Below are 57,671 nucleotides of genomic sequence, written 5' to 3'. Positions count from 1 at the left end.
ATCAGCAGGATCAGGTGCAGCCGCAGGAAATCGGGCTTCGCGGCGAAGACCTCGCCGGTGCGCTGCAGGAACCAGCCGAGCAGTTCGGCGGGCGGCAGGTCCTGCGGCGGATTCGCCTGCGACTCGCGCAGGTGCCGGAAGAACTCGTACGCCCCGCGTTCCATGACGGCCGACAGCAGCCCGCCCTTGGACTGGAAGTGGTGGTAGATCGCGCTTTTCGGCAGGCCGGTCTCGGTGCTCAGCACCGACATCGTCGTGGCGGAATAGCCGCGTTCGGCCATGATCCGCGACGCCGTGTCGAGGATTTCCTCCCGGGAACGCCGTCCCCGCCGGTTCCCGGCCCGCGCTGTGTCCACGCCGAGAGCATAGGGCCGCCGGTTTTCTGCACACCGGAATCGTGCGCGACGCGCTTGACGAACCCCGGCCGAGGTGTGACCGTAGCCACTAATGAACCGAACGACCGGTCCAAAACTGTGGAGCCTGGGACATGAGTGAGCACTACGACGCCGACGTCGCCGTCGTCGGATACGGCCCGACGGGCCTGGCCGGGGCGCTGACGCTGGCCGCGAAAGGCGCGCGGGTGGCCGCGTTCGAGCGGGACCAGGACGTCTACGCCCGGGCGCGGGCGGTCACGATCAACGACTGGACTATGCGGATCCTGCAGGACCTCGGCGTCGACGACCGGGTCGAGCGCGTCGTCGAACCGCAGCGGGCGCTGCGCTGGGTGACCTACGACGGCCGCGAGGTGATGCGCGTCGAGCATCCGCCCAGCACACTCGGCACGCGCGGCGGCAAGCCGCGGTTTTACAACATCTACCAGCCCGCTCTGGAAGCTGAACTGCGTCGCTGCGGCGAGGAGCACTCCGGTCTGGGCGTGCGGTACGGCGTCGAAGTTGTCGGTGTGGAGCAGGACGCCGGCGGCGTGACCGTCACCGCGCGCGACCTCGCAACGGGGGAGGAGACCACCACCCGCACCCGGTACGCGATCGCGGCCGACGGCGGCTCGTCCCCGGTGCGCAAGATGCTCGGCATCCCGATGCACGGCGACACCGGCGACACGCTCTGGATCGTCGTCGACTGCCGGGTCAAGCGCTGGTGGCCGGACCGCGATTTCCTCACGTTCTGGACCGACCGCGAACGCCCGGTCGTCGACATCGCGCTCTCGGCGGGCAACCATCGGTGGGAAATCCCGCTCAAAGCCGCTGAAACCGAGGCGGATTTCCCGAGCGGCGCTGAGGTGTGGCCGCTGCTGCGCGCCTTGGGCGTCACCGAGGACGACGTCGAAATCCACCAGTACGCGTTCTATCGCCACCACGTGCGGATGGCCGAAACCTACCGTCAGGGAAGGGTTTTCCTCGCCGGAGACGCCGCGCACCTGATGCCGCCCTGGGCAGGCGCGGGCATGCAGACCGGCATGCGCGACGCGTACAACCTGGGCTGGAAGATCGCCGGGATCGTCCGCGGCGAACTGGGCGAGGACTGGCTCGACACCTACGAGCCCGAGCGCCGTCCGTCGGCCGAGTTCTACACCGGGATGGCCGTCGCGCTGGGCCGCGTGATCAAACAGGAGGCGAGCCCGGCGGAGATCGAGGCGATGAACACCGTCCCGCCGAACCTGGTCACGCCCTGGGAACCGCCGCTCAACGCCCCGCCGACGCTCGCCGGCGGCTGGCTGCGCGGCGAGACCGGCGACGCGTCCGTCGTCGGCAGGTACCTCCCGCAGCCGCTCGCCTGCGACGCCGTCGGCCGGATCGACCGGTTGGACGCTTTGCTGCCCAAGGGTTTTGTCCTGCTCGGCAACGACCTCGACCCGTCGAACCTGCTCACGCCCGAGGAACAGGCGGGCTGGGACGCGCTAGGTGCGTCCTACGTCGCCGTCCGGCCGCGGACCGGATACACCCGCGCCGCTTCTGACCTGGTGGACCTCGAGGACGCGTTGCTCCCGTGGTTCGACCGTTACGGCGTCCAGGCGATCGCCGTGCGTCCCGACAAGTTCGTCGCGGCGGCCGACAAGACCGGCCTCGCTGGCCCCGTTTCGCAGCGTTGAAAGGAATCTCCATGCCCGTGAAAGAGCTTGCCTACGTCGTCTACGAGGTCAGCGACCTCGCCGAATGGGAACGCTTCGCGGTGTCCCTGCTCGGGATGCAGCTGGGGGAGAAGTCCGCTGACGGCTTCACTCTGCGCACCGACGAGAAGGCGCACCGCTGGATCCTCACCGAAGGCCCCGCCGACGACCTGGTCCGCAGCGGCTACGAGGTTCCGTCCGCGGCTGAGCTGGATTCCCTCGTGGCCCAGCTGCGGAAAGCGGGCGTCGAGACGCTCGAAGGCGACGCCGAGCTGGCCGCCGCGCGCCAGGTCGACCGGATCGTCCTCGTCACGGACCCGCTGGGCAACGTGCTCGAACTCGTCACCGGCCTGGCCGACGCCGAAACCCCGTTCCACAGCGACCTTCTGCTCGGCGGCTTCGTCACCGGCACCGGCGGCGCGGGGCATCAGGTGCTGCTGGCCAAAGGCATCCCTCGCGAGACCTACCTGGCGTTCTACGAGGGACTGCTCGGCTTCAAGCTCAGCGACATCATCGTCGAGGAGGTCGCTCCCGGCGTCGTCGCGGATCTGGCGTTCCTGCATTGCAATCCGCGGCACCACTCCGTCGCGTTCGGCGACATGCCGCACCCGAAGCGGACGCACCATTTCATGATCGAGGTCGCCGACATCCGCGACGTCGGCCTGGCCTACGACCGGTGCCTCGACGCGAAGCAGCCGTTCGAGATGACGCTCGGGATGCACCCGAACGACCACATGTTCAGCTTCTACGTCCGGACCCCGTCGGGCTTCTCCGTCGAATACGGCTGGGGCGGCCTGCTTATCGACGACGAGACCTGGGAAGTACGGACGCTCGACCACCTGCACTGGTGGGGCCACCGCGCGCCGGAAGCCGTCGCGGAACAGCTCGCCGGGGGTGCGCTCTGATGACTTCGCGTTACGTGCGAACCCGCGACTGGAAAATCCACTACCACGAAACCGGCGAAGGCCACCCCCTCGTCCTCCTGCACGGCGGCGGCCCCGGCGCGACCGGCTGGAGCAATTACGCGCCGAATATCGAGGCCCTGTCCCGCAATTTCCGCGTGATCGCCCCCGATATGCCAGGCTGGGGCGACTCCGACGGAGCGGACTTCGCCACGCTCGACCACGTCGAAGCCGCGACCCAGCTCCTGGACGCGCTGGGCATCGAAAAAGCCGCCTTCGTCGGCAACTCCATGGGCGGCCACACGTCGCTCCGGCTCGCCGTTGAGCGCCCGGAACGCGTGTCGCACCTGATCACGATGGGCCCGCCGATCCAGATGAAGCCATTCCTTTTCGGCGCGGGCGGCGGCCCGACCGAGGGCCTGAAGATCATGTTCGAGACCTACTCCGACGCCACCCCGGAAGGCATGCGTCGCCTGGTGGAAATCATGGTCTACGACAAGGCCCGATTTGCGACGCCGGAATTGTGCCAGGAACGCTCCGACTCGGCCCTCGCCCGCCCCGAGCACCTGCGCGCCATCGCCGCGGCGGCCCCGAAAGCTCCGATCCCGATCTGGCTGGACCTCGCGGCAGTCTCCGGGATCACCGCGCCGTCGCTGCTCATCCACGGCCGCGACGACCGCGTCGTGTCGTTCGAATCGACGCTTTTCCTGGCGGCGAATATTCCGAATTCCCGGGCGGTTTTGCTGAACCGGTGCGGGCATTGGGCACAACTGGAACATGCGGACGAATTCAACCGGCTGGTGACGGATTTCGTGCTGCACCAGTGATTCCCGGGGCCGTCTCGTTCAACGAGACGGCCCCTGTCGCTTCTGCCGGGACAGCCCCATTCTCGATACCGCGCGGTCACTTCCGCGCGTACTCGGGTCAATGGAATCCCTGGCAGAGGGGAATATCATGACGAGATCGAGAACCCTGGCAGCGCTCGCGGCCGCCGTGCTGGCGGGTGGTGCCCTGTTCGCCGCCCCCGCGGCATCCAGCGGCAGTGCGGCGCCACACCGAGCCCAGGCGCCCGCGCTGGGCATGGCGTGGCGAGGAACGGGCACCGACAACCTCATCTGGTGGTCCAGCTTCGACGGCGGCACGTGGTCGCCGCAGCAGCCCTTGACCGACCGCCGGACGGAAACCGCTCCCGCGCTGGGCCGCACCGGAGACGGCCAGCTGGTGATGGCATGGCGCGGAGCCAGCGGCGACAACCTGATCTGGTGGTCGACCTACGACGGGAGCGCGTGGTCGCCGCAGCAGCCGCTGACCGATCGCCGGACGGAAGCGTCGCCCGCGCTGGGCCGGGCCGCGAACGGGCAGCTGTTCATGACCTGGCGGGGCGCGGGCACCGACAACCACATCTGGTGGTCGACCTACAACGGGAGCACCTGGTCGCCGCAGCAGCCCTTGGTGGACCGCAGAACAGACCTCGGCCCGGCAATCGGGTGAGGCGCGGCTGACCGATCGCCCGGTCACTCCCGCAGCCGCCGACGCCACCAAGCGGCGGCCTGCCAAGGGCTGATCGAACCAACCCGCGGGTCCGGCAAGGTCCGCCGTTCGAACTCGCCGTCGAGAGGAGCGACGAGACGACGCAGTTCGGCACGAGCGCCGCGCGGCAACAGAATCAGCGCGCGCTCGAGTTCGTCCCGGGCATCGACCGGGTCGACCCACGTGAGCTCCGGTCCCGGAACGTACAGCCAACGGCCAGGCTGGTTGAGGAACTGCCGGTACCGCTCGAGTGCCAGCGCGACAGAGCCGGGCCACAGCTGCGGGTCGACCCTCTCGATGGCCTTCTGCGCTCTGCCGCTCACCCCGCGGACCGACGGTGCCGACGAGCGGAAGCGGGCACGAAACTTATCAGCGCGAACAGCGCTCGGCCGCTTACGCGGCATCTGTCCTTAGCGTCGACGTCATGTCGGCATCCTGCCACACCGTGCCGGGTCGTTGGCCTGAATCACTGCGACCAGGGAGGGCGCGACGCCGACAGCCTCCCAGTCCAGGCTGCGGGAATCACCGCTGCCGCCATGCCCCCAGACCGTCCGGTGAGAAAATACTTTATCAGCGATCATCGGACGACTCACACCGTCGGCTGACCATCGAGAGGAAGCAAAACTGCAGGTCGAGTGCAGTTTTGGGCGGCGTCCGGCGTGCCCTCCGGAGAGCGAAGGGGCCACCCGGGAGTGCCACGGCCGTGTAATACTTCATCCGATGCAGTCGTCGGCGCAGGGATGGGAGAAGGCCGTGGCGATGCCCGAAACCGCGAGTGCCGGACCGCGTCGCGCCGGGCCGGCGAATCTCAACGCGATGGCCGCGCAGGAGATCCGGCGGCGGGTCTTCTCCGGTCAGCTCCGGGCCGGGGCGAAGATCGACCAGGAGGCGCTCGCCGACGAACTCGGCATCAGCAAGCTGCCCGTCCGCGAAGCGTTGATCACCCTCGACCATGAGGGCGTGGTGGAGCACATCGCCCGCCGCGGCGCGTTCGTGGCCCGGATGACGCGCGACGACATCCGGGACCATTTCCGGGTGTTCGGCGTCGTGTCCGGATTGGCCGCGGAGCGCGCGGCGAAGAACTTGTCCCCGGAAAGCCTTAAGGCGATGCACGATCTGGCGGACCGGATGGAGTCCGCTGTGGACCGTGCCGAGCAGGAACGGCTGAACTTCGAGTTTCACCGGAGGATCAACTACGCGGCCGATTCGCGTCGGCTCCTCTCGCTGCTCGGCATCCTGGGCAAGACGGTGTCGCACGGGTTTTACGAGGCGCACGAGGACTGGCCGGACAAGGCGCGGGCCGACCACCGGCTGATCCTGGCCGCACTCTCCGCCCGCTCGGCCGCCCGAGCCCGGACGCTCGTGGAGAAACACCTCTCCGACGCGGGCGAGCGGGCAGTGGCTTTGCTTGAGCAGCAAGGATTCTGGGACCACTGACCGGCCGACGCTTCAGGTCGGTTTCTGGTCCATGCCGCCGGCGAGGAGAGCGTCGGAGACCGCAGTGCGCGCGTAGAGGACGTACAGGCCGTCGCGCCGGGCGGTGACCAGGCCCGCGTGATGGAGCGCGGTGAGGTGCTGGGACACGCAGCCGGTGGTGAGCCGGGTGCGGAGCGCGAGTTCGGTGGTGGTCGCGGGGCCGGCCAGTTCGGAGAGCAGGAGCGCGCGGGACCTGCCCAGGATTTTGGCGAGGGCGGTCAGCGGGTCGGGGCACGGATGCGGCCGGTCCCACAGCGCCGCGACGCAGCGCGTCGGGTAGCACATCGTGGGAGGCCAGCACTGCGACGTGGTGTTGCCGGTGATGGCGAGGAACGCCGAGGGATGCAGCTGGATCCCGGTATTGCTCGTCGCGGCGGGCAGCGGCAGCGGGAAGTTCCATCTGAGGGTGCGGTCCTCGTCCCAGGAGAGGTCGGAATGGAGGTTGGCGAACAGCGTGGTCAGGCCGCCGTGCGCGAGTTGCCGGGTGCGGTGGGCGAGGTCGCCTTCGAGGGCGAGCCGCAGGGTGGGCCAGTGCGGTTCGATCGCGAGCCGCCAGTACGCCTCGACTGTCGTCGCCAGCTCGGCCAGCCCCGCTTCCGGCTCCGCGCGCAGCTGAGCCAGCCGCGGTGTCGGCGGGAGGCCGAAACGGAGGTGCAGGTCGAGTTCCTGGCGGACGGATTCGGCCGGCACGGCGCGCAGCCGCGCCAGCTCCGCGGTCATGACCGGCGTGTAGGGCGGCGGCGCCAGGAACGCGGGCACCGGCTGCCCGGGACGGACGAGTTCCGTCAGCAGCGTGAGGTCGACCCCGCGGTCGCGCACGATCTTGCGCACGCGCCGGGTCCACGGCTGATGCAGCGGAAATCGCGAGACCGGCGACAGCAATGTGCGGATACTGAATACGGTCTCGGTCAGCGGTGACGATGCGGCAAGGGTCGTCCGGGCGATCCCGCGGTGCGACAGCCTGATCTCAACCACGAATCCTCCCCTGATTCATGATCCTTTTTAGCCTGGGCTAAAAAGCTGGCGATTCACGCCCGCTACGGCGAATGTAGCAACGGACGACATCCGATGAAGCAGTTTTCTGGGGTGTGGATGTTCCGGTCGCGGCGCTGCTTCCGGGAGCGGGTGTCGCCGACGGTGACGCGTTTCTCGCCGCGGACTCGGATCATCGATCTGAAGGGGGGCAAGGTGGGGACGGATTTCTACGCTGGGCGACGGCCGCGGGGGCGGCCGGGTGACATTTCCTGCTTTCCGGTGGTTGCGCCGAGGGGAGTGGCGGCGGTGAAGATCGGGAGCGCCTTCCGGGGTTCGGTTCGTGCCGAGACCTGTTGCGCTGCTTGATTTTCCCGTGCTCACGACGGCGAAAAGCCGCGGACGGGGCACGTCGCGCGACAGTTCAGCCGTGCACGCTCGAGCCCGTGTTGTCGGGCTTGAGTGCGTCCAAGCCCGAGCCGGGCTAATTGGCGGCCTGTCGTGCCAATTAATCAGCGAATGACATCCGAAGCTGGCGGCGGAGTGCCCGGCGCCCGTTTCGATTAATCGCGCCCGCCGTCGAGGCGGCACGAAAGTTCCGGGGCGTCTTCTTCCCGGTTGTCTGTTTTCGAGGGAATCGCCGATTCGCGCGTTCCCGGTTTCGCATTCGAAGGAGTTGTTTCGGCATGTCCAATCTTCCCGACAGCGCGAGCATCGTCGATCTGGCCAAGGCCATGGGGGTCAGCGACGCCGACATCGCGAACTTGCCCAACGACGTCAAACAGCTGACCAAGGGACAGCTGCTGGCGCTGTGGGGCGCCGGCGACACCGCGGCCGCCGCCAGCGCGTACAGCGGCGGCACCGCACAGGCTCCGACCCGCAGCGCCGGGGGCGACCTGAACCTGAGCCTGCAGGACGTCACCGCGATCCAGAGCGTGTTCACCCCGGAACGGGTGAGCGCGGCAGTCGGTTCAGGACAGTCGTCGGGCGTCGCCGCAGCCGCGGACGACGGCATCTCGTGCTGCACCTGCACGCCGTGCTGCACCTCGGCCACCATGCTGGTCGAGGCAGGGTGAGGCGGCGGGCACCGGTCCGAGCGAACTGACCGCCAGCCCCCGGCCGCCGTGCCGGGGGCCTCCCGGCCCTTTTGGAGCATCCGCCGTGCGCATCCTGCTGATCTGGCCGCTGGCCAGCACCGAACCCGAATGGAACGCCGACCTCGGCGCGATCTCGGAACCGTTGTCCCTGGAGTACCTCGCCTCCGCCGCCCGGCTGCGCGGCCACGAGGTGCGCATCCTCGACCTGCGGCTGCATCCCGACGATCTCGAAAGCGTGCTCGGCCAGTTCCGTCCGGACCTGGTCGGGGTCACCGCGTACACGATGCACGTGCTGGCCGCCTTGGCCGTGTGCCGGACCGTCCGGGCGATCCTGCCGAAGGCGCGCACGGTCATCGGCGGACACCACGCCACCTTCCTGCCGGAGGACTTCTTCGCCGCCGAGATCGACTACGTGGTGTGCGGCGAGGGCGTCGGCCCGTTCCGGCAGCTGCTCCACCGGCTGGAAGCGGACGCACCCGTGGCCGGGATCGGCGGGCTGCGGTCGCGGATCGACGGGAAGTTCGCCTCCGGCGGGCCGGAGGCCCCGTTCGAAGTGGACTCGCTCCCGCTGCCGGACCGCACACTCACCGGCGCGGACCGCGCGTCCTACTTCATCGACTGGATGCGGCCGATCGCGTTGGTGCGCACCACGGTCGGCTGCCCGTTCCGCTGCAACTTCTGCTCGCTCTGGCAGCTCATGGGCGGGCGGTACTACATGCGCGACATCGACGAGGTGGTCGCCGAACTGGCGGAGATCCCCGAAGAGTTCGTGTTCCTCGTGGACGACGAGGCGTTCATCAACGGGCGCCGGATGCGCGAGCTCGCCGCCGCGATCGCCGCCGCCGGCGTGCGCAAACGGTTGTTCGCCTACTGCCGGATCGACTCGCTGCTGCGCAACCGGGACGTTCTCGCCGCGTGGCGCGACATCGGGCTGGAACGGATCTTCGTCGGCATCGACGCGATCACCGAAAAGGACCTGGGCGAGTACCGGAAGAAGACCCGGCTCACCCAGATCGAGGAAGGCATCCGGGCCGCCGAAGAACTCGGCATCGAGATCTTCGCCCAGTTCGTGGTGAACACCGACTACGAGCCGCGCGACTTCCGCCGGCTGGTGAAGTTCATCGAGCACCACCGGATCCGGTTCCCGACCTTCACGGTGCTCACTCCGCTGCCGGGCACCGAACTGCTGGCCGACTTCGAGTCCGTGCTGGCGAGGCAGGCGAACGGACGACCCGACTGGGACCAGTTCGACTGCCAGCACGCGGTAACCCGGACCCGGATGCCGCTCCAGGAATTCCACGACGCCTACCGGGCGCTCTACCGGCGTTTCCGGGACCGTTCCGGCGAATTCCGCGCTCAGCACACCGCACCGGCGGAACCCGCGATCGAGACCACCCGGAAAGCGAGCTCGTGGTGACTGAAAGCCTGACCGAACAGACCCGCGGCACCACAACCGCCGCCCCGCCCCGGGATCGCCTGGTGGCACTGCCCGTGCAGCTGATCCCGCTGGACGATGCCGTGCTGCTGCGTCGCGGCGGTGCCGAACTGAAGATCGCCGGGGCGGGCGCGCAGGCCGCGCTTACCGAACTGCTGCAGGCTTTCCGTGCGCCCGGCGCCACCGTGGCGGAGGCGCTGGAGGGCTTCCCCGAGTCGGATCGGGCGGAGCTGGGCACCCTGGTGACCGAGCTGCGCAAGCGCAGGCTGCTGGTTGCCGCGGATGTGCCGTGGGAGGACGACCGTGCCGACGTTTTCTATTGGCACGTCGGCCAATCCGCGCGCACAGTCCGGCAGACGCTGGCTTCCCGCGCGATCACCGTGATCGGGGTCAACACCGTGTCGCAGCGGCTGGTGCCGGCGCTGACCGCACTCGGGGCCGCCGACGTCCGGCTGCTGGATTTCCCCGAACTGCGCAATACCGCTCTCACCCCGCAGGACCTGCTGCGCGACGGCGTGGGCACGGCCGGTCCGGACTGGCTGGACCAGGCGGGTCCGGACACCGTGCACTGCGTGATCGCCGCGTCCGACTTCGGCCGGGTGCCGAGCCTGCGGCCGTGGAACCGGTTCTGCGCGCAGGCCCGGCTCCCGTTCCTGCCCGTGGTGCAGGACAACCTGGTCGGCACGATCGGGCCGCTGGCCGTCTTCGGCGAGACACCCTGCTACGAATGCCTTCGGGCGCGGGAGGCCTCGCAGCTGGACGACCCGGACGCGCACCGGGCGGTCGAACCGGAGGCCTGGGCGGGGCAGCGGTTCACCGCCGCGCACCCGGCCGCGTCCGCGGTGCTGGCGGAACTGGCCGCGGTCGAGGTGTCCAAATGGTTCGGGGGCGGACGTCCGCCCACCCGGCAGGCCGGAACGCTGATCGAGGTCAACGTGGCCGAGCCCGCGGTGCGCACCCGACGGGTGCTGCGGATTCCGCGCTGCCCGGTCTGCAGCCCGGCGAACGCGCACGCGGCCACCGCGATCCGGATGAACGGGTCGGATCTGTGATGACCGCGCCGTCGCAGATCCGGCCCGGGCTGGCCGACATCGTGGACCGTCTCGTCGATCCGAGGGTCGGGGTCGTCGCCTCGGTCAGCGAGGTGCACCGGGATCCCGGCGCACCGGATTTCTTCCACTACGGCGCATTGGCGGCCAACACCGGTCCGCTGACCGGCCGGAACAACTTCCGCTCCACCGGCGGCGCCGCCGCGACGCGGCAGGACGCCGTGGCCAAGGCCGTCGGCGAGGCGGTGGAGCGGTACTGCTCGGCGTGGTACGAGCTGGACGAGCTGCCGCTGACTTCGGCGGCTGCGGCCGGATTCCCTTGCGTGGCAACGGAGGAGTTCGCGCTGTACGACCCGGCGCAGTTCGCCTGGCCGGATTTCGCGCCCGAGCCGTTCACCGAGGACACCGTGGTCCGGTGGACGCCGATGACCGACTTCCACACCGGGCGGCGGGTGCACGTGCCCGCGGCCCGGGTGTACATGCCGTACTTCTTCTACACCGGCAGCGGGGACGCGCCGATCTGCCAGCCGATCTCCACCGGGCTGGCCTGCCACGGCGGCTGGTCGCGGGCCGCGCTCGCCGCCGTGTGCGAGGTGGTCGAACGGGACGCGATCACGATCGCCTGGCAAGCGATGCTCTCCCCGCCGCAGATCATGATCGAGACGCTGCCCGACGAGCTGTACGACCTGGTGGCGCGGTTCGAGCGCGCGGCGGCGGAGGTGACGCTGTTCGACCTGACCCTCGACCACGGGGTGCCGGTGGTGCTGGCCGCGCTGCGCAGCCGCCACTCCGGCGGTCCGGCGCTGGTGGTGGCCGGTTCGGCGGCTGTGGACGCGCACACGGCCGTGCGCAAGGCCCTGGAGGAACTCGCGCACACCCGCCGCTACTCGCAGCTGATCTATACGAGGTTGCCGAGGCTGCGGCCGGATCCGCCGTTGCACCGCACCGTGACCGGGCAGCGGGAGCACCTGAATTTCTGGGCCGACCACGCGAACCTGCCGCTGGCGGACTTCCTCTTCGCCGGGAAGCAGCGGTCCGACTTCGAGGATCTGCCCGACCTGGGCACCGGCGACGCGGCGGGCGACCTCGACACCGTGTGCGCCCGCGTCGCCGCGGCCGGGGAGCGCGTCCTGCTCGCCGACCTGACCACGCCCGATGTCGGCGAGCTGGGTTTGTCCGTGGTGCGCGCCGTGGTGCCGGGGATGCATCCGCTGCAGCTGGGCCACGGGCTGCGCGCACTCGGCGGACACCGGCTGAGGACGGTTCCGCAGAGCCTCGGCCACCCCGGCCTCGACCCGGCCGCCGGGGACAACCCCGCGCCGCACCCCTATCCGTGAGGACCTGATGTGACGACCCAGGAACTGTGGGACCAGCTGACCCATCCGCCCGCGCCCGAGGACGAGCTGTGGAGCGTGTTCCACGAGAATTCTAAGACCACGCGGCATTTCCTGGCGCTGCCGGACGCGGCGGTGCTGGCCAGGATGCGGCAGCTGCACGAAACGCTGGAGTACGCGCAGTACCCGGCGGTGCCGCTGCCGGAGCGGCCCCGGCCGCTGACCGCCGAACTGGGTCCGGTGCTGCGCGGCCGGACCAGCGTCCGCGAGTTCGCACAGTCCACTGTGGACTTCGACGCGCTCGCCTCGGTGCTGCACCACGCGTACGCGGTGAACCGCCCGGCCGGTGGCGGCCAGCCGCGGTCGTTCCGCACGACGCCCTCGCCCGGTGGCCTGTACCCGCTGGAGGTGTACCTGCACGCGACCGGGGTGACCGGGCTGCGTTCGGGGCTCTACCACTACGACCCGGCGGGTGCCGTGCTGCGCCACCTGCACGACGGGGACCTCACGCGCGACCTCGCCGCCTGCTACGTGCAGCGCGAGATCGTCACCGAGGCCCGGATCCTGGTGTTCCTCACAGCCTGGTTCGAGCGGGCGACTTTCAAATACGGCGACCGTGGTTACCGGTTCGCGTTGCTGGAGGCCGGGCACGTGGCGCAGAACCTCGGCCTGGCCGCGGCGGCGCTCGGGCTCGGCGCGGTCAACCTCGGCGGCTACTTCGACCACGAACTCGACGATCTGCTGCGACTGGACGGTGTGACCGCCTCGACCGTGTACTCCCTGGCTCTCGGCCCGGTGGCCGGCGATGACTGAACCGCCGCTGGTGGCTGACCTGACCCTGGGCTCGTGGCAGCCGCACGGCGCGGCCCGCCAGATCGCCGCCCAGCTCGCCGTCCCGTTCGTCCTGCCGGAACTCGCTGCCTACGGCGAGGATCCGTTTGCCGCCCCGGGCGCGGCCGGGCACGGCGGCCGGATCAGCGGCGGCATCGACGTGGAGGCCGCGGGCGACGCGGGGGTGCTGGCGGCTGCGGGGTTCGCCGAAACAGCTCTGGCCGTCCTGGGCGACCGCGCCGCGGAGACCACCCTGGTACTGCTGCCCGGCGATTCAGCGGAGCCCGAAGACTTGGCGTACTTGGATTTCCTCGCCGAGGGCCTGCGCGCCGCCGGTGGCCGCGTGGTCTCCGGCTCGGTCTGGGATGAGCCGGCCGCGCCGTCGGCCGCGCGGATTCTCGGACTGGTGCCCGGTTTGCTCGATCCCGTGTTGGTGCTGGCGTTGCAAGTGGACGCGGCCGGACTGGACGGACTCGTGGCGCTGCGCGGCGGCCAGCTGCTGATACCGCCGGGCTGGCGCGCCGGGGGAGCCCAGCGGGACTACGACGAGCTGGCAGCCCGGTCGGCGGGCGTGCCGTGGCTGCACGCCTACGCCCGCTTCCATGGCAGCCCGGATCCCGCCGATGCGGGACGGCTGGCCCGAATCGCGTGGTCGGCGCTGCGTGCGGGCGCGGGCGGTCTGGCCGTCCGGCTCGCCGAGCGCGCGGCGGAACGCGCCCCGACCCCGCTCCGGCGCGCTGCCGTGGAAGCGGGGCTGCAGGCCATGCGGATCGCGTTGTGCCGCTACGCCGAAGCCGCTGCCGTGCCGGATCCCGATCCCGCGCTTCCCGCGCAGCTGTACGGATTCCTCGGGCAAGCCAAGGGTTGGGGACTCGCCATGACCGCGGAGGCGGCCGACGCGCTGAAGTACCTGACCCGAGCGGCCGAGCTGCGGCCGGACGCGCGAAAGCGGGAACGGCTGTACCTGAGCAACATCACGGCGCTGGCTCTGTTGCGCGGCGGGCAGCCTGCCGAGGCGCTGGCGGCCGAGCGCGACATCGAGCGCCGTGCCGCCTTGCTGCGGCCGCGTGACTTCGGGCTGGAGTACGTCAATCGCATCAACCAGGCCCGGCTGTACCGGCGGCAAGGCGATCACGTGCGGGCCCGGGAGTACTACGAGCGGGCTTTCGCGACGGTCGAGGGCGTTCGGACCGACAGCGATGCGGTGCATGCCAACGTATGCCTTGCCCGCGTCGCGGAGGCTGCGGGCGAACAGAAGCGGGCGTGGCGGTTGTGGCTGCGGGCGGCGCTGCACTGGCTGGCGATGCCCGTACCGGAGGCGCTGGCCTGGCGGGTGGCGACCGCGATCCTCGGCTCCCGGCCCGGCATCGGCGACGATCTGGTGGAGCCGGTGGCACGCGCGCTGCTGGACCGGCTGCCCCCGGCCAGGCTCGCCAGCCCGGCGCGGTTCCTGCGGCGGCCCGAGTCTCCGGAATGGCTCGCTGCCGCGGACGGCTGGTGTGTGTACGGGCTTGCGAAGGCCGGCCGAGTTCGCCCGGTTCAGGACCGCCCGGCCGTACGCGAACTTCGGCAGACGGTGCACGCGCTGCTGCTGGCCGCGTGCCCGGACGAACGGCTGGCGCGGGCTGAATTCCTTGCCGTGCCGGACAATCAGGGCCGCGAACTGCCCGAGACCAAGGCAGGCGCGATCGGCATGGGCGTGCTGGACGGCGTGCGGACGTGGCTGCTCGCCGGGCAGGTCGTGGAACTCTCCGACGCCGAGTACTCGCGGCTGCGCGCCCGGATCCGGGTGTCGATGGGACCCGCGGTGGCCGCCGTCGAACCCCGTCCGTCCGGAGTTCGAGTGCATTTCCGCCGCTACCGGCCGCCGCTCGACCTCACACCGGCTCAGGCCGCGGCGCTGCCTCGCGAGGGCAACGCACCGCTGTGCCCGGAGAGCGCCGCATTGCTCGCGGCACGAGTGCTGGTCGCCGATTTGGAGGACGCATGTACGCAGGGTGGTATCAAGCAGCCTTCGAACATGAGCTGCACCCCGGGCTGACCCCGGTCGATCTCGGACCGGCGCGGATCGTGCTGGCGCGCACACCGGACGGGCTCCGCGCCGCCGATGCCGCCTGCCCGCACCGAGGGGCGCACCTGGGACACGGCGGGCAGCTCGACGGGTCGGCGATCGTCTGTCCCTTCCACGGCAAGCGGATCGGGATCGGCGAGCAGGCTCCGGGCCGGTACCGGGTCCGCGAGCACGCGGTGCTCGGCTATGGCGGCCTGGTGTTCGCGGGCTGGGAGACCGGCGACGGCGGGCCGTTCGCCGAACTGCTGGACAAACTCGCGGTCACCCATCTGTTCCTTCCCGGGTTCACGCTTCCCGCGCGGGTGCGTGCGGACCTGGTGATCGAGAATGCCTTTGACGGCACGCATTTCCGCCCGGTGCACGGCATCGGCGAGGATCCCGGGCTCACGCTCGTCCCCGGCGATCGGGACAGCCTCACCGCGCGTGGGGTGTTCGTGCTGCCCAAGTCCGAGTGGCAGCGCGGCGGCGAGAAGTCCGTCGCGGTCCCGTTCGAGGCGACGGCCTACAGCCCGCACGTGGTCGTGTCCCGGATGGGCGGCGACTACCCGTATGTGGCCATTACGGCGGCCACGCCTCGGCGCGAGGGCGGCTGCGTGATCCGGTTCTCCCTGGCAGTGCCGCTGTCCGCGCACGAAGCGATGCCCGCGCAACGCAGCGAGGAGCTGTACCGGTATCTGCTGGAACGCAGCCGGGCCGGGGTGGAACAGGATCTGCCGATCTGGGAGAACCTGATCGACGTCGAGCCGGACTACGACAACGCCGACCGGACGGTGCTGGCCTTCCGCCGGTTCCGCGACCAGTTCCGGAGCGCCTGAGTGAACGTCACGCTGACCGGAAGCCGCCGCGCCGTCCCGCCCGGCGCGACCTTGGCCGGACGACCCGAGCCGACGCTCACCGCCGAGGTCACCGTGCTGCTCCGGAACCGCACGCCGCTGGCCCCGCGGCCGGGAATGCGGCTGTCGCGGGCGGAACTCACCGCGCGGCACGGCGCGGATCCGGCTGATGCCGAAGCGGTGACCGCCTTCGCCGCCCGGCACGACCTGACCGTGCTCGGCACCGATCTCGCCCGGCGCACCATGACCCTCTCCGGCACGCTCGCCGCGCTGTCCGCCGCGTTCGGGGTGGAGTTCGGCTGGTACGACTCGCCCGCCGGACGGCATCGCGGCCGGGAAGGCGTGATCAGCCTGCCCGCCGACCTGGAACCGGTGATCGACGGCGTGTTCGGCTTGGACGAACGCCCCGCCGCCCGCCCGCACAGCAGCCTCGCCGACACCACAGATCCGGCAGTGCTCAGCGCGGCGGATATCGCGGTGCTGTACGGATTCCCGGCGAATTCCGACGGCACCGGCCAGACCATCGCGCTGATCGAGCTGGGCGGCGCACATCGTCCCGCCGACACCGCGGCCTACTGCGCCGGACTCGGCCTGCCGGTGCCCGGCATCGAGACCATCAGCGTGGACGGCGCACCGACCGACCCGGGCGCGGTTCCGCCGAACAACTCGAACAGCTCGGACAGCGAGGTCGCGCTGGACATCCAGGTCGCCGCGGCGGCGGCACCCGGAGCGGCGCTCGCGGTCTACTTCGCGCCGAACACCGAGCGCGGTTTCCTGGACGTCCTGTCCACCGCCATCCATGACGCTGCTCGCAACCCGTCGGTCCTGTCGATCAGCTGGGGAGCGGCCGAAGCGTTGTTCACCGCGGCGGCCCAGCAGGCCTTCGACCAACTGTTCGCCGAGGCGGCCTTGCTGGGGATCACCGTGTGCTGCTCGACGGGCGACGCCGGGTCCGGAGCCGGCCAACGCGACGGCCGGGCACACGTGGAACTCCCCGCCAGCAGCCCTCATGCCTTGGCCTGCGGCGGCACTACCCTCACCGTCAGCAGCGGCGCCATCGCAGGCGAAGTCGTGTGGCAGGGCCAATACGGTTCGAGCGGCGGCGGGATCAGCGAAGTGTTCGGCCCGCCCGGCTGGCAGCGCGACGCCAGCGTGCCCGCGTGCGCGAATCCGGGTGGCGCGGCCGGACGCGGCCTGCCCGATCTCGCGGGCAACGCCGATCACGCCACCGCGTACCGGATCGTGGTGGCCGGCAGTTCGCGGGCGGTCGGCGGGACCAGCGCCGTGGCCCCGTTGCTCGCGGCGCTGACCGCTCGGATCAACCAGACGCTCGGCCGCCGCGCGGGCTGGATCGCCCCGTTGCTTTACAACTCGGCCGTCCGGTCCGTGTTCCGGCCGGTCCGGGAAGGCAGCAACGGAGCCTATCGGGCGGGCGAGGGCTGGAATCCGTGCACCGGCCTCGGGGTTCCCGACGGCAGCGCATTGCTCGCCGCGCTCACCGACCTCATTCCCACGACGACCGAGGAGCAGCCAGGATGAGTTTCAGCCTTTTCGGCGGCAGCCGGCCCGCCTTGCCCGCCGGGTGGCGGCAGGAATCCGTCACGACGGTCATCGGCGGAACCGATCTGGTCGCCGCCGAGCCCGGGGACGGCGCCACGCTCAAGCTCACCTCGGTCATCGGCAAGATCCGGGTCGCCGTGCCCGCCGGAACCCCGGTGACGCTGCGCGGCTGGAGCCTCCTCGGCGAGCGCCGCAACCAAGCCGCCGAGGGCGGCGGCAAGCCGGTCACCGTCGTCGCCTCGACGGTCATCGGCGAGGTGGAGATCGTCGAGTCGGCCTGAAACCGTCCGCAGCACCAGGAGGAATCCATGCCCGCAGACCAGACCGGAGCAGCCACCGCGCGGTACGCGATCGTGGCCGTGCTGGCCGGGATCGTGGTGCTCGCACTGCTGGACGTCGTCGTGATCTGGAAATTCCACGGCGACACCGCGAGCACCGTCGGCCTCATCGGGGCGGTCGACACCCCGATCGGCGTACTCGTCTCGGCTTATTTCGGCTTCAAGACCGGTTCCGACGCGGGAGCCGCGGGCCGGGCCGCCGCCGAACAGGCCCGGCAGACCGCGACCGAACACCTGGTGTCACTGGCCGGGCAGATGGCCCCCGAAACGGCGGGTCCCGCGTTGCGTGCCTTGGGTATACCGTCGGGAACCTGACTGAGACGAGGCGAAGACATGCGGCAGGACAAGCCGTTCTTCGGACTGGACGCCCCGCCGATCGTGGCGGCGTATACCGCGCTCGCTCTCGCGGGCGCGGCGCTGATCGTGCTCGAACTGACCGGCGTCGTGCACCTCGGCGGTGTCGGATACTGGCTGGCCGCGGTGGGCGTGCTGGTCGCCGGCGCGATGGTCTACAGCTCGCTGCGCGGAAAACTGACGGTCCGCGACCGGCTGCTGCGGCGGCTGCGGATCCGGCCGGACGACGACGTACTCGACCTCGGCTGCGGGAGCGGCTTGATGCTGCTGGGCGCGGCGAAGATCGCGACCGGGGGAGAGGCGGTCGGCATCGACCTGTGGCGCGGCGCGGACCAGGCGGGCTCCACCCGCGAACGCTGCATGGCCAACGCGCGCATCCTCGGCGTGGCCGAGCGGGTGCGCCTGATCGACGGCGACATGAGCGAGCTGCCCTTGCCGGACGCGTCGGTGGACGTCGTGCTGGCCTGTGTGTCGATCCACAACATCCACGACAAGTCGTTGCGGCAGAAGACAATCCGCGAAGCCGCCCGCGTGCTGCGCCCCGGCGGCAAGCTCGGCGTGATCGACTTCAGCCGGACCAAGGAACACGCGCACACCGCGACCGCCGCCGGGCTGGCCGACGTCGACCGGTCGGGATGGACGTTCGCCATGTACCCGCCGGTGCGCACGGTGACCGCGACCAAACCGGCCTGATCCGGGTGGTCTTGACGGCTCGGCCTGGTATGGGTCGCGATTGAATCGCTGGCTGCGTCGCCAGACCGCGCGCAGCGGCCTGATCCGGGCGCTCAGGAGAGCCCGGCCCGGCACGCGTCTCGATCTAGCCGCTTGCCGCGTCGCCACGCCCGCGCGCGCCGGTCAGGAGATCTCGTCCCGGTATGGGTCGCGATCGAACCGCTGGCTGCGTCGCCACGCCGCGCGCACCGGCCTGAACCGGGCACTCAGGAGAGCCCAGCCCGATACGCGTCGCGATCGAACCGCTCGCCACGCCGCCACACTGCGCGTACCGACCGGGTGGCCGTGATGTCGCTGGTCGGATCACCGTCGACCAGCAGCAGGTCCGCCTGCTGCCCCGGCGCGATCCGGCCCCGTCCGGCCAGCCCGAACACCCGGGCGGGCTCGCTGGTCGCCGCGGCGAGGGCGGCCAACGGGGAGAGCCCGGCCCGCACCAGCAACTCCAGTTCGCGGTGCACGCTGGCACCCGCGGTCGTGCCGGGATTGGGCGTGTCGGTGCCCGCCAGCAGCGTGCCGCCGTGGCGGTGGATGAGCCGCGTCGTCGCGAGTGCGTTCTCGAGCCGGCCCTGATCGCGGTCGGCGGCGAGGCCCGGCAGGCTCGCCGGATGCAAGTACGGGCGGATCCGGGGATCTTCGGCCAGCCCGCCGCCGTCCCGGCCCTCGAATTGAACCAGCGTCGGCACCACTGCCGTACCGGATTCGGCGATGGCCGCGGCGATTTCCGCGTCGCCGGGCACGTCAGTGAAGACGTGCGCCAGCACATCGACGCCCGCTTCCAGCGCCGTGACCGTGGCGGCCCGCGTGCTCACGTGCGCCACGGCAAGCAAACCGTGCTCGTGCGCGGCCCGAGTCAGCGCCGCGACCACCTCCGGCCGCAGACACGGCAGGTTCTGGCCGTACGCTTGCCCGTCCTCGATGATGATCTTGAGGTAATCGGACCCCTCGGCGACCCGATCCCGCACGAACGCCGCCGCCTCTTCCGGCTCGGCGAGCGTGGGGTACGGCGGGTAGACGCCGCTTTCGACCAGCATCGCCGGATACCCGCCCGGCGCGCTGGCCCCGGTGCCCGCCGACCGCACCTCGGCCATCCCGGCGCGCCGCGCGGACGACGCCCGCAGCGTCGCCGCGATTTCCGGCGAGGAGAACATGTCCAGCTCCGTGGTCACGCCCAGCGCCAAGGCCTGAATCGGCGAGCCGGGAAAGGAATGGGTGTGGCAATCGACGAAACCGGGCAGGAGCGTGCCGCCGGATGCGTCGACCACCCGCGCGCCAGGCGGCACCGGCACTCGCGCCCCGACCTCCGTGATCCGCTCCCCGTCAATCACCACCTCGCCCCGGCCGCCCTCGCCGTCGACGATCCACGCTCCGCGGATGACCGTGATCACGTTCGCCCCCGTCCAGTGTGGACGCTCACTGGCAAATGAGCCTCTCCCTGTTGTGCGAATTCATATTTTATGGCTCCTCCGGGTACCCGTTACGGTCAAATTCATGGAGCGGAACTTTCAGTCGGCCGAAGAACTCACGGCTGCTTTGCGTGCTGGTGAAGTGACGTCGGAGGAGCTGACCGACGAGGCGATCGCCCGCATCGAGCGGGAAGACAAGGCGCTCAACGCGATCTGCGTGCCGGACTTCGACCGTGCCCGCGCCGCCGCGCGGGAGGCCGACCAGGCGCGCGCCCGCGGCGAGGACCGGCCGCTGCTCGGCATCCCGGTGACGGTCAAGGAGTGCTACAACGTCACCGGACTTCCCACGACCTGGGGCATGCCGCAGCACCGGGACTTCATGCCCGCCGAGGACGCGGTCCAGGTGTCGCGGCTCAAGGCGGCGGGCGCGGTGATCCTGGGCAAGACCAACGTGCCCTTGGGCTTGCAAGGCTTGCAGAGCTCCAACCCGGTCTACGGCACCACCAACAACCCGTGGAACCACGACCGCACCCCCGGCGGCTCCTCCGGCGGTTCGTCGGCTGCCCTCGCGGCCGGCTTCGGCGCACTGTCCATCGGCTCCGACATCGGCGGCTCGCTGCGCACCCCCGCGCATTTCTGCGGCGTCTACGGACACAAGCCGTCCCTCGGACTGGTCGCGAACCGCGGCATGGTCGCTCCGCCCGGGCCGGCGTTGCCGGTCGACCTGGACCTCGCCGTCGTCGGCCCGATGGCGCGCACCGCCCGAGACCTCGCGCTCCTGCTGGACGTCATGGCCGGACCGGACCCGCTGACGTACGGCGTGGCGCACGAGTTAGCCCTGCCGCCCGCACGCCACGAACAGTTGAGCGACTTCAGGGTCCTGATCCTCGAAGACCATCCGCTCATCCCGACCAGCGCCGCGGTCCGGGCAGGCGTGAACCGGGTAGCCGACGCCCTGGCTGACGGCGGGGCCAGCGTCGAACGCCACAGCGCGCTGCTGCCCGACCTGACCGAAGCCGCGGCCCTCTACACACAGCTGCTGTTTTCAGGCTCCGTCGCGCGTTTCCCCGTCGACGCGTACGAACAGCTGCAGACCCGCGCCGCCGGACTGAGCGCCGACGACCAGTCCCTCGACGCGTCGCGGTTGCGCGGAATGGTGCTCACCCACCGCGATTGGCTGGAGGTCAACAACCGCCGAGAACTGCACCGCCACGCCTGGCGGCAATTCTTCGCCCAGTTCGACGCGGTGGTGTGCCCGGTGACGCCGACGCCCGCGTTCCCGCACGACCACAATCCCGATCTGCTGGCCTGCCGGCTCGACATCGACGGGGTCGAATACCCGTTCTTCGACCAGCTCGTCTGGGCCGGTGTGGCCACCATGCCCGGCCTGCCCGCGACGGCGATGCCCGCGGGCCTGTCCGCCGAGGGGCTGCCGGTGGGGGTGCAGCTGGTCGGGCCGATGTTCGAGGACCGGACGCCGTTGAAGCTGGCCGAGCTGCTGGAGGAGCGGATCGGCGGGTTCCAGGCCCCGGCGTAGGGGGATCGGTGTTCGCCTCGAAGGCGAGGGGTTCGAGGCGAACACCGACGGGCGCTTCCAGTTTCCAGTCCAACATTCCGTTGCGGGCGAAGGCGATCTCGGAGCGGATCAGCGCCAGCAGCCGTCCCGTCCGGAGTTCTCGGCGATCTCCCGCGCGGAGCCCGTGGTGTCGGGCTGAAGGATCGCCTCCCGGTGCCGTCTCGTTCGTCTAAGCTCCTCAGTGGACGGTCAGGACCAGGTGACCGGAAGTTCGTGCACCCCATAGATGTTCATGTTCGTCCGCAACGGAACCTCAGCCGCCGGAACCGCGAGCCGCAGTCCGGGGAAGCGGCGCAGCAGCCCCTCAAACCCGGCCCGCATCTCGATCCGAGCCAGCTGCTGCCCGAGACACTGATGGACCCCGTGCCCGAACGCCACCTGCCCCCGGACCTTCCGGTGCAGGTCGAGCACATCGGGGTTCTCGAAGTGAGCCGGATCGCGGTTGGCGGCGAGCAGCGACACGACCACAGTCGACCCAGCCGGAATCGTCTCGCCGGCGATCTCGACGTCCTCGGTCGCATAGCGGTAGAAGATGTCAGCCACCGACAGGTAGCGCATCAGCTCCTCCACCGCATTCGGGAAGAGCGTCGGGTCGGCGCGCAGTTCATCCAGCCGCGCAGGGTTCTCCAGCAGCGCGAACGCCCCCAGCGACAGCATGTTCGCGGTCGTCTCGTGCCCGGCCAGCAACAGCAGGAACGCCATGCCGGTCAGCTCTTCGATGCTGAGATCCGAGTCGCGGGCCAGGTCGGACAGGATGTCCTCGCCCGGCTCAGCGCGCTTGTCCGCGCACAGCTGGCCGAGGTAGCCCATCATCCCGCCGAACGCGGCCATCTTGTCTTCGAGGTTCACGTCCCGTTCCATGAACTTCGACGAGTTCGCCTGGAAGGTCTCGCGGTCGGCATACGGAACGCCGAGCAGCTCGCAGATCACCAGCGACGGCACCGGCAGCGCGAACTCCCGCACGAGGTCTACCGGCGGCGCCAGCTGCGCGACCGCGTCCAGCTGCTGTTCGGTGATCTTGACGATGCCGTCTTCGAGCTGCTTCATCCGCTTGACGGTGAACGCGCCGGTGAGCTTGCGCCGCAACCGGGTGTGGTCGGGGGTGTCCATGCTGATGAACAGGCCGGGGATCTGCGGCGACGGCTCGGTGGCGACCGGCATTCCCGGCGTCTCGTACGGCACGTGGACCACGCCGAGGTCCAGGCGGTTGCTGAACCGCGCGTCGGACATCACCTGCCGGACCGCGTCGTAACCGGTGATCAGCCAGCCCTCGTGGCCGTCCGGGAACAGCATCGGGCTGACCGGGCGGGTTTCGCGCAGCGCGGTGATCGCGGCGGGCGGGTCGAACGGGCCGGCGTCGCGGTCCATCGGCAGGCCCTTGACCGGGGAAAGCTGCTGGCTCATCGGGAATCCTCTCGTGGTGGCTTGATGTCACCACGATCGCCGAGAGCCCAGACACCGGGCGGTCACGGCGCTGACACGAGCCGGGAGCCGCGTCAGGGTGCGAGGGGCGCCGTGACCAGTTCGGCCCACGGCGCTGCCGTGCCCTCGCGGGTGGCCTGGTCGAAGGCTTCTTCGCTGAGGTGGTTGCGCGCCTCCTGCTCGATCCGCGTCACGTCCGGGTTGGACAGGTCCTTCCGGCCCAGCACCTGCGAGCTCGCCGCCAGCAGGCGCGCGGCGTGGTCGTACTGCGCTCGCCGCAGCGCCAGGTCAGCGACTCCGACGACCATCTGCGCGATCACTGGCGCGCGTCCGGTTTCCGCTGCCGCGTCGCAGGCCGCGGCACGGTGTTCGCGCGCCTCGTCGAGGTCGGCGGTGAACCAGGCGCGCAGGTCGTGGTTCGCGGCCCGCAGATGCGGTTGCCGCGCCTCGTCTCCCAGCAGGCTCATCGCCTGGCCGAACTGCTCGAAGGCGTCCTGCTTGTTGCCGTTCCACCGGGCCAGTTCGGTCCGGACCAGTGCGAGCGAAGCCAGGGTCCCGGGCCAGGTGACGCCTTCCGCGAGGCTTTCCGCCTCGGCCATCGCGGCGGTGCTGGCGTCCTTGTCGCCCGCGAGCCAGTGCAGCCGGGCCTGTCGCATGCGCATCTGGACGACGTCGTCGAGCGCGGCCAATTCGGTGACGACGGTGATCGCCTGGTCGAAGTGTTCGCTGGCCTCGGCGAATTCGCCGCGCATGGCCAGGCAGTCGGCGAGTTCGGTCTGCGCGAACGAGATGCCGAACCGTTCGCCGAGCACCCGGAACTCGACCAGCGACTCGTCGAACCAGGATTCGCAGTCCTGGCCGAGCATCATCCGCAGCTTCCCGATGTGCAGCCGGGACAACGCGCGCACCCACGGATCCTCGTCGTTCAGCAGCGACTCCCAGGAAGGCAGGAGCGCGTCCAGGTCGCGCAACATCATTTCGAGCGGCACCACCAGCCGCAGCGCCGCGTGGACGTGCCTGCCGTGCCGGCCGAACTCGTACGCCTGGTGGATCCATTCCGCGGCTTCCGGCACGTCGCCGGGTCCGGACGTGACGAACATCGAGGTCAGGGCGTACACCACGGCCCTGGTCTCGTCGGGGACCTCGCCGGGGACCGCGATCGCGGCGCTGATCAGCTCCATGCCCTCGGCCTTGCGGCCCACGAGCCACCAGTACCAGCCGCAGGCGGCGGCGAGCCGCATCGCCGCGTGGGCGTCGCCGGTCGCGAGCGCGCCGCGCATCGCCGAGACGAGATTGTCGTGCTCTGCGTTGAGAATCGCGAGCCACTCAAGTTGCTCGCCGCGGCGCAGATGGGGTTCGGCGGTCTCGGCCAGTTCGGTGAAATACGCGAGATGCGCTTGCCGAGCCAGCTCGGTTTCCCCGGCCTCGGCGAGCCGCGCGGCGCTGTACTCCTTGATGGTGCCGAGCATCCGGTACCGCGGCTCGCCTTCGCCGAACGCGACGAGCAGGGACTTGTCGCTGAGCGCGGTGAGCAGATCCAGCACCTCGTACTCGTCGACCAGTTCGCCCGCGCAGACCCGTTCGGCCGCCTCCAAGCTCGCGCCGCCGGCGAACACCGACAGCCTGCTCAGCACAAGCCGCTCGCCGTCGCTGAGCAGTTCCCAGCTCCAGTCGACCATCGCGCGCAGCGTCCGGTGCCGGGGGAGAGCGGTGCGGCTGCCGCCGGTCAGCAGCCGGAACCGGTCGTCGAGGCGATCCGCGAGCTGCTCGGCGGACAACGTGCGGAGCCGGACCGCGGCCAGTTCGATCGCGAGCGGCATCCCGTCCAGCGCGGCGCAGATGCGCGAGAGCGTCCGGTCGTCGACGAGGTCCCGGCGGCGCGTCGTCGCGCGGTCCCGCAGCAGCTGGACGGCCTCGGCCTGGGCGAGCGGTTCGACCGGCCACAATGCCTCGCCGGTGATGCCCAGCGGTTCCCGGCTCGTCGCGAGGATTCGCAACCCGCGGCACTCGCCGAGCAGCCGGTGCGCGAGGGCGGCCGCGGACTCGATGACGTGCTCGCAGTTGTCCAGCACCAGCACCATTTCGCGGTCGCGGATGGCGGAGACCAGCCGATCGACCGGTTGCGCGGAGGACGCTTCGCCGAGCAGCGCGTCGCGCAGGCCGAGCCCGGACAGCGTGGCCTGCGCGACGTCGTCGCCGGTCCCGATGGCGGCCAGCTCCACCAGCCACGCGCCGTGGTGCAGGCCGTCGACCAACGTGCGGGCGGTTTCCGTTGCCAGCCTGGTTTTTCCCGATCCGCCGGGGCCGGTCAGGGTGGTGAGCCGGTGTCGCGACACCAGGTCCCGGACGGCGGCGACATCGGCTTCTTTGCCGACGTAGCTGGTGAACTCGGCGCGCAGGTTGGTCTTGCGGCTTTCCTCGCGCCGTCCGACCTCGCCGCGCAGCAACGCCACGTGCAACGCGGACAGCTCGGGCGACGGGTCCGCGCCCAGTTCGTCGGCCAGCGTTTCCCGGAGGTGCTGAAACGCTTGCAACGCTTCGGTGTTGCGGCCCGCGGCGGCGAGCGCGCGCATCAGCGCGGCGACAAGCTTCTCCCGTACCGGATGCGCGGCCACCAGGTCGGTCAGTTCGGCGACGAGGTCCGCGCCGCGGCCGAGATCGAGTTCTGCTTCGAACCGGTCTTCCATGGCCGCCAGGCGCAGGGCTTCGAGCCGGGTGGCCGCCGCGTCGAACGCCTCGCTGTCCTGCAAGCCGACGTCCTGCATCGCCGGGCCGCGCCACAGCTCCAGCGCTTCGCGCAGCCGCCCCGGCCCGTGGGCCCGGGCCTGGGCGACGAGCCGCTCGAAGCGCATCGCGTCGACCGCGTCCGGGTCGAGCGCCAGCCGGTAGCCGTCGGTCAGTCCTTCGACGACGGCTCCCGGCAATGCCTTGCGCAGCCGGGAAACCAGGCGTTGCAAGGCATTCGCGGCCTCGGCGGGCGGCTGCTCGCCCCAGATCCAGTCGATCAGCGTCGCCTTCGGGACGACCTGGCCCGGCCGGAGCGCGAGGGCGACGAGCAGCCCGCGCAGCCGCGCGCCGGGAACGTCGGCTGCCTGCCCGTCGAGGACCTCGAACGGACCCAGGATCTTGATCTGCACCTGCTCGATCCTGCCATCCGATCGGGTGGTCAGGCAGCGGGATAGAGAACGATGTCGTCGAGCCGCGTGCGGGCGTGGACCTTGAGCGCGGCGCCGGAGCTGTCCGGCGTGCCGAGAGTGCTCCGGACCAGGCCCTTCGTGCTCTTCGCGTCGACGTCGGCGGCGATGCCCGCGCTGACGCCGACCTCGATCCCGCCGGCCGCGTTCGACAGTTCCACCTGGCCGCGCGTGACCCGCCCGATCCGGATCGGGCAGTGGGCCGCCTTGGCGACGACGCTGCCGTCGGCCGTCCCGATGTCGAAGCTGCCGTTCGCGCCGCCGAGGTCGATGTCGGCCCGGGCGTGGCCGATCCAGACCTTGCCGCTCGTGCCCTGGTAGCGGATCACGCCGTCGGCCTCGCCGATTCGCAGGCCTGCGGTGCTGCCCTCGATGACCGCTTCGCCGGCGACGTGGCCGACCGCGAGCCCGCCCGCGCCGAGGTTGCCGCGCAGCGCGGCGACCCGGTCGAGCTGAACCTGGCCCGAGCCGATGTTGACCTCGCAGTCGCCGAGGATGCCGTCGGCCTGCACCTCGGTCCAAGCGGTGTTCAGGACGAGCTTCGACCCGGCGGGCAGTTCGATCGCGATGTCGACGGAGCCGGTCCGGCTGCCGGATTTGGTCGTCTTGACCGACAGCACGCCGTCGGCGAACTCGACCTTGGTCTTCTCGGCGACCTTCACGTCGGTGGAGTTCGCCGCGTTGACAGGCTGCACCCGCACGACGGTTTCGGTGCGCTCGCTGGCGGTGATCCGGACGCGGGCGCCGGCGGCGGTGAGGGCGGCGGTGATGGGGTTCGGGGTGGTGAACGTGGACATTTTCGGTCTCCCTGGTTGGGCTTGGCGGTTCGTTGTGACCACATTCGCCTGCCGGGGAGACACGCGGCTGTCACGGCTCAGACGCGGAGGATCGCCGGTGTCAGCGGCGGTGTCAGCTCCGTTCGCGGCTGCGAGCCCGGTGGTTGGCGACGCTGACGCGGTTGCCGCAGAGGTCGGGCATGCAGTAGCGACGGCGTCCGGCACGGCTGGTGTCGACGAAGACGCCGTCGCAGTCCGGTGCGGCGCAGTGCCGGAACCGGTCGTGACCGAGAGCCTGCAGTGCGCCGAGCAGGCCGGTCCCGAATACCGCCGCCAGTTCGTCGGCCAGCGACGCGTGCGGCGCGGTTTCGGCGTGCCACTGCCAGCGGCCGTCGGCGTCGCGGTGCAGCCGGGGCCCGGTTCCGGCGCGGGCGACCAGTTCGCCTGCCCGGCGGGCGGCCTCGTCCTCGTCCGCCTCCAGCACGGCGCGGATCTCGTCGCGGAGGGCGTGCACCCGCGCCAGGTCGTCGCTCTTCCTGGGCGCGTCGGGGCGGAGGCTGTGCTCGGCGAGAAATCGGTCCAGGGAAGCGGAATCCGGGAGCGCGTCACCCGCGCTGCGCACCCGGGGAGACGTGTTGACCAGGTCCGTCGCCGCGGCAGCTCCGGCCACGTAACCCTTAAAAACTATCTGCACACCTTACTCCCTGCTAGGGTAACCGTTGCAAGACGACTTTACCCCTTACGGAGGAGTGTTATGACCACGTGCACCTCGACCTGGCCGCTGACCGACCGGATCCGGGTGTCCGGCGGCGAGGTCGCGGCCGGCGTCTTCGGCGAAGGGCCGCCGGTGATCCTGACCCACGGCACCCCGGCGTCGTCCTATCTGTGGCGCGAAGTGGTCCCGGTGCTGGCCCGCCGGCACACGGTGCACGTCTGGGACCTGCTCGGCTTCGGCGATTCCCGTCCCGGCCCCGGCATCGCCCCGTCGATCGCCCGGCAGTCGAGGACCCTCGCGGAACTGGTGGCGCATTGGCGGCTCGATTCGCCCGCACTGGTCGGCCACGACATCGGCGGCGGGATCGTGCTGCGGGCGCATCTGGCCGACAACGTGGCCGTCAGCAGGCTGGCGCTGGTCGACGCGGCCGTCCTCGGTCCGTGGAACACGCCGTTCACCGAGCACATGCAGCGGCACGCGGACGCTTACCGCACCATGCCGCCGCACGTTTTCGCCGACATCATCGCGCCCCGGCTGCGCACCGCCACCCACCGGGCGATGCCGGACCAGGTCGCCGCCGCGTATCTCGCGCCGTGGGCCGGATCCGAGGGACAGCAGCGCTGGATCGACCAGGTCGCCGCCGTCCGCTTCGACGACGTGCGCGAAGTGGCGCACCGGCTGGACCGGGTCGCGGTGCCGACCTTGGTGCTCTGGGGCGAGCGCGACCAGTGGCTCGACCTCGCGACAGCCGACCGGCTCGCCGCGGCGATCCCCGGCGCGCGGCGGGAGAACCTCCCCGGCGCGGGGCATTTCGCGCCCGAGGACAATCCCGCCGATACCGCCGAGGCGCTCCTGCGCTTTTTCGGCTGACCGGGGCCGCCGATAAGAAATGGTGATCGGGAACAATGCGAACGCAAGCGAAAAGGTACGGATTTCCTGCGCCACTCGGCCCAATTCGTCGCGGAATCGCTTTCGGTGATCTCCGGTTGTGGTGAACTCGGCCGCCGGAAGGTCTTCGCGAGCAAAGGGGATAAGTCGTGGTGATGCGTTCCTTGCTGGGTTCGAGTGTGCTGGCGGTCGGAGTGCTGTCGATGCCGGGGACGGCCGCCGCGCCGGTCCCGTGCGACGCGGCCGGCCTCAGTTCCGCCATCGCGGCCGCCAACGCGCATCCGGGCAGTTCGCTCGATCTGGCGGAGAATTGCACCTACCAGCTCGCCGCGGCGCTGCCCGCGATTACCGAGCCGACGACTATCAACGGTCATCACGCCACTCTCGCCCGCACGCAGACGGCCGCGCCGTTCCGCATTCTCCGCACTGACGCGGCGGGGGTGTCGATTTCCGATCTTTCGGTCACCGGCGGCCGCACCGCGCCGGGCGAAGACGGCGGCGGCATTCTCAACACCGGTGCGCTGGCGCTGATCCGAGTGACGATCCGCGGCAATTCCACCGGCGACGGCGCGCCCGCGACGGACGGCGGGTCCGGGGGCGGCGTGTTCAGTTCGGGCGGCTCGCTGTCGATCACCGACAGCACCGTCACCGGCAACGGCACGGGAAACGGCGGCCCCTGGGCGAGGGTGGGCACGGGAGGTTTCCCCGGTTCGGGCGGCAACGGCGGCGGAATCGCGGTCCGCCAAGGCGCCTTGACGGTCGAGCATAGTTCGGTCAGCGGAAACCGGACCGGGAACGGCGGAGACGGTTCGGCGGCCCCCGGCACCGAGGGGGACACCTGGGCGCACGGCGGACACGGCGGCGGGATCTGGAGCACCCAGCGCACCACGGTCACCGACAGTTCCGTGTGCGACAACAAGGCCGGGGTCGGCGGGGTCGGCGGGCCGGTCGGGAGTTCGCCCAGCGGATCCGCCGGTCATGGCGGCCCCGGCGGGAACGGCGGCGGGGCTTACGTCGCGGGCGAAACGACGTTTGCCCGCGACACGGTGTGCCGCAACACTTCCGGCGACGGGGGCGCCGGAGGCGCTGGGACGACTCGGGGCTACGACGGAAACGCCGGCGACGGGGGCGGAATCTGGACCGGCGCGGGCGCGGCGACCCTTGACGGCACGACGATCGCCGACAACCGCACCGGCTCGCCCGGCACCGTCCGGCCGGGAACCCCCGGCTCCGGCGGCGGGGTCTACGACCACACCGGCGAGCTGACCGCCACCGGCGGGCAGCTCGCCCGCAACCGCGCCGGGCAAGACGGCGGAGGCGTCGCGCTGCACAGCGTTCGGAAGCGCCCGGTCGCGCAGTTCCGGATAACCGGTGCGAGGATCGCCGACAACGTCGCGGGCGGCAGCGGCGGGGGCATCGCGATCTCCAGTGTCCACGGCGGCGCGACCCAGGTCCTGGCCGACAGCGTCGTCACCGGGAACACCGCCGCAGCCCGGGGCGGCGGGATGCACGTCGGCGCCGGCAACACGGTGAAACTGGACCACGCCGCCATCACCGGCAACCATCCCGACGACTGCGACCCGATTGGCTGCCAGGGGGCTGCTTCCGCCTGACTGCCGAGCAGCGGATTTGCGGTCGGCGCCGCCGGTAGTGCGGATCGCAAGCCCCATAAATCGCGCGGGTGCAGAAGAATTTTCAATCGCACTCGTTCGAGGTGCGACTTCGGCGGCATCACGCTCATGCCGGTTGATTCCCGGGTGCGGCCCGGTCGGTGGCCATGACCGCCTTCGCGTGTCTTCAGTACGGGCGGTTCCGGGGGCGGTTGTTGAGGTGCCGTTCGGTGCTGGCAGCGTCGTCGTGGCGTCCGCGCCGGTGAAGGGGCTCGCGGACGGGACCGAGATCGGGAAGGGTCAGCTCTGCCGCGACGCCGCGTACCACTACTGGGCGTTCGTGCGCTTCTGCTCGCCCCTCAACTCCAGCTCGTGGGGACAAGCCACCCTGGACCGGCACCCTGGACGGCATGTCCGGGAGCTACACCCTCCAGGCGGTCGGCGAGGTCACCAGCAGCCACACCGGCAATGTCTACGCCCAAGGCTGGACACCGATCACCCGCTGAGAACGGCGGGGCGCGGCCCGACCCCGTTTGGTCGCGTCGCGCCCCGGCACGGCCTGTCCACTGTGGACGGTGTGCGCTATTTCCGGCCCGGCTAGGCAAAACCGCTCCCTACTCGCCCCGCGAGCGCCGGAACGGACGCCGGTGCGAAGAGGACCGACGACAAGCCCCCCCCCCCCCATCCGAACCAGGTCGCGCTCAGCTGTCCTCAGTGACAGTGATGACCATGCCCGGGCACGATTCCGCCGCATCACGCACCGAATTCTGGTGCTCGGCAGGCGGATTCGGGTTCAGCAGCACCACCGTCCCGGTGTCTTCGCGCTGGTCGAAGACATCCGGGGCGAGCACCGCGCACTGGCCTGCCGAACAGCACCGGCGTTCGTCGATCTCCACCTTCATCTCGGTTCTCCTCAGTGTCGACTGTTCTCGTCAAGGACCAGGCCGGCCAGTTCGTCGTGCAGCCCCGGCTCAGCGAAGGACTGGGCCCGCCGGTACAGCGCCGCGATCGGGTGGTCGGCGAGGAATCCCTGCGCGCCCAGCGTCTGGACTGCCGCCTCGGTCGCGTGCGCCGCGGCCGAGGCGGCGGCCAGCAGGGCGGTCAGCGGCGGTTCGCCCGCGCTTTCCCCGTCGAGCGCGGGGAGTGCGCGGGGGACCAGCTCGGCCGCGGTTTCGATCTCGGCGTAGACGTCGGACAACGGGTGCGACACTGCCTGGAACCCGCCGATCGCGCGGCCGAACTGGGTCCGGTTTTTCGCGTGTTCCGTCGCGAGCCGCAATGCGGCGCGCGCGACCCCGAGTGCTTCGCAGGCGGCCAGCGTCCGGTAGCGGCAGCGCAGTCCGGGCAGCACATCGAGTCCGGCGACGCGTTCGGCGGGCGTGTCTTCGAGGGTCACCTCGGCGAGCGGTCTTGTGGGGTCCATTGTGGACAGGAAGCGCGGGTCCGCGTCGCGGCAGCGGACCGCGAACAGCGCGGAGCCCGGTACGAGGAGCACGCCGTCGGGACCTGGCCACGGAACCCGGACCCGCCCGTGCAGCCGGGCCGAACCGGTGGCGGTGCCGCTGACCGCGAGGGCGGCGGGGGAGCCGCGGTGCCACGGCGCGACCGCGGCGGTGACCAGCCAGGGCTGCGGGAGCAGCACGGCGCCGCTTTCCTCGGCGAGCAGGGCCAGCGCGGCCGGGCTCAGGTTTTCGTCGAGCCAGCCTTGCCGGACAAGGGCGGTCCAGTCCGGGCCGCTGGCGAGCAGGTCGCGCGCGGCCTCGGCCAGCGCGCGGTGTTCGGCCGCGAGCACGTTCACGGGGCGGTTCACCGGGCCCTCGGCAGGCCGAGTACGCGCTCGGCGAGGACGTCGCGCAGCACCTCGGAGGTGCCGCCTTCCAAGGTGGCGCCGCGGCTGCGCAGCCGGGCGTGCCGCCACCGGGCGTGATCGGCGGAATCGCCGTCGCCGAGCAGGTCGAAGGCCAGCGCCGCCAGCCGTTGCTCGGCCCGCGACCAGCGAAGCTTGACGATCGAGGCCTCCGGGCCCGGTTCCGCGCCCGCGACCCGATGCGCCGCCGCGCGCACCCCGGCGACCTCGATCCACACCCGCGCGACCCGGTCCCTCGCCACCGGGTCGCGGTCGAGGCCGCGCCGCCGCAGCATGGCCGTGAACTCGGCGAACTCGGCCGAAAGCGCCGCGGCGAGCCGGACGCCGAAGGTGCCGCGTTCGTGCGCGAGGGTGGTCATGGCGACTCGCCAGCCGCCGCCGACCGGCCCGAGCACCGCGTCGGCGGGCACCGGAACCTGGTCGAACAGCAGCTCCCCGAACCGGGTTTCGCCGGACAGCTGGCGCAGCGGCCGGACGGTGACGCCTTCGGTGCGCAGGTCCACCAGCAGGCAGCTGAGGCCGCGATGCCCGCGGGATCCCGGTTCGGTGCGGGCGAGCAGCAGGCAGTGGTCGGCGACCGGAGCGCCGGTCGACCAGAGCTTGTGCCCGTCTACCACGAACATTCCTTCGGCCTCCGTCGCGCTGGTGCGCAGCGCGGCCAGGTCCGAACCCGCCTCCGGTTCGGAGAACCCTTGGCAGAACAGGGTTTCCCCGGACAGGATCCGCGGCAGGAAACGGTTTCGCTGGTCGGCGGTGCCGACGGCGAGAATGGCCGGGCCCACCATGCCGAGCCCGATGATCCCCACGTGGTCGCCCCGCCCGGCCCGCACGAGTTCCTCGGCGGCGATGGCGTCAAACGCCGCGGGCAGCCCGCGCCCGCCGTGCTCGACGGGCCAGCTGACCCCGGCGAATCCCGCCGCGTGCAGCGCCGAGCTGAACTCGCGGATCTCCTCCCTGGCGGGGAACCCGTCGGGCCGCACGGCGGGCGCGGGCCGCGCGGCGAGCCAACGGCGCAGCTCGTCGCGGAACGCGGTTTCGGCGGGGATCACGAACTCTCCTCCGGGAAGAAATGGTGGTGGGCGCACCCGGTGACCTCGTAGATCGCGGTGCCGGCGCGGCCGTCGGACGTGTGCACGGAAACCTGGTGCAGGCCGCCGCCCCGGCGTCCGTACGGCGCGATCCACTGCCCGCGTCCGTCGACGGTGACCGAGCGGCCGTCGGAGAGCACGAAGACGACCCGACCGCCGAGCCCGTCCGCGCGCTGGGCGGCGCCGGCTCCGCGCACCGGCGCTCCCGCCGGATCCAGCCAGTCGAGGTCGTACCGGAGATCCGCGAGCGGCACCGGCTCCCCGCCGCCGTCGGGGGCCCAGCAGCCGTCGAGGTAGTGCCTGCGGCCGTCGGCGTGCTCCCACAGCCAGGCGCTGAGCATTCCGTCCGGCAGCTGCACGGCCAGCCAAATCCACAATGGACACCGCGGATGGCGGCGGATGCCCCAGGAATGGTCGCGCTGCCCCCACCACCGCTCTACCGCGACGGTGCGGCCGGAGCTGACGTATTCGCCGTCGAACCAGCCGGATTGCATGACCTGGCGCTGGTCCCACACCGGCGCGCCGTCGACGACGAGGGTGCCGCGGCGGGTCAGGTACGGCCGGGTCCGCGCGGTCCAGGTCAGCTCCATCCCGCCGAAACCCCGCGCGCCGGGGCCCGCGCGCAGCACGATCCGCTCGTACGGGCGGACGATCTCCACCGAAACCGGGCCGGCGACCGGGGTGTGCGGATCGTCGCCGAACGGCCGCGACGCGCGGGAGAAGAACAACTGCCCGCCGAGCCTGCCCATCTGGTAGCTGTCCATCGCGCGCCGGGCCGGGTTGGCCGCCATCGTCAGCACCAGCGCGTCCTCGAGCCGCCGCGGATGGTGCGCGGCGAAAAAGTAGCTTTCCCGCCAGTGCCGGTCCGGGCCGGCCACCGCCGAGAGCGGTTCCGGGATCTGGTGCGCGAGGCGTTCGTCGGCGTCGGTCAGCACATCGACTCCAGCAGTCGCAGGGCATCGTGGTCGGCGGCGTGCGCGGCGTGCCGTTCGGCCATCGCCGCGAACATGCGGTCGGCGTCCGTGCCGGATTCCACCAGCATCGAGCCGACGACGGTCATGTGCAGTCCGGACAGCGTGCCCAGCCGCAGGGTCCGGTGCAGCCAGCCGTCCGGCACGGCGGTCCCGTGCGCCCGCAGCGTGCGGACGTAGCGGTCCACCAGCGCGGTTTCGTGGCTGCGGCGCAGGTCCGGGTCGAGGCTTCCGCCGAGCAGGTAGGCGAGGTCCTTGGGGCCGGGACCCGCGGACAGCGTCTGCCAGTCGAGCACGGTGACGCGGCGGTGCCCGCGAACGGTCCGGAACAGCAGGTTGTCGAGCCGGTAATCCCCGTGCAGCAGGGTGAACGGCGGTTCCCACAGCGCGGTCCATCCGCGCACCGAACGCTTGAACCGGGCGACCGTCGCCGCGGCCGCGGCGCTGAGCCGGTCTCCGAAGCGGTCCAGGAACCGGTCGCACAGCAACTGGTAGAGCGCCGCGGTGCGCCGGTGCTCGGCGGCGCCCGGGGGAGGCGGCAGATCGGCGGACCCGCTGAACTGGGCGTGCAGCCGGGCCAGCGCGTCGACCGCGGTCTCGGCCTCCGGCAGCGTCGCGCCCGCGGCCTGGTCGCCGACAGCTCCGTCCACCCAGTCCAGGATCAGCACGAATCCGCCGTCGTCGTGTGCCTCGGCGGCGTGGCACCGGGGCACGTCGACGCACACCCGCTCGCCGAGCGTGCGGTAGAACTCGACCTCGGTGGCGTACTGGTTGCCGATCGTCCCCGTTTGCCTGCTCACCGGTCCGGCCGCGGGGAATTTGCCGACCACCGCCGCCGGACCGCCCGGCCCGTCCCACGACAGTCCGAACCGGACACAGCGGCCGAGCCTGCCGCGGGTGAGCTCAGTGCGGGTGATCCCGGTCAGCACGCTCTCCGGCGCGGCGCGGTGCAGGACCGCGCCGAGCCATTCCGGCGTGACGTCTTCCGGGCCGGTCACCCGGCGCGTCTCAGCGGAGGCCATCGGCGGGCACGGCGACGGCGGTGACGATCCGGCCGCGGTCGACTGCGTAACGCCCGCGCACGGGCGCGAAGGGCGTGGGCAGTTCGACCACGAAGCGGCGCCCAATCGGGTCGAGGCTCAGATGCACGTCGGTGAACCCTAGGTCGGCTCCGGTCATCGGGAACCACGCCTTGTAGACGCTTTCCTTGGCGGAGAACACAATCCGGTCGACGTGCACGCGCGTCGCGGGCAGGGTGGCCAGTTCCCGCCGTTCGGCCGCGGAGGTGATCCGGGCGAACATCCGGGGCGAGAGCGGGCGGTGCGGTTCCGCGTCGATGCCGACCGCGCGCACCCGGCACGCGCGCGCCACCGCGGCCGCGCGATAGCCGGGGCAATGCGTGATGCTGCCGACGATCCCGGGCGGCCAGCGAGGTTCCCGGTGCGGTCCGCGGCCGACCGGTCCGGCGGGCGCGCCCAGTGCCCGCAGCGCCGCCCTGGCACAGCTGCGGCCGGTCGCGAATTCGGCGAGCCGGGGCCGCCGCGTCCGCGGTTCCAGCGCCCCGAGCTCCGGGAAGTCCGAAGTGGACGGATCGACGTCGGCCGTCGTCTCCGCGCCGGCCACGGCGGCGGGAAGAACGTGCTCGATCAACGGGGCTCCCTCCCAGCGCTTGCGGGCCAAGTGAAGGCGAGCCGCCCGCGCGCTGTCAATCCGTGCAACCCGTTGCCGCACAGGGGAACCGGCTTGACCGGGCTGGCCCGGCGATGGTCGACTGACCGCCGCGGCAGGCACTTTTTCCTTCACCGGGACGGTTTTCCATGGCCTTGCACCTGTACTGGTTCATCCCCGGACACGGCGACGGACGGGACGTCGCGCGCGACGGCGCGGCGAATGTCCGGCGCGATCCCGACGCCGGCTATCTCGCGCAGGTGGCGCGCGCCGCCGAACAAGCGGGCTTCACCGGCGCGCTGGTTCCCTTCGGGCTGTTCTGCGAGGACCCGTGGCTCGTCGCGGCCGCGCTGAGCCGGGAAACCGCGCGGCTGCGGTTCATGGTCGCGTTCCGGCCGGGCACGGCGAGCCCGACGCTGACCGCGCAGATGGCCGCCACCTGCCAGCGCCTGACCGGCGGCAGGCTGCTGCTGAACGTGGTCTCCGGCGGCGATCCGGAGGAACTGCGCCGCTACGGCGACCACCTCGGCCACGACGAACGCTACGCGCGGGCCGGGGAATTCCTCAGCGTGCTGCGCGGGGCGTGGACCGGTTCGGTGGACCACGAGGGCGAGCACTACCGGGTTTCGGGCGCGACGGTGATCCGGCGCCCGGACCCGCTGCCGCCGATTTTCCTCGGCGGCAGCTCGGAACCCGCGCTGCGCACCGCGATCCGGCACGCGGACGTGTACCTCGCCTGGGGCGAACCGCCGGACCGGATGGCCGCGCAGGTCGCCCGGGTGCGGGCGGAAGCGGCGGCGGCCGGGCGGGCGCTGCCGTTCGGCACCCGGATGCACGTCATCTCCCGGGACACCGCGGACGAGGCGTGGGCCGAGGCCGACCGGATCGTGGCCGGGATGAGCGACGGCCTGGTCGAGCGCAGCCAGCGGAGGTTCGCCGCGAGCGATTCCGAAGGGCAGCGGCGGATGGCCGCGCTGCACGGCGGCAGCCGCGACGGACTGGAGGTGCACCCGAACGTCTGGACCGGCTACGGACTCGGCAGGCAGGGGCCCGCGCTGGCGCTGGTCGGTTCGCACGAGGAGGTCGCCGACCGGATCGCGGAGTACCACGAACTCGGCGTCGACCACCTGATCCTGTCCGCGCAGCCGCATCTGGAGGAGGCGTACCGGCTCGGCGAGGGCCTCGTGCCGCAGCTGCGCCGCCGGGGCCTGCTCGCCGCGCCCGAGGACGACATCGCCCCGGCCCGGCCGCCGCTCGCGGCCGGAACGCTCCGATGACCGCGGCGAAAACCCGGACCGCGGAGCAGGAATTGCTGCACCGCAAGCAGCGGCTCGCGGCGACGCTGCGGCTTTTCGCGCGGTTCGGCCTCGCCGAGGGAATAGGCGGGCACGTGACCGCGCGCGACCCGCGGCGTCCGGACCGCTTCTGGATCAACCCGTTCGGCAAGAACTTCGGGCACGTGCGCGTCAGCGATCTGCTGCTGGTCGACGAGGACGGCGCGGTGGTGGAAGGCGAGGGCCGGGTGAATCCGGCCGGATACACCATCCATGCGGCGATCCACCGGGCGCGGCCCGAGGCGGTCGCCGCCGCGCACACGCACTCCCTGCACGGGCGGGCGTTCGCCAGTCTCGGCCGTCCGCTGCTGCCGATCTGCCAGGACGCGTGCGCGTTTTTCGAGGACCACACCGTGTTCGACGGCTATTCCGGAGTCGTGCTCGCCGAAGAGGAAGGCACGCGGATCGCCGAGACGCTCGGCGAGGGCAAGGCGGTGATCCTCCGCAACCACGGCCTGCTCACCGTCGGGGGCTCGGTCGAAGAGGCCGCGTGGTGGTTCATCGCGATGGACCGGGCGTGCCAGGTGCAGTTGCTCGCCGAGGCAGCCGGGACTCCCACGACCGTCAGCCGCGAAGCGGCGTTGAGCGCGCGAGCCGACATCGGGGCGCCGTGGCTCGCAAGGGCGAGTTTCCGGTCGCTGTACGCGGACCTCGTCCGCACCGAACCCGATTTCCTGGACTGACCCGACTCGAAGGGGGAGCGGTGCACGTGCCCGAACGGTGCGGGATCGCGGATCCGGCGGCCTACCGCAGCGGTCCGCCGCACGCCGAGTTCGCGCGGCTGCGCGCGGAAGAACCGGTGAGCTGGGTCGAGGAGGCCAGCCTGCGCCGCCGCGGCCGCACCGGCGAGGTCGTGCAGCGCGGCGACGGGTTCTGGGCGGTCACTCGGCACGCGACAGTGGTCGAGGCGTCGCGCTCGCCCGAGGTGTTCTCCTCGGCGGCGGGCGGACCGTTCCTGACCGACGCGAAATCGCCCGCGGACCTCGACCGGACGCGCCAGCTGCTGGTCGGGATGGACGCGCCGGAACACGCGAAGCTGCGCAAAGCGGCCACCGGCGCGTTCACGCCGAGAGCGGTGCGCGCGCTGGAGTCGTCGATCGCCGCGCACGCGAAACGCCTGGTGGCGGACGCGGTCGCGGCAGGCGGGGCGGACGCGGTGGCCGACCTGGCCGCCGAACTGCCGCTGCTGGTGCTGGCCGACCTGCTCGGCATGCCGAGGCAGGACCGCGGCCTGCTCTACCGGTGGAGCAACAACCTGGTCGGCTTCGACGACCCGGAGTACGGCGGCGGGGACATCGAGGCGTTCCAGCGGACTTTCTTCGAAGCGTTCGCGTACGCGATGGAGGCGGCGCGGGAGCGCAAGCGGCGGCCGGGCGAGGACCTGGTGAGCCGGCTCGTCGCCGCGGACGTGGACGGCCGGAAGCTGACCGAGAAGGAGTTCTGCCACCTGTGGCTGCTCCTCGTGGTGGCGGGCAACGAGACGACCCGGCACCTGCTGTCCGGCACGCTGGAGCTGTGCGCGGACGACCCGGTGCTGCCGCACGCCCTGCGCGACGGCGCCGACCCGGCGCTCGCGGTGGAGGAACTGCTGCGCTGGATCACGCCGATCATGCAGTTCCGCCGGACCGCGACGCGCGACACCGAACTCGACGGCCGCCGGATCGCGGCCGGGGACAAGGTCGTCCTCTACTACATCTCCGCCAATCGCGACGAGCGCGCGTTCGCCGGGCCGGACCGGTTCGACCCGGCCCGCCCCGACGTCCGGCACCTGGCCTTCGGGGCGGGGCCGCACTACTGCCTCGGCGCGCACCTGGCCCGCGCCGAGGGCGTCGCGTTCCTGCGGGAGCTGGCCCCGCATCTGCCGCGGCTGCGCCGGGCGGGCGCGACGGTGCGGCTCGAATCGAACTTCATGAACGGCATCAAGGCGCTCCCGCTCGAGTTCGGGTGAGCAAACGCGGAAATGTGGCAGTTGCACGTGGTCCGGTCAGCGGAAGCGCACCGGAAGCCGGGCGAAACCGCGGAAGCTGGGGTGGTCCCGGCGCCGCGGCGGGCCAGCCGGGACGAACCCGTCGCGCCGGGCGGCCACCTGCGCGAACACCGCGGCCCCCTCGATCCGGGCCAGCGTCGCGCCGAGGCAGTGGTGCACGCCCGAGCTGAAGGACAAGTGCGGATTGGGCGAACGCGCCAGGTCGATCCGGTCCGGATCGGCGAAGCGCCGCTCGTCGCGGTTGGCCGAGGCCAGCAGCAGCAGGACGAGCCTGCGAGCGCGCAGCACCCGGCCGCCGATCTCGACCGGCTCCCGGACGATCCGCGCCGTCGCCTGGATCGGGGCCTCGAACCGGAGGAACTCCTCGACCGCGGACTCGGCCAGCGCCGGGTCCCCGCGCAGCGTCTCCAGCAGCGAGGGGCGCTCCAGCAGCGCCGCGCAGCCGTTGGCGATCAGGTTCGTGGTGGTGTCGAACCCGGCGAAGAACAGGAAGATCACGTTGTCCACGACCTCCTCGGCCGACAGCCCGGCGTCCCGGCTCGCGGCCAGCACGCCGGACAGCGGCCCGTCGCCCGCGCGTTCCAGCAGGTCCCGCACGTAGCCGCGCAGCCAGTGCACGGCGGCGATCGCCGCGTCCCGGTCGCCGGCGGGCTGGATACCCGCCCCGAAGGCGCGGCCGAGCGCGACGGCGTGCGGGCGCAGCCGGTCGCGGTCGGCCGCCGGGATGCCGAGCAGCTCCGAGGAGACGATCACCGGCAGCGGGTAGGCGAGCCCTTCGACCAGGTCGCCGGTCCCCGCCTCGGCCAGGTCCCCGAGCAGCCGCGCGACGAGCTCGTCGATCCGGGTCCGCAGGCGCGCGACGACGCGCGGGGCGAGCAGCGCGGCCATCGCCCGCCGCAGCACCGGGTGGCTCGGCGCGTCCCGGTTGAGCACGGTGGCGCGGAAGAACTCGGTCAGCACGTCGGGCTCGCCGGAAAGCCGGTACATGGCGTCCGGGAACTCGTGTCCGAGCCGCGGGTCGCGCAGCAGCGCGGCCACGTCCTCGTAGCGCGGGACGGCCCAGGCTCCGGGGCCCGCGGGCAGCAGCCGCCCGCGGGCCCGGAACGCGGCGTAGGCCGGGTACGGGTCGGCCATCGCCGCGACCCGGGCGGCGTCGTAGCGCTCGATGCCGGGTGCGCTCATCGGGCGGTCGCAGCCGCCGCCGCGACCACGGCGGAGGGATCGGCCGCCGCGGCGGCGGCCATGGCGGCGTAGTCGGCGAGGAAGTCCTTCGCCCACTGCGGGCTGATCCGGTCGGTGGTGTAGAAGAGCATCGCCTGGCAGTCGCCGGTGTGCTGCGGGATCAGGCCGAGTTCGAGCCCGAACCGGCTGCCCAGCACGTCCGGCGTGTACAGCTCGAAGTCCACGCCCCTGGCGTGCACCTTCGTGCCCGGCGGCGGGGTCAGCAGCATCTGGAAGACGACGTCGTCCACGCGGCCGCCGTTGTCCTGGAACGACAGCGGGAGCATCTGGTACGGGATGCTCTCGTGCAGGAAGCCGTCGATGACGGTGGGCCGCACCGACCGCACGACCTCGGAGAACGGGGCGTCCGGGTCGACCTGGCTGCGCAGCACCACCATGTTCGCGAAGAAGCCGACGGTGGACTGGACCTCTCGTCCGGACCGGTTCGCGAACAGCGACGCGACCGGCAGGTCGGTCTGGCCGGTGGTGCGGGCCAGCAGCAGGTAGTAAAGCGAAAGCATCACGGTGAACAGCGTGGTGCGTTCGGCGCGGGCCACTTCGCGCAGTTTCCCGAAGACTTCCGGGGGCAGCACGGCGGTTTCGATGCCGCTCGCCCGGCCCTCTCCCGGCGCCTGCCGCCCGGTCTCGGGAAGCCGCACCAAGCGCATGTCGCGGAGCTTGCCGACCCAATAGTCCTGATGGGCCTTCAGCTCCCCGTTTTTCGCCTGTTCGTGCTGGCGGCGGGCGAAGGCCGAATACGGGAATGCGACCGGCGGCAGCTCCGGAACGGTTTCCGGGCCCGCGTCCAGCAGTTTGATCAGGTCCTGCAGAATGATTCCGCAGGACCAGGCGTCGGACACCAGGTGGTGCATGGTCAGGCACAGCGCGTGCTCGTCCGGGCCCAGCCGCCAGAGCGTGCAGCGCAGCGGCCACGTGCCGACGTCGACCGGGACCTGCAGTTCTGCCTCCAGAGCGCGCTCGAAGGCGGTCTCCGGGGCCGAGCCGTCCGCCGCGGCGAGGTTCTCCTCCCGCAGCGGCGGTTCGCCGTCGCGGTGAATGCGCTGAACCAGTTTCCGGCCGTCGCGGACCAGGGTGGTGCGCAATGCCTCGTGCCGGTCCGTCAACCGGCGCAATGCGATTTTCAATTCGTCGACGTCAAGCGGCCCGTGCAGTTTGCAGACCACCGGGCAATTGAGCGATGCGGTATCCGGTCGGTAATGTTCGAGAAACCACAGAAGTCGTTGTCCGATAGAAGCGGGCGCCTCGTGAAAAGTCATGTCGGCAATATAGGGCCAGCATTCGGGGAAAATCGAATGCGCGAGCGGCGCCGGGGGCGCGGATGAACAGCGGGGAAGCGGCGTTCGCCGGCAGGCTGTTCGCCGCGGGCATCGCGGCCGCCGAGCTGCTGACCATCGGGCTCGGCCTGCGGCTGGGGCTCTACGCGCACCTGTGCGAGCGGCCGCTGACCGCCGGTGAACTGGCCGAGCGGGCCGGGATCGGGCCCCGGTACGCGCGGGAGTGGCTCGAACAGCAGGCCGCGGCGGGGATCGTGACCGTGTCCGGCGAGCCGCCGGAGCACCGGTTCCTGCTTCCGGAAGCCCATCGCGCCGCGTTGACCGGAGACCCGGCCCCCGCCCTGACCTCGGTGCTTCCGGCGGCCGGGATCGCGCCGGTGCTGCCCCGGATCGCCGAGGCGTACCGCCAGGACGGCGGGCTCGGCTACCACGAGTACGGCGAGGATTTCCGCGGTGCGCAGACCGAGCTGAACCGGGCGGTGTTCGAGGGCGAACTGGCCGGCTGGATCCGCTCCGCGCTGCCGGACGTGCACCGCAGGCTCGTGCGCGGAGCCGGGATCGCCGACGTGGGCTGCGGGAGCGGATGGTCGTCGATCGCGCTGGCCAGAGCCTATCCGCGGGCCACGGTGACCGGCTACGACTCCGACGGCGCCGCGGTGCGCGAAGCGATCGCCAACGCGGCCGCCGCCGGCGCGCCGGACACCCTGGCTTTCGCCCGCGCGGACGCGAACGGGCCGGACGAAGCGGCCTCCGGACGGTACGCGCTGGTGTGCGTCCTGGACGCGTTGCACGACATGGCGCGGCCGGTGGAGGTCCTGCGCTGGTGCCGCCGGGCGGTGCGCCCCGGCGGCGGGGTGCTGCTGATGGAACCGAAAGCGGCCGAGGAGTTCTCCGCGCCCGCCGGAGAGGTCGAGCGGTTTCTCTACGCGGTGAGCGTGCTGCACTGCTTGCCGGTCGGGTTGTCCGAGCGGCCGTCTGCCGGAACCGGCACCGTCATTCGGCCTTCTGTCGTAACCGGTTATGCGCACGCCGCAGGTTTTCAGTCTGTCGCGGTGCTTTCTGTAGAACACCCATTGCACCGCCTTTACTGGTTGCGGTAAGCGCGCGTGCCGGATATTTCCGATGGCGCCGACGGTGACTCGACGCCTCCGTTGGGCCAATCACCTGATTGTCTGATTGCTCGTAATTTGACCCTGTGGTTGCGGAAAACGTGGCATCGGGTGCCATCAGCAGGTGTTTGCGCGGTGGCGGACCCTTTGCAATAGTTGGGCGGGGGGCGGCAGAGATGCGGAATCCGCACCGCCGAGTAAGACGCACTTTCACGGCGAGTTCATTCCTGGGGGAATAGCCCATGCACGACTCGAACGGACGATTGTGGCCTGCCCGCTGCACGGCGGACAACGGGCGCCCCGACGAAGAAGCGGAACCGTTCGCCGCGGTCCTCGGCCAGTGCGAGAAGCGGATGGTCGAGATCAGCTCGCTGCTGCCCGCGGACAGCCCGCGGCTCGGCGGGGAGAACCTCGAGCACGCCCGGACTCTCGTGGAGAGCGGGGCGGACCTCCCGCCGATTCTGGTCAACCGGTCCGACATGCGGGTGATCGACGGCATGCACCGGGTCCGCGCGGCGGCGCTGCGCGGGGCCGACCGGATCGAGGCGTACCTTTTCAGCGGCAGCGCCGAGGCCGCGTTCATCCTTTCCGTGCAGGCCAACATCAAGCACGGGCTGCCGCTGACCCTGCGGGAACGCGAGGTCGCCGCGCAGCGGATCGTGAAACTGCGCCCGGACTGGTCCGACCGCGCGGTCGCGGAGGCCTCCGGGATCTCCGCGAAAACCGTCGGGGCGCTGCGGAAACGGGTCGGCTGCGACCTGCCGCAGCTGCACGCCAGGGTCGGCCGCGACGGCCGGGTGCGGCCGTTGAACCACGCCGAGGGACGGCGCCGGGCCAGCGAGATGATCCGGCAGAACCCGGACGCCTCGCTGCGGGAAATCGCTCAGAGCGTCGGCATTTCCACCGGCACCGCGCGGGACGTCCGGGAACGGATCCGCCGCGGCGAGGATCCGCTGCCTCCCCGCCAGCGAATGGGGGAAGAGGGCGCCGCACCGCAACGGTTGCCCGCGCAGCGCACCGTTCGCAGCGCCGCGCAGCGGGCCGTGCACGATACCGTGCGCATGTTGCAGAATCTGAAAAAGGACCCGTCGCTCAGGTTCACCGACGCCGGCCGCGCGTTGCTGCGCTGGCTGGACGTGCACGCGCTCACCAGCGACGAATGCGCCAGTCTCGCCGCGTCAGTGCCCTCGCATTGCACGAATGTGGTCGCCGAAGTGGCCCGCGGTTACGCGGAGACCTGGAAGCAGTTCGCGGAGGAACTGGACGATCGCGGCGAAGCGACTGCTTGAAAGTTCAGCTTTTAACTGCTTGAACGTTCAGCCTTTAGTCGAATTGGTGACGGCATTTTTATCCTGTCCCCGCGAATCCCGGGAGCGTGATGGACGGCATCAGCGACGTGGCGGACTCCGCCGCGGCGGTGCTCACCGAAGAGAACATCCGCGCGGACGTCGCCGCGATGCTGCCGGACGCGGACCGGCTCGCCGCGACTGGCGGCGATCTGATCGCGTGCGGCCTGGATTCCCTTTCGGTGATGCGGCTCGCCGCGCGCTGGCGGGCGCGCGGAAAGCAGGTCCGGTTCGCCGACCTGATGGAACGGCCGACCCTGCGCGAATGGTGCGCTCTGCTGGCGACCGGCGACCCGGTCGAGCGGGCCGGGCCGCCGCTGCCCGAGATCGACGAGAGCGAGCCGTTCGAACTGGCTCCGATGCAGTACGCGTACTGGGTCGGCCGGGACGAGACGTTCGCGCTCGCCGGGGTGACCACGCACTTCTACGCGGAGTTCGACGGCAGCGGGGTGGAACCGGCCCGGCTGGAGCGCGCGGTGCGGGCGCTCGCCCGGCGGCACGGGATGCTCCGGTTGCGCGTGCTCGGCGACGGGACGCAGCAGATCCTTCCCGAATCCGGGTGGCGCGGACTCGCCGTGCACGACTTGCGCGAGCTTCCCGAAGCCGAGGTGCAGCGCCAGCTCGGGGAAATCCGGGAACGGCTTTCGCACCGCACGTTCGCCGTCGCCGATGGCGAGGTGTTCGACCTCGCGCTCTCGCTGCTTCCCGGCGGGCACACGCGCATGCACCTCGACCTCGACATGATCGCGGCCGACGCGCTGAGCTTCCGGATCATGCTGCGGGACCTCGCCGCCTGCTACGCGGGCGAGGCCGACCTGCCGCCGCTGGAGTTCAGCTTCCCGCGCTACCTGGCCCAGCGCAGAGAAGAACGGGAACAGGCTCGCGAGCGCGACCGGGAGTACTGGGAGGAGCGGCTGCCGCAGTTGCCGGGCGCGCCCGCGCTGCCGCTCGCGGTCGCCCCGGAACGGCTCGACCGGCACCGGGTGGCCCGGCGCTTCGCCACGCTGAGCGCCCAGGAGCGCGAGGTGCTGGCGGGGCACGCGGCCGAGCACGGGGTGACCCTGCCGATGGTTTTCGCCGCCGCGTTCTGCCACGTGCTGGCCGCGTGGAGCGAGGAGCCGGATTTCCTGCTGAACGTCCCGCTGTTCGACCGCGAGCCGGTGCACCCGGATGTCGACGGCCTGGTCGGCGATTTCACCAACCTGCTGCTGGTCGGCGTGCACGCGGGCAGTGCGCGCACGGTGCCGGGGCTGGCCCGGCAGCTGCAGGACCGGATCCGGGAGGACGCGGCGCACTCCGGGTTCACCGGGCTGGACGTGCTGCGCGAGCTGACCCGTGCCAGGGGCCTGGCGCGCCAGGCGGTCGCGCCGGTCGTCTTCACCAGCGCGATCGGGCTCGGCGAGCTGTTCGGCGACCGGATCCGCGAGTGCTTCGGGGAAGCGGGATGGAACATTTCCCAAGCCCCGCAGGTGTGGCTCGACTTCCAGGTCACCGAGCAGTCCGGCGGCCTGCTGCTGAACTGGGACGCGGTGGAGGGCCTGTTCGCCGAAGGCGTGCTGGACGCGATGTTCGACGGCTACGTCCGTTTGCTCCGCGAGCTGCTCGCGAACAGGCAGTGGGCCGAGCCGGTGGACTCGTTGCTGCCCGCCGCGCAGCTCGCCCGGCGAGCGGAACTCGGCGACACCGGGGGAGCCGAGCGCGAAACCGTGCTGGGCGCGGGGTTTTTCCGGGCGGCGCAAGAGGATCCGTCCGCGCCGGCGTTGTGCTGGGGCGACCGGGAAGGCTGGGATCGCGGCGAGCTGGCGGCCCGGGCCCGCACGGTGTCCGGGTTGCTGGCCGAGCACGGTGTGCGCCCGGGCGACGTCGTGGCGATCACCCTGCCGAAGGGGCCGCAGCAGATCGCGGCGGTGCTCGGAGCGGTGCACGCGGGCGCCGTGTTCGTTCCGGTCGGCCGGGATCTCCCGCCGTCGCGGCGCCACGAGCTGTATCTCGACTCGGGTGCGGCGGTCGTGCTGGGCGAAGCGGCCGAACCGGGATCGCCGGTGCCGGTGGTCGCGGTGACCGCCGGGGCGCCCGAACGCGCGGACCGCGTTCCGGTCGACCCGGAGTCCTGCGCGTACCTGATCTACACCTCCGGCTCGACCGGTCGGCCCAAAGGCGTGCGCATGTCGCACCGGGCGGCCCGCAACACCGTCGAGGACATCGGCGACCGGGCCGGGATCGGTCCGGCCGACCGCGGGCTCGCGGTCTCGGCGCTCGACCACGACTGGGCGGTGTACGACGTCTTCGCTTTCCTCGACGCCGGCGCGAGCCTGGTGGTGCTCGACGACGGCATCCGCCGGGACGCGCACGCCTGGCTCGAGCTCGTCGGCAGGCACCGCGTCACGGTGTGGACGTCGGTGCCCGCGCTGCTGGACATGCTGCTGGTCGTCGCGGAGGCGGCGGGACAGCCGCTGCCGCTGCGGATCGCGCTGGTCGGCGGCGACTGGGTCGGGCCTGACCTGTGGGCGCGGCTGCGCGCGCTGGCCCCCGGCGCGCGGCTCGTCGCGCTGGGCGGCGCGACCGAGGTCGGCATCCACTCCACCTGGCACGAGGCGGGGCCGCCGCTGCCGGGCTGGCCGTCGGTGCCTTACGGCGGGCCGCTGCGCAATCAGGCGATCCGCGTGGTGGACCGGCTGGGCCGGGACTGCCCGGACTGGGTGCCGGGCGAGCTGTGGCTCGGCGGCACCGGGGTCGGGCTGGGCTATCACGGCGATCCCGAGCTGACCGCGCGGCGGTTCGTCGCGCACGCCGGGCAGCGCTGGTACCGCACCGGCGACCTGGTGCGCCTGCGGCCCGGCGGCGAGCTGGAATTCCTGGGCCGCACCGATTTCCAGGTCAAGATCCTCGGCCACCGGATCGAGCTCGGGGAGATCGAGCACGCGCTGGCGGCGCTCCCCGAAGTCGCCAGGGCGGTCGCGGTGGTGGACGACCGCGGCGACCGGCCGGTGCTGGGCGCGGCGGTGGTGCCGGTCGCCGAAGCCGAGGTGCAGCCAGACGAGCTGTCCGCGGCCTTGGCCCGCGTGCTGCCGGACTACCTGGTGCCGCGGCGGATCGTCGCCGTGCCGGCGCTGCCGCTGAACGCGAACGGCAAGATCGACCGGCGCGCGGTGCGGGAACTGCTCGGAGAGGAGGCACCGCGGGACCGCGGCGGACCACCGTCCGGCCCCGCCGAGCTCGCGGTCGCCGAGATCTGGGCGCGGCTGCTGAACGCCGAGCGGATCGAACGCGACGACGATTTCTTCGCTCTCGGCGGCAACAGCCTGCTGGCCACCCGGCTGCTGGTCGCGTTGCGCGAGGCCGAACTGGGCGGAGCCGGGCTGGCGGACCTGTTCGCCGCGCCGACGCTGCGCGAGTTCGCACAGCGGCTGTCGCCGGAGGAAACGCCTGCGGCGGCGGTGCTGACCGCGGATCCGGAGCACCGGTACGACCCGTTCCCGGCGACCGGCGTGCAGTGGGCCTACTGGGTCGGCAGGCGCGCCGAATTCGCGCTGGGCAGCGTCGGTTCGTTGTGGTACTGGGAATTTGACGGCACCGGGATTGACACGGCCGCGTTGGAACGCGCGTGGAACACGGTGGTGCGGCGGCACGACATGCTGCGCGCGGTGTTCGACGACAACGGGGACCAGCGCGTGCTGCCCGAGGTCCCGGACACCCGGATTCCGGTCTCGCACGGCGAAGCCGAGCTCGCCGCAATGCGGGAACGGTTGAGCCGCAGGGTGTTCGACCCGGCGGTGTGGCCGATGTTCGACCTCGCCGTGGTCGAGTACGGCGACGGACGCGCCCGGCTCGGGGTGGGCCTGGACTTCCTGGTGCTCGACGCGCTCAGCATCATGACCGTGTTCGCGGAGCTGGCGCAGCTGTACGCCGACCCGGAGGCGCAGCTCCCGCCGATCGGAGTGTCCTTCCGCGACTGCGTGCTCGGCGGGGCACCGGACCCGCGCAAGCGCGAGGAAGACCGGGAGTGGTGGCTCGAGCGGCTGGAGACACTTCCGGCCGCGCCGCGGCTGCCAGCGGTCGCCTCGGCGGCTCCAGTCGGGCCGGAAGCCTTCACCCGCCGCGAGTTCCGGTTGTCCGAGCAGCAGTGGCAGCGGATGTCGCGGGCGGCCGCCCGACACGGCGTGACGCCGTCCACGGCGGTCCTCGCCGCGTTCGCGACGGTGCTGCGGCATTGGAGCGAGGAGCGGGCGGCCACGCTGAACCTGACCCTGTTCGACCGGCCTCCGCTGCATCCGGACATCTCCCGGGTGGTCGGCGACTTCACTTCGCTGCTGCTGGTCGCCGACGAACCGGCGGCGGGGGAGAGTTTCCGCGACGCCGCGCGGCGGCTGCAGGAACGGGTGTGGACCGACATGCAGCACACCGCGTTCTCCGGCATCGACGTGCTGCGCGAGCTGGCGCGCCGCTCCGGCGGCCCGTCGGCGGCGATGCCGGTGGTGTTCACCAGCACGATGGGCATGGGGCAGCTCTCGGCCAGCCCGTTCGACCTGCGGATGCCCTTCGGCGAGTACTGCTGGGGCCAGTCGCAGACCCCGCAGGTCTGGCTCGACCACCAGGTCAGCGAGTACCGGGGCGGGCTGCTGCTCAACTGGGACGTGCTGGAGACCGCGTTCCCGCCCGGGCTGGTCGACGCGATGTTTGCGGCGTACCGCGAGCTGCTGCACCGGCTCGCGGACGACGGCGCGGACTGGTCGGTCCCGGTGCGCCCGCAGCTTCCCGAAGCGCAGCGGCAGCGCCGGGCGGAGGTCAACGCCACCCGGGGTCCGCTGCCGGAAGGCCTGCTGCACGACGGCTTTCTCGCGCGGGCGGCCGACCGGCCGGAGCGGACGGCGGTGTGCTGGGGCGTCGACCGGAGCCTGAGTTACGGCGCGCTGCGCGACCGCGCGCTGCGGGTCGCCGGGGCGCTGGCCGCGCGCGGCGTCCGGGCCGGAGACGCGGTCGCGGTGACCCTCCCGAAGGGACCGGACCAGATCGCCGCGGTGCTCGGTGTGCTCTGCGCGGGCGGCGTTTACGTGCCGGTCGGCGTTTCGCAGCCGGAGATCCGCCGGGACCGCATTTACCGCACCGCCGAGGCGAAAGCGGTGCTGGCCGAAGCCGGCGCCGAGGCGCCGCCGGGCTGCCCGGTCGTCCTCCCCGAGGAGATCGAAGCCGCGCCGCCGCTGACTGAACCGGTGCGGCGGCGGCCGGAAGACCCCGCGTATGTCATCTTCACCTCCGGTTCCACCGGCGTGCCGAAGGGCGTCGTCGTGGCGCACCGGGCCGCGCTGAACACCGTGGCCGACATCAACGACCGGTTCGCGGTCGGCGCCGAGGACCGGGTGCTGGCCGTCTCGGCGCTGGACTTCGACCTTTCCGTGTACGACATTTTCGGCCTCCTCGCCGCGGGCGGAGCACTGGTGCTCCCGGCCGAGGACGAGCGGCGCGATCCCGGGTCCTGGCTCGACCTGGCCCGGCGGCGCCGCGTCACGCTGTGGAACTCGGTGCCGGCCCTGCTGGACATGCTCCTCGCCGAAGCGGGCGGCACGTCGCTCCCGCGATCGCTGCGGGCCGCGCTGGTCTCCGGCGACTGGGTGGGCCTCGACCTGCCCGGCCGCCTCGCCGCGAGCACCGACGGCCGCTGCCGCCTGGTCGCGCTGGGCGGTGCCACCGAAGCGGCCATCTGGTCCAACGCCTTCGAGGTGTCCGCGCCCGATCCGGACTGGGTGTCCGTGCCGTACGGCTTCCCGTTGCGCAATCAGCGGTTCCGCGTAGTCGGGCCGGACGGCGAAGACCGGCCGGACTGGGTGCCCGGCGAGCTGTGGATCGGCGGGGCCGGGGTCGCCGAGGGCTACCGGGGCGACCCGGAGCGGACCGCCGAGCGGTTCGTGCGCGGCGACGGCGAGCGCTGGTACCGGACCGGCGATTCCGGCCGCTACTGGCCCGACGGCACGCTCGAATTCCTCGGCCGCACCGACCACCAGGTCAAGGTGCGCGGGCACCGGATCGAACTCGGCGAGATCGAAGCCGTGCTAAGTACGCACCCGGCGGTGCGGGCCGCAGTGGCGGTGGACGTGCGCGCGGCGGGCGTCCGCCTGGCCGCGGCGGTCTCACTCCGGCCCGGCGAGACCCCGCCGGACGCCGGGGAGCTGACGGAGTTCCTGGCCGGACGGCTGCCGGATTACATGGTCCCGCAGTGGTTCGAGGTGCTGGAGCGGCTGCCGCTGACCGCCAACGGGAAGGTCGACCGCGCCGCGGTCCGCGCCGGGCTGGCGGAGGCGGAGCCCGCCCCGGCGGAACCGCCGTCCGGCCCGGTGGAAACCAGCGTCGCCCGCCTGTGGTCGAGCCTGCTCGGCGTCGAATCGGTCGGCAGGCACGCGAGTTTCTTCGCGCTCGGCGGGGACAGCCTGCTCGCCACCCGGCTGCTCGAGCTGACCCGGACCCGATTCTCCGTCGAGATCACCCTGCGCCAGCTGCTCGGCTCGCCGAGCGTCGCCGAGCAGGCCCGGATCATCGGCGAACTGACCGAACGCCCGGTCGCCACCGTGGAAGAGGGAGTGCTGTGACGGACGCGCTGGACACCGCAACCGCCCCGGTCGACGTGCCGCGGCTGGTGGCGGAGCTGGAAGGGCTCGGCGTCGAGCTGTGGCAGGACGAGAGCGGCGGGCTGCGGTTCCGCGCGCCGCGCGGAGTGCTGACCGAAGACCGCAAAGCGGCGCTGCGCGCGGCGAAACCGCAGTTGCTGGACTACCTGCGGGAGGCGGCTCACGAACGCGCGGAACCGGATCCGGCGGCGGCCGGGAAGCCGTTCCCGCTCACCGGTGTCCAAGCCGCCTATCTGCTCGGCCGCCGGGACGTGATCGCCTACGGCCGGGTGGGCTGCCACGCGTACGGCGAACTGGATTTCCCCGATCTCGACGGGGACCGGGTCGGCGAGATCTGGCGGGCATTGGTGGCCCGGCACGGGATGCTGCGCGCGGTGGTCGACGCCGACGGGTCCCAGCGGGTGCTCGCCGAGGTGCCGCCGCTGGCGGTGCCGGTCGCGCAGGCGCGCGACGAGGCGGAGTTCGACCGGGCCAGGGAGCGGACCCGCGCTGAACTGGACCACCGGGTGTATTCGCCGGGCGAGTGGCCGTTGTTCGACGTGCGGGTCACCCGCGGCGCGGGCCGGGCGACGCTGCACCTGTCGATCGACTTCCTGATCGCCGATTTCGTCAGCATCCAGGTGCTGCTGGACGAGTTTTCCCGGCTCCGCGCCGATCCGGACCTGGTGCTGCCGGAACTGGGAATCGGCTATCGCGACTATCTGCTCGCCGAGCGGCGGCTGAGCGGCACCCGCCGCTACCGCGCCGACCGCGAGTACTGGCTGTCCCGAGTGGACAGTCTGCCGCCCGCGCCGGAACTCCCGATCCGCCCGGAGGTCCGCGACGGCGCGCCGGTCCGGTTCGCCCGGCACACGGCGACACTGGACGCCGGGCGTTTCGCGGAGCTGTCGCGGATCGCCGGCACGCACGGGGTGACCGCGTCCGCGGCGGTGCTGGCCGCGTACGCGGAAGTGATCGGCCGGTGGAGCAGGCGCCGCCGATTCACCCTCGACCTGACCGTGCTGAGCCGTTTGCCGCTGCACGAGCAGGTGGACCGGCTGGTCGGCGATTTCACCGGCATCCTGCCGCTGGAGGTCGACGCGGGGGCGAAACCCCGGTTCGCCGAGCGGGCCGCGGTGCTGCAGGACCAGCTGTGGGCGGACCTCGACCATCGGCTCTTCAGCGGAGTCGAGGTGCTGCGCGAGATGGCGCGCCGCCGCGGCCAGGACGCGGCGCTGATGCCGGTGGTGTTCACCAGCGCGCTCGGCCTCGGCTCGGCTTCGAGCGGCCCGGCCGCTCCCGGCTACGGCATCAGCCAGACGCCGCAGGTCTGGATCGACTGCCAGGTGCTCGAGCACGCGGGCGCGCTGACGGTGAACTGGGACGTGCGCGAAGGCGTGTTCCCGGACGGGGTCGCCGCGGACATGTTCGGCGCCTTCGCGGATCTGCTGCGCGGACTGGCGGACGGCGAGCGGCACTGGTCCGCGGAGTCGCCGGTCCCGCTGCCCGCGGCGCAGGAACGGCGGAGGGCCGAGGCCAACGCCACCGCCGGGCCGCTGCCCAGCGGGCTGCTGCACGGCGAGGTCGTCGAGCAGGCGCGGCGGACCCCGGACCGGCCGGCGGTGATCACCCCGGCGGAGACGCTGACGTATCGCGAGCTGGTCGGCCGGGCGGCCGCCGTCGCGCGGAGATTGTCCGAAAAGGGTTGCGGCGCCGGGGATCTGGTCGCGGTGGCGGCGGAGACCGGAGCCGGGCAGATCGTCGCGGTGTTCGGCGCGCTGCTGGCCGGGGCGGCCTACCTGCCCATCGACGTCCGGCAGCCGGCCGCCCGGCAGCAACAGCTGGTCGAGCGGTCCGGGGCGCGCTTCGCGGTCGTCGGCCCCGGCGCGGCGGCGCTGGCCGGACCGGTGGTGCTCGAAGCGGACGGTTCCGCCGCGGAACCGCCGCCGGTGACCGGCGACCCGGACGAACGCGCGTACGTCATCTACACCTCCGGCTCGACCGGCTACCCGAAGGGCGTGGTGGTGACTCACCGCGCGGCGGGCAACACCGTGGCCGACATCAACCGCCGGTTCGCGGTGACCGGCGACGACCGGGTGCTCGGGGTGGCGAGCCTCGCGTTCGACCTGTCGGTGTACGACGTGTTCGGCCCGCTTTCCGTCGGCGGGGCGCTGGTGCTGCCCGAGCACAGCCGCCGGGGCGATCCGTCGCACTGGGCCGAGCTGATGCGCGCGCGCCGGGTGACCCTGTGGAATTCGGTGCCCGCGCAAATGCAGATGCTCGCGGAGTACCTGCGGGTGGACACCGCCGCCGCCCCGCCGCTGCGGCTGACGCTGCTGTCCGGCGACTGGATCCCGGTGCGGCTTCCCGGCCGGATCCGCGAACTGCTGCCCGGCGCCGAGGTGATCAGCCTCGGCGGGGCGACCGAGGCGGCGATCTGGTCGATCTGGCACCCGGTCGGCGAGGTGCCCGAGGACGCGGCGTCCGTCCCGTACGGGCGGCCGCTGACCAACCAGACCTTCCACGTGCTGGACGAACTCGGGCGTCCGTGTCCGGAATGGACAGTCGGGGAGCTCTTCATCGGCGGGGTCGGCGTGGCAACCGGCTATCTCGGCGACGAGGAGCAGACCCGGCAGCGGTTCGGGACCGATCCGGCGGGCGGGCGGCGCTACCGCACCGGCGACCTCGGTCGTTGGCTGCCGAGCGGCGACATCGAATTCCTCGGCCGCGAGGACCAGCAGGTGAAGATCCGCGGGCACCGCATCGAACTGGCCGAGATCGAAAGCGCGCTGGCCGAGCACCCCTCGGTGGGTGCGGCGGCGGTGCTCGTCGAGGGCGAGAGCGTTCTCGATCGCGGACTCGCCGCGTTCGTGGAGCCCGCGCCGCGCGACGAGCCCGAGCCGGACCGGCTCCCGGCGGTGCTCGCCTCGGCCGCCGCGGCGGAACTGGCCGCCGTCCGGTCCGAAATGGACCCTTCGCGGGCGGTGTCGTTCGCCCGGCAGCTGGACCGCACGGCGTTGCTGGCCATGGTGCGCGCCTTGCGGGAGCAGGGATTGTTCGCCACCGCCGATTCCCGGCACACGGTCGAAGAGGTGTTCCGGACGGCGGGCGTCACGCCCAAACACGAGCGACTCGTCCGGCGGTGGATCAACGCGCTGGAGCAGAACGGAATGCTGGTCCGGGACGACGGCGTGCTCACCGGGGTGCCGCCGGTGACCGCGGCCGACCTCGAACAGGCGTGGCGCGAGGTGGACGAACTGCAGCCCGGCGGCGGGCAGCGGCCGGAGCTGGTCGAGTACTTCCACACCGCCTGCGCCCATCTGCCGGAGCTGCTGCGCGAGGACGCGGACCCGGTGCAGCTGCTGTTCCCGGAAGGCCGGGTGGACATCCAGGAATCGGCCTACCAGGGCAACTTCCTGAGCAACTCGCTCAACCGGCTGGTCGAATCCGCGGTCACCGGGCTGGCCGCGGACCGCGACGGGCCGCTGAGCCTGCTGGAGGTCGGCGCGGGCGTCGGCGGGGCGAGCATCGACCTGATCCCCGCTCTGGCCCAGTACGACGTGGACTATCTGTTCACCGACGTTTCGCGGTTCTTCCTCAACCAGGCGCGCGAACGGTTCGGCGAGCAGTACCCGTGGGTCGGCTACGGGCTGTTCGACCTGAACGAGGACTACCGGACGCAAGGGCTGCGGGCCAACAGCACCGACGTGATCCTGTGCGCGAACGTGCTGCACTACGCGCGCGACGCGGCACAGGCGCTCGGCCGGCTGCGCGAGCTACTGCGTCCCGGCGGCTGGCTGGTGTTCATCGAGACCACCCGCGACAACTACCAGATCCTCACCTCGATGGAGTTCCTCTTCGACGCCAAGTCCGGCGATTTCGCCGACGTGCGGGCGGGCCGGGACCAGACGTTCATTTCCCTGCCGCAATGGCGGGAACTGCTTGCCGGGGCCGGCGCCGACGCGGTCGTGCAGCTGTCCGCGGGCGACGAGGCGCTCGACCGGATCGGCATGCACGCGTTCGCCGCGCGGTTCAAGTCCGGCCGCGAGCCCGCGCACGATCTCGACCTGCTCGACGATCTCGCCGAACGGCTGCCGGACTACATGGTCCCCGGCAGGCTGGAGGTGCTGGACGAACTGCCGCTCACCGGGAACGGCAAGGTGGACCGCGCCGCGCTGGCGAAGCTGCTGCCGGACCGGGCGGCCCCGGCGGGCCCGGTCGCGCAGTCCCGGCCGGAGGGCGAGCTGGAGGCCGCGGTGGCGCAGGTGTGGTGCCGCGTGCTCGGCCGCACCGAGGTGGGCCGCGACCAGGACATCTTCGAGCTCGGCGGGGACTCGCTGGTCGCCGCGCAGATCGTCGGCGAGGTCAAGGAGCAGCTGCCGCAGGCGGCCGGGCTGTTCTTCGACGAGCTGCTGCGCGATGTGCTGGAGGGAGCCACCGTCGCGGAGCTGGCCGGGCGGCTCTCCGGCGAGAGCGACGCGGCGGCACCCGCCGCGCACAGCGGTCCCGAACTGGTCGAATTGGCACCGGGTTCCGGGCCGCGCACCTGGGTGGTCGTGGGCGACGGGACCGGGGAGCCGAGATGGGACCCGGGGCTGGTGTCCGGGCCGGTGTCCGGACTCCGGCCGGGCACCGCGCCGGTGCCCGCGCCGCTGGTGCAGCGGCTCGCCGACGCGTACGTCCCGCTGCTTCCCGAAACCGGGGAAATCGCCTTGTACGGCAACGATTCCGGCGGACTGGTGGCGCTCGAGCTAGGCCGCCGCCTCGCCGAGGCCGGCCGGCCGCCTGCCGCCCTGACCGTGGTGGTGCGCAGCCCGATCGGCTACCGCGACGACGAGCCGGTCGGCTACTTCTTCGCGCGCACGCTCGGCCTCGACCTGCCGGCGACCCCGGACGATTCGGAGGTCGCGGCGGCGCTGGAGAACGGCACTCCGGCGGGCGCGGCGTGGAACCCGTCCGGCTTCGGACCGGAGCTGGCCGAACGGTTCGACGCCTACCAGCGCGCGGCGCGGGAACAGGCGAGCGCGGAACCGGAGCTGTACACCGGCGACGTGACGCTGGTGCTCGATTTCGACACCGATGCGTGGCCGTCGGCGGCGAACCGGGTCAGGGATTACTGGCAGCGGGTCTGCCTCGGAGAACTGGCGGTCAAGGGATGACCCGGCGGATCGGCGTGCTCGGCGGATACGGCGCGGTCGGCAGCGCGGCGGTCCGGCTGCTCGCGGAGCGGTTCGACGGGATCGTGCGGATCGGCGGACGGGACGGAAAACGCGCCGAGGCGGCGGCGGAAGCGCTGGCGGCGGGCGAAGCGGCCGAGGTGGATCTGTGGGAGGACGCGGCGCTCGCGGCGTTCTGCCGGGACTGCGAGGTCGTCGTCCACGCCGGCGGGCCGTCGTACCAGGTGGTCGACCGGGTGGCCCGCGCCGCGTTCGCCGCCGGTGCGGATTACGTCGACGCGGGCGGCGATCTGCCGCTGTACGAAAGCCTCGCCGGAACGGAACGCCGTGCACTGGTGACGGCGGGCATGATGCCGGGACTGAGCGGCTTGCTGCCGCGCTGGCTCGCGGCGCGGACCGGCCCGGTCGCGCGGCTGGAGGCCTACGCCGGCGTGCTGGACCAGCTGACGCCGGCCGGTGCGGTGGACTACCTGCTGAGCCTCGGCGGACGGGACGGCGAATCGCAGGCGGTGTGGCAGGACGGACGCCGGGTCACGCGGTCCGCGGCTCCGCGGACGGACGTGCGGCTCCCGTTCTTCCCCGGCGTGGTCAGCGCGTTCCCGTACCTGGGCTACGAACCCGAGCGGCTGGCCCGGCAGCTCGCGATCCCGGACGTGCGCTGGTACTCCGTCTTCGACGGCGGGGCCGCGATGATGGCCGCGCTGGCCCGGTTGCAGGGCGCGATGTCCGGCGAAGGCGACCTGGCCGCCGCCGCGGCCGAGCTAGCGGAGGCCGCGGAGCTGGACATGTTCGGCCGCGAGCCGTACCAGCGGATGGTGTTCACCGCGCATCCGGTCGACGGTTCGGCTCCGCGCACGCTGGTGGCGGGGTCGCGGGACACCTCCGTGCTCACCGGCACCGTGTGCGGGCTTGCCGCGCTGCAGGTCCTGTCCGGCGCCGTCGCGCCCGGCCGGGCGTTCGCGGCGGAAGCGCTGGACGCGGAAACCCTCGTGGCCGACCTGCGCGAGACGGACGCGTTGAACGTGTTCGAGCTGATGACCGACGCGGCCGAGGCGGATGAAGCGGCCGAGGAGGGCGTGTTGTGAGCGTCCGGCCGAAGGCTGTGGTGTGCGGGACCGGCTTCGGTCGCGTGTACCTCGCCGGGCTCGCCGCTCCCGGCTCCCCGGTCGAGCTCGCCGGGGTGCTGGCGCGCGGCAGCGAGCGGTCGCGGGCGTGTGCGAAGCGGTACGGAGTGCCGTTGTGGCAGCAGGTCTCGGAGGTGCCGGACGACGTCCGGCAGGCGTGCGTGGTGGTGGGGTCGGCGGTCACCGGCGGCCCCGGCGCGCGGCTCGCGGACGAGCTGATGGAGCGCGGCATCGACGTGCTGCAGGAACATCCGGTGCACGGAGACGAACTGGCCGGGCATTTGCGGACCGCGCGCCGGTGCGGAGTCCGGTACCAGGTCAACAGCCACCACACGGAGGTGGCGCCGATCCGCCGGTTCATCGCCGCCGCACAAGCGTTGCGGCGCACCCAGCGACCGCTCTTCGTGACCGTGACCACCAGTGTCCAAGTCCTGTACACGGTTTTCGACATCCTGGGCCGGGCGCTGGGCGGGGTCCGCCCCTGGGGGTTCGACGAACCGGTGCGCGCTTCCGCCGCGCTGCGCGAACTGACCGGCGCGGACCATCCGTTCACGACCGTCGAGGGTGCCTTCGCCGGAGTTCCGCTGACCTTGCGGGTGCAGCACCAGCTCGACCCGCGCGAGCCGGACAACCACGCGCACATGTGGCATCGCGTCACGGTGGGCGCCGAAGGCGGAACGCTCACGCTGGTGGGCAGCGCCGGCCCGGTTCTCTGGTGCCCC

At 71.8% G+C, this 57,671-nt stretch carries 44 protein-coding genes (2 of these 44 running past the window's edge); 28 read left to right on the top strand and 16 right to left on the bottom strand.

The window, feature by feature from the left end; all coding sequences use genetic code 11:
• Positions 1 to 356, bottom strand: the 5' portion of a protein-coding gene (locus tag ACFXI3_RS08255) for a TetR/AcrR family transcriptional regulator (protein ID WP_378398877.1). 283 nt of this gene lie to the left of the window's left edge; only the first 356 of its 639 coding nucleotides appear in the window; the start codon lies at positions 354 to 356; its stop codon lies beyond the left edge, outside the window.
• A gap of 131 nt (positions 357 to 487) precedes the next feature.
• Between ACFXI3_RS08255 and ACFXI3_RS08250 the strand changes: the two genes are divergently transcribed.
• The 4 genes from ACFXI3_RS08250 to ACFXI3_RS08235 all read left to right on the top strand — a co-directional run bounded on the left by ACFXI3_RS08250 (position 488) and on the right by ACFXI3_RS08235 (position 4,458).
• A complete protein-coding gene (locus ACFXI3_RS08250) occupies positions 488 to 2,047 on the top strand; it encodes an FAD-dependent monooxygenase (protein WP_378398876.1) in 1,560 nt (519 codons plus the stop codon).
• A gap of 11 nt (positions 2,048 to 2,058) precedes the next feature.
• Positions 2,059 to 2,970: a VOC family protein gene (locus tag ACFXI3_RS08245; RefSeq protein WP_378398874.1), complete on the top strand. Its 912-nt coding sequence runs from the start codon at positions 2,059 to 2,061 to the stop codon at positions 2,968 to 2,970.
• Positions 2,970 to 3,794: an alpha/beta fold hydrolase gene (locus tag ACFXI3_RS08240; protein WP_378398873.1), complete on the top strand. Its 825-nt coding sequence runs from the start codon at positions 2,970 to 2,972 to the stop codon at positions 3,792 to 3,794. Before ACFXI3_RS08245 ends, ACFXI3_RS08240 begins: the two co-directional genes overlap by 1 nt.
• A 127-nt stretch (positions 3,795 to 3,921) precedes the next feature.
• On the top strand, positions 3,922 to 4,458 hold the full coding sequence (locus ACFXI3_RS08235; protein ID WP_378398872.1) for a hypothetical protein: 537 nt from the start codon (positions 3,922 to 3,924) through the stop codon (positions 4,456 to 4,458).
• Between the two features lie 23 nt (positions 4,459 to 4,481).
• On the opposite strand, the gene ACFXI3_RS08230 is transcribed toward ACFXI3_RS08235, so the two are convergent.
• Entirely contained in the window at positions 4,482 to 4,820 is a 339-nt protein-coding gene (locus ACFXI3_RS08230; RefSeq protein WP_378398870.1) for a hypothetical protein, read from the bottom strand.
• Between the two features lie 397 nt (positions 4,821 to 5,217).
• On the opposite strand from ACFXI3_RS08230, the gene ACFXI3_RS08225 reads away from it, so the two are divergent.
• A complete protein-coding gene (locus tag ACFXI3_RS08225; protein WP_378398869.1) occupies positions 5,218 to 5,934 on the top strand; it encodes a GntR family transcriptional regulator in 717 nt (238 codons plus the stop codon).
• 12 nt (positions 5,935 to 5,946) lie between these two features.
• On the opposite strand, the gene ACFXI3_RS08220 is transcribed toward ACFXI3_RS08225, so the two are convergent.
• Positions 5,947 to 6,948, bottom strand: a complete 1,002-nt coding sequence (locus ACFXI3_RS08220; RefSeq protein ID WP_378398868.1) for an ArsR/SmtB family transcription factor — start codon at positions 6,946 to 6,948, stop codon at positions 5,947 to 5,949.
• A 683-nt stretch (positions 6,949 to 7,631) separates the two neighbouring features.
• Here ACFXI3_RS08220 and ACFXI3_RS08215 point away from each other — a divergent pair.
• The 11 genes from ACFXI3_RS08215 to ACFXI3_RS08165 all read left to right on the top strand — a co-directional run bounded on the left by ACFXI3_RS08215 (position 7,632) and on the right by ACFXI3_RS08165 (position 18,540).
• Complete coding sequence (locus ACFXI3_RS08215) at positions 7,632 to 8,021, top strand: hypothetical protein (protein ID WP_344274756.1); 390 nt, start codon at positions 7,632 to 7,634, stop codon at positions 8,019 to 8,021.
• Positions 8,022 to 8,106: 85 nt separating this feature from the next.
• Positions 8,107 to 9,459 carry a B12-binding domain-containing radical SAM protein gene (locus ACFXI3_RS08210; RefSeq protein ID WP_378398866.1) on the top strand — a complete coding sequence of 451 codons (1,353 nt, stop codon included), beginning with the start codon at positions 8,107 to 8,109 and terminating at the stop codon, positions 9,457 to 9,459.
• Entirely contained in the window at positions 9,456 to 10,529 is a 1,074-nt protein-coding gene (locus ACFXI3_RS08205) for a TOMM precursor leader peptide-binding protein (RefSeq protein WP_378398865.1), read from the top strand. The genes ACFXI3_RS08210 and ACFXI3_RS08205 overlap by 4 nt, the downstream gene beginning before the upstream one ends.
• On the top strand, positions 10,529 to 11,863 hold the full coding sequence (locus ACFXI3_RS08200) for a YcaO-like family protein (RefSeq protein ID WP_378398863.1): 1,335 nt from the start codon (positions 10,529 to 10,531) through the stop codon (positions 11,861 to 11,863). Before ACFXI3_RS08205 ends, ACFXI3_RS08200 begins: the two co-directional genes overlap by 1 nt.
• Before the next feature lie 9 nt (positions 11,864 to 11,872).
• Complete coding sequence (locus ACFXI3_RS08195; RefSeq protein ID WP_378398862.1) at positions 11,873 to 12,673, top strand: SagB/ThcOx family dehydrogenase; 801 nt, start codon at positions 11,873 to 11,875, stop codon at positions 12,671 to 12,673.
• Positions 12,666 to 14,732, top strand: a complete 2,067-nt coding sequence (locus tag ACFXI3_RS08190) for a hypothetical protein (protein WP_378398861.1) — start codon at positions 12,666 to 12,668, stop codon at positions 14,730 to 14,732. The genes ACFXI3_RS08195 and ACFXI3_RS08190 overlap by 8 nt, the downstream gene beginning before the upstream one ends.
• Entirely contained in the window at positions 14,678 to 15,577 is a 900-nt protein-coding gene (locus ACFXI3_RS08185) for a Rieske 2Fe-2S domain-containing protein (RefSeq protein WP_378398859.1), read from the top strand. The genes ACFXI3_RS08190 and ACFXI3_RS08185 overlap by 55 nt, the downstream gene beginning before the upstream one ends.
• On the top strand, positions 15,578 to 17,134 hold the full coding sequence (locus ACFXI3_RS08180; RefSeq protein WP_378398857.1) for a protease pro-enzyme activation domain-containing protein: 1,557 nt from the start codon (positions 15,578 to 15,580) through the stop codon (positions 17,132 to 17,134).
• Positions 17,131 to 17,436 (top strand): hypothetical protein, encoded by a 306-nt coding sequence (locus ACFXI3_RS08175; RefSeq protein ID WP_378398856.1) that lies wholly within the window; start codon positions 17,131 to 17,133, stop codon positions 17,434 to 17,436. Before ACFXI3_RS08180 ends, ACFXI3_RS08175 begins: the two co-directional genes overlap by 4 nt.
• A gap of 27 nt (positions 17,437 to 17,463) precedes the next feature.
• Positions 17,464 to 17,808, top strand: a complete 345-nt coding sequence (locus tag ACFXI3_RS08170; protein WP_378398854.1) for a hypothetical protein — start codon at positions 17,464 to 17,466, stop codon at positions 17,806 to 17,808.
• 18 nt (positions 17,809 to 17,826) lie between these two features.
• On the top strand, positions 17,827 to 18,540 hold the full coding sequence (locus ACFXI3_RS08165; RefSeq protein WP_378398852.1) for a class I SAM-dependent methyltransferase: 714 nt from the start codon (positions 17,827 to 17,829) through the stop codon (positions 18,538 to 18,540).
• 245 nt (positions 18,541 to 18,785) lie between these two features.
• Here the strand turns inward: ACFXI3_RS08165 and ACFXI3_RS08160 are convergent, their stop codons facing one another.
• Complete coding sequence (locus ACFXI3_RS08160) at positions 18,786 to 19,964, bottom strand: amidohydrolase family protein (RefSeq protein WP_378398850.1); 1,179 nt, start codon at positions 19,962 to 19,964, stop codon at positions 18,786 to 18,788.
• Between the two features lie 103 nt (positions 19,965 to 20,067).
• On the opposite strand from ACFXI3_RS08160, the gene ACFXI3_RS08155 reads away from it, so the two are divergent.
• Positions 20,068 to 21,519, top strand: coding sequence for an amidase (locus tag ACFXI3_RS08155; RefSeq protein ID WP_378398848.1), 1,452 nt, complete (start codon positions 20,068 to 20,070; stop codon positions 21,517 to 21,519).
• A 228-nt stretch (positions 21,520 to 21,747) separates the two neighbouring features.
• Here ACFXI3_RS08155 and ACFXI3_RS08150 read toward each other — a convergent pair whose 3' ends face one another.
• From ACFXI3_RS08150 to ACFXI3_RS08135, 4 genes are all read right to left on the bottom strand, one after another.
• Complete coding sequence (locus ACFXI3_RS08150; RefSeq protein ID WP_378398846.1) at positions 21,748 to 22,962, bottom strand: cytochrome P450; 1,215 nt, start codon at positions 22,960 to 22,962, stop codon at positions 21,748 to 21,750.
• Between the two features lie 92 nt (positions 22,963 to 23,054).
• Positions 23,055 to 26,117: a BTAD domain-containing putative transcriptional regulator gene (locus ACFXI3_RS08145; RefSeq protein WP_378398844.1), complete on the bottom strand. Its 3,063-nt coding sequence runs from the start codon at positions 26,115 to 26,117 to the stop codon at positions 23,055 to 23,057.
• Between the two features lie 29 nt (positions 26,118 to 26,146).
• Positions 26,147 to 26,971, bottom strand: a complete 825-nt coding sequence (locus ACFXI3_RS08140) for a hypothetical protein (RefSeq protein WP_378398842.1) — start codon at positions 26,969 to 26,971, stop codon at positions 26,147 to 26,149.
• Between the two features lie 112 nt (positions 26,972 to 27,083).
• On the bottom strand, positions 27,084 to 27,644 hold the full coding sequence (locus tag ACFXI3_RS08135) for a CGNR zinc finger domain-containing protein (RefSeq protein ID WP_378398840.1): 561 nt from the start codon (positions 27,642 to 27,644) through the stop codon (positions 27,084 to 27,086).
• Between the two features lie 60 nt (positions 27,645 to 27,704).
• Here ACFXI3_RS08135 and ACFXI3_RS08130 point away from each other — a divergent pair, with 60 nt between their 5' ends.
• Both ACFXI3_RS08130 and ACFXI3_RS08125 read left to right on the top strand, forming a co-directional pair.
• Positions 27,705 to 28,535, top strand: a complete 831-nt coding sequence (locus ACFXI3_RS08130; protein ID WP_378398838.1) for an alpha/beta fold hydrolase — start codon at positions 27,705 to 27,707, stop codon at positions 28,533 to 28,535.
• 167 nt (positions 28,536 to 28,702) lie between these two features.
• A complete protein-coding gene (locus ACFXI3_RS08125) occupies positions 28,703 to 30,166 on the top strand; it encodes a hypothetical protein (protein WP_378398836.1) in 1,464 nt (487 codons plus the stop codon).
• Positions 30,167 to 30,864: 698 nt separating this feature from the next.
• On the opposite strand, the gene ACFXI3_RS08120 is transcribed toward ACFXI3_RS08125, so the two are convergent.
• The 6 genes from ACFXI3_RS08120 to ACFXI3_RS08095 are packed head-to-tail and all read right to left on the bottom strand — an operon-like array spanning position 30,865 to position 35,739.
• Positions 30,865 to 31,065 (bottom strand): ferredoxin, encoded by a 201-nt coding sequence (locus ACFXI3_RS08120; RefSeq protein WP_378398834.1) that lies wholly within the window; start codon positions 31,063 to 31,065, stop codon positions 30,865 to 30,867.
• Positions 31,066 to 31,076: 11 nt separating this feature from the next.
• Positions 31,077 to 31,973, bottom strand: coding sequence for an acyl-CoA dehydrogenase family protein (locus ACFXI3_RS08115; RefSeq protein WP_378398832.1), 897 nt, complete (start codon positions 31,971 to 31,973; stop codon positions 31,077 to 31,079).
• Entirely contained in the window at positions 31,970 to 33,079 is a 1,110-nt protein-coding gene (locus ACFXI3_RS08110) for an acyl-CoA dehydrogenase family protein (RefSeq protein WP_378398830.1), read from the bottom strand. Before ACFXI3_RS08110 ends, ACFXI3_RS08115 begins: the two co-directional genes overlap by 4 nt.
• Positions 33,076 to 34,053: a hypothetical protein gene (locus ACFXI3_RS08105; RefSeq protein WP_378398828.1), complete on the bottom strand. Its 978-nt coding sequence runs from the start codon at positions 34,051 to 34,053 to the stop codon at positions 33,076 to 33,078. Before ACFXI3_RS08105 ends, ACFXI3_RS08110 begins: the two co-directional genes overlap by 4 nt.
• Complete coding sequence (locus tag ACFXI3_RS08100) at positions 34,047 to 35,111, bottom strand: phosphotransferase family protein (RefSeq protein WP_378398826.1); 1,065 nt, start codon at positions 35,109 to 35,111, stop codon at positions 34,047 to 34,049. The genes ACFXI3_RS08105 and ACFXI3_RS08100 overlap by 7 nt, the downstream gene beginning before the upstream one ends.
• Positions 35,098 to 35,739 (bottom strand): 4'-phosphopantetheinyl transferase, encoded by a 642-nt coding sequence (locus tag ACFXI3_RS08095; RefSeq protein WP_378398824.1) that lies wholly within the window; start codon positions 35,737 to 35,739, stop codon positions 35,098 to 35,100. The genes ACFXI3_RS08100 and ACFXI3_RS08095 overlap by 14 nt, the downstream gene beginning before the upstream one ends.
• Before the next feature lie 167 nt (positions 35,740 to 35,906).
• Between ACFXI3_RS08095 and ACFXI3_RS08090 the strand changes: the two genes are divergently transcribed.
• From ACFXI3_RS08090 to ACFXI3_RS08080, 3 genes are read left to right on the top strand one after another with little or no spacing between them, the layout of a single operon-like run.
• Positions 35,907 to 37,034 carry an LLM class flavin-dependent oxidoreductase gene (locus ACFXI3_RS08090; protein ID WP_378398822.1) on the top strand — a complete coding sequence of 376 codons (1,128 nt, stop codon included), beginning with the start codon at positions 35,907 to 35,909 and terminating at the stop codon, positions 37,032 to 37,034.
• Positions 37,031 to 37,774, top strand: a complete 744-nt coding sequence (locus ACFXI3_RS08085) for a class II aldolase/adducin family protein (protein WP_378398820.1) — start codon at positions 37,031 to 37,033, stop codon at positions 37,772 to 37,774. The genes ACFXI3_RS08090 and ACFXI3_RS08085 overlap by 4 nt, the downstream gene beginning before the upstream one ends.
• Positions 37,775 to 37,794: 20 nt before the next feature.
• Complete coding sequence (locus tag ACFXI3_RS08080; RefSeq protein ID WP_378398819.1) at positions 37,795 to 39,039, top strand: cytochrome P450; 1,245 nt, start codon at positions 37,795 to 37,797, stop codon at positions 39,037 to 39,039.
• Positions 39,040 to 39,075: 36 nt separating this feature from the next.
• Here the strand turns inward: ACFXI3_RS08080 and ACFXI3_RS08075 are convergent, their stop codons facing one another.
• Both ACFXI3_RS08075 and ACFXI3_RS08070 read right to left on the bottom strand, forming a co-directional pair.
• Positions 39,076 to 40,260, bottom strand: coding sequence for a cytochrome P450 (locus tag ACFXI3_RS08075; RefSeq protein ID WP_378398817.1), 1,185 nt, complete (start codon positions 40,258 to 40,260; stop codon positions 39,076 to 39,078).
• Positions 40,257 to 41,576 carry a condensation domain-containing protein gene (locus ACFXI3_RS08070; protein WP_378398815.1) on the bottom strand — a complete coding sequence of 440 codons (1,320 nt, stop codon included), beginning with the start codon at positions 41,574 to 41,576 and terminating at the stop codon, positions 40,257 to 40,259. Before ACFXI3_RS08070 ends, ACFXI3_RS08075 begins: the two co-directional genes overlap by 4 nt.
• A gap of 62 nt (positions 41,577 to 41,638) precedes the next feature.
• On the opposite strand from ACFXI3_RS08070, the gene ACFXI3_RS08065 reads away from it, so the two are divergent.
• The 6 genes from ACFXI3_RS08065 to ACFXI3_RS08040 form a co-directional block, all read left to right on the top strand.
• Positions 41,639 to 42,694 carry a methyltransferase domain-containing protein gene (locus ACFXI3_RS08065; protein WP_378398813.1) on the top strand — a complete coding sequence of 352 codons (1,056 nt, stop codon included), beginning with the start codon at positions 41,639 to 41,641 and terminating at the stop codon, positions 42,692 to 42,694.
• A 251-nt stretch (positions 42,695 to 42,945) separates the two neighbouring features.
• Entirely contained in the window at positions 42,946 to 43,992 is a 1,047-nt protein-coding gene (locus ACFXI3_RS08060; RefSeq protein WP_344274846.1) for a ParB N-terminal domain-containing protein, read from the top strand.
• An 89-nt stretch (positions 43,993 to 44,081) separates the two neighbouring features.
• Positions 44,082 to 50,630, top strand: a complete 6,549-nt coding sequence (locus tag ACFXI3_RS08055; protein WP_378398811.1) for an amino acid adenylation domain-containing protein — start codon at positions 44,082 to 44,084, stop codon at positions 50,628 to 50,630.
• Positions 50,627 to 55,807 (top strand): amino acid adenylation domain-containing protein, encoded by a 5,181-nt coding sequence (locus ACFXI3_RS08050; RefSeq protein ID WP_378398809.1) that lies wholly within the window; start codon positions 50,627 to 50,629, stop codon positions 55,805 to 55,807. Before ACFXI3_RS08055 ends, ACFXI3_RS08050 begins: the two co-directional genes overlap by 4 nt.
• Entirely contained in the window at positions 55,804 to 56,910 is a 1,107-nt protein-coding gene (locus tag ACFXI3_RS08045) for a saccharopine dehydrogenase NADP-binding domain-containing protein (RefSeq protein WP_378398807.1), read from the top strand. The genes ACFXI3_RS08050 and ACFXI3_RS08045 overlap by 4 nt, the downstream gene beginning before the upstream one ends.
• A protein-coding gene (locus ACFXI3_RS08040; RefSeq protein ID WP_378398805.1) for a Gfo/Idh/MocA family oxidoreductase crosses the window boundary here: on the top strand, positions 56,907 to 57,671 show its 5' portion. Its footprint extends 351 nt past the window's final position; only the first 765 of its 1,116 coding nucleotides appear in the window; it begins with the start codon at positions 56,907 to 56,909; its stop codon lies beyond the right edge, outside the window. The genes ACFXI3_RS08045 and ACFXI3_RS08040 overlap by 4 nt, the downstream gene beginning before the upstream one ends.

The sequence above is a fragment of the Amycolatopsis sp. NPDC059235 genome, from assembly GCF_042754125.1.
In the GTDB taxonomy this organism is placed as follows: domain Bacteria; phylum Actinomycetota; class Actinomycetes; order Mycobacteriales; family Pseudonocardiaceae; genus Amycolatopsis; species Amycolatopsis albidoflava.
This window is presented reverse-complemented; position numbering and strand designations above follow the sequence as displayed.

Bases quoted from the DNA above. Each gene is read 5' to 3' on its own strand.
- ACFXI3_RS08140 (WP_378398842.1), bottom strand. From the start codon at position 26,971: ATGTCCACGTTCACCACCCCGAACCCCATCACCGCCGCCCTCACCGCC.
- ACFXI3_RS08065 (WP_378398813.1), top strand. From the start codon at position 41,639: ATGAACAGCGGGGAAGCGGCGTTCGCCGGCAGGCTGTTCGCCGCGGGC.
- ACFXI3_RS08150 (WP_378398846.1), bottom strand. From the start codon at position 22,962: ATGAGCCAGCAGCTTTCCCCGGTCAAGGGCCTGCCGATGGACCGCGAC.
- ACFXI3_RS08235 (WP_378398872.1), top strand. From the start codon at position 3,922: ATGACGAGATCGAGAACCCTGGCAGCGCTCGCGGCCGCCGTGCTGGCG.
- ACFXI3_RS08055 (WP_378398811.1), top strand. From the start codon at position 44,082: ATGGACGGCATCAGCGACGTGGCGGACTCCGCCGCGGCGGTGCTCACC.
- ACFXI3_RS08200 (WP_378398863.1), top strand. From the start codon at position 10,529: ATGACCGCGCCGTCGCAGATCCGGCCCGGGCTGGCCGACATCGTGGAC.
- ACFXI3_RS08090 (WP_378398822.1), top strand. From the start codon at position 35,907: ATGGCCTTGCACCTGTACTGGTTCATCCCCGGACACGGCGACGGACGG.
- ACFXI3_RS08245 (WP_378398874.1), top strand. From the start codon at position 2,059: ATGCCCGTGAAAGAGCTTGCCTACGTCGTCTACGAGGTCAGCGACCTC.
- ACFXI3_RS08100 (WP_378398826.1), bottom strand. From the start codon at position 35,111: ATGGCCTCCGCTGAGACGCGCCGGGTGACCGGCCCGGAAGACGTCACG.
- ACFXI3_RS08170 (WP_378398854.1), top strand. From the start codon at position 17,464: ATGCCCGCAGACCAGACCGGAGCAGCCACCGCGCGGTACGCGATCGTG.
- ACFXI3_RS08045 (WP_378398807.1), top strand. From the start codon at position 55,804: ATGACCCGGCGGATCGGCGTGCTCGGCGGATACGGCGCGGTCGGCAGC.
- ACFXI3_RS08060 (WP_344274846.1), top strand. From the start codon at position 42,946: ATGCACGACTCGAACGGACGATTGTGGCCTGCCCGCTGCACGGCGGAC.
- ACFXI3_RS08085 (WP_378398820.1), top strand. From the start codon at position 37,031: ATGACCGCGGCGAAAACCCGGACCGCGGAGCAGGAATTGCTGCACCGC.
- ACFXI3_RS08190 (WP_378398861.1), top strand. From the start codon at position 12,666: ATGACTGAACCGCCGCTGGTGGCTGACCTGACCCTGGGCTCGTGGCAG.
- ACFXI3_RS08070 (WP_378398815.1), bottom strand. From the start codon at position 41,576: ATGACTTTTCACGAGGCGCCCGCTTCTATCGGACAACGACTTCTGTGG.
- ACFXI3_RS08120 (WP_378398834.1), bottom strand. From the start codon at position 31,065: ATGAAGGTGGAGATCGACGAACGCCGGTGCTGTTCGGCAGGCCAGTGC.
- ACFXI3_RS08130 (WP_378398838.1), top strand. From the start codon at position 27,705: ATGACCACGTGCACCTCGACCTGGCCGCTGACCGACCGGATCCGGGTG.
- ACFXI3_RS08155 (WP_378398848.1), top strand. From the start codon at position 20,068: ATGGAGCGGAACTTTCAGTCGGCCGAAGAACTCACGGCTGCTTTGCGT.
- ACFXI3_RS08225 (WP_378398869.1), top strand. From the start codon at position 5,218: ATGCAGTCGTCGGCGCAGGGATGGGAGAAGGCCGTGGCGATGCCCGAA.
- ACFXI3_RS08215 (WP_344274756.1), top strand. From the start codon at position 7,632: ATGTCCAATCTTCCCGACAGCGCGAGCATCGTCGATCTGGCCAAGGCC.
- ACFXI3_RS08250 (WP_378398876.1), top strand. From the start codon at position 488: ATGAGTGAGCACTACGACGCCGACGTCGCCGTCGTCGGATACGGCCCG.
- ACFXI3_RS08165 (WP_378398852.1), top strand. From the start codon at position 17,827: ATGCGGCAGGACAAGCCGTTCTTCGGACTGGACGCCCCGCCGATCGTG.
- ACFXI3_RS08240 (WP_378398873.1), top strand. From the start codon at position 2,970: ATGACTTCGCGTTACGTGCGAACCCGCGACTGGAAAATCCACTACCAC.
- ACFXI3_RS08175 (WP_378398856.1), top strand. From the start codon at position 17,131: ATGAGTTTCAGCCTTTTCGGCGGCAGCCGGCCCGCCTTGCCCGCCGGG.
- ACFXI3_RS08075 (WP_378398817.1), bottom strand. From the start codon at position 40,260: ATGAGCGCACCCGGCATCGAGCGCTACGACGCCGCCCGGGTCGCGGCG.
- ACFXI3_RS08185 (WP_378398859.1), top strand. From the start codon at position 14,678: ATGTACGCAGGGTGGTATCAAGCAGCCTTCGAACATGAGCTGCACCCC.